Annotated in this window: 56 protein-coding genes (1 of these 56 running past the window's edge); 43 read left to right on the top strand and 13 right to left on the bottom strand. The window is 56.8% G+C overall.

Features of this window, described 5'->3' with window-relative positions; all coding sequences use genetic code 11:
* The 4 genes in view from aroC to ACTQY5_RS04335 are tightly spaced (at most 4 nt apart) and all read left to right on the top strand, a layout consistent with a single transcriptional unit that may run on beyond the window.
* Positions 1 to 460, top strand: the final stretch of a protein-coding gene (gene aroC, locus ACTQY5_RS04350; RefSeq protein ID WP_441368853.1) for a chorismate synthase. Its footprint begins 629 nt before the window's first position; 460 of the gene's 1,089 nt are visible here — the last part of the coding sequence; the start codon falls outside the window, past its left edge; it ends in the stop codon at positions 458 to 460.
* Positions 461 to 463: 3 nt separating this feature from the next.
* A complete protein-coding gene (pheA, locus tag ACTQY5_RS04345) occupies positions 464 to 1,309 on the top strand; it encodes a prephenate dehydratase (RefSeq protein WP_022487357.1) in 846 nt (281 codons plus the stop codon).
* Between the two features lie 4 nt (positions 1,310 to 1,313).
* On the top strand, positions 1,314 to 2,147 hold the full coding sequence (locus tag ACTQY5_RS04340; protein WP_154488547.1) for a shikimate dehydrogenase family protein: 834 nt from the start codon (positions 1,314 to 1,316) through the stop codon (positions 2,145 to 2,147).
* On the top strand, positions 2,140 to 2,640 hold the full coding sequence (locus ACTQY5_RS04335) for a shikimate kinase (RefSeq protein WP_154488548.1): 501 nt from the start codon (positions 2,140 to 2,142) through the stop codon (positions 2,638 to 2,640). Before ACTQY5_RS04340 ends, ACTQY5_RS04335 begins: the two co-directional genes overlap by 8 nt.
* 24 nt (positions 2,641 to 2,664) lie before the next feature.
* On the opposite strand, the gene ACTQY5_RS04330 is transcribed toward ACTQY5_RS04335, so the two are convergent.
* Positions 2,665 to 3,717 carry a mechanosensitive ion channel family protein gene (locus ACTQY5_RS04330; protein WP_022487354.1) on the bottom strand — a complete coding sequence of 351 codons (1,053 nt, stop codon included), beginning with the start codon at positions 3,715 to 3,717 and terminating at the stop codon, positions 2,665 to 2,667.
* 112 nt (positions 3,718 to 3,829) lie between these two features.
* On the opposite strand from ACTQY5_RS04330, the gene ACTQY5_RS04325 reads away from it, so the two are divergent.
* The 13 genes from ACTQY5_RS04325 (at position 3,830) to dusB (ending at position 18,999) form a co-directional block, all read left to right on the top strand.
* Positions 3,830 to 5,059 (top strand): glycerate kinase type-2 family protein, encoded by a 1,230-nt coding sequence (locus ACTQY5_RS04325; protein WP_022487353.1) that lies wholly within the window; start codon positions 3,830 to 3,832, stop codon positions 5,057 to 5,059.
* 235 nt (positions 5,060 to 5,294) lie between these two features.
* Positions 5,295 to 6,632 (top strand): amidohydrolase, encoded by a 1,338-nt coding sequence (locus tag ACTQY5_RS04320; RefSeq protein ID WP_022487352.1) that lies wholly within the window; start codon positions 5,295 to 5,297, stop codon positions 6,630 to 6,632.
* Positions 6,625 to 7,425: a DUF3100 domain-containing protein gene (locus ACTQY5_RS04315; protein WP_022487351.1), complete on the top strand. Its 801-nt coding sequence runs from the start codon at positions 6,625 to 6,627 to the stop codon at positions 7,423 to 7,425. The genes ACTQY5_RS04320 and ACTQY5_RS04315 overlap by 8 nt, the downstream gene beginning before the upstream one ends.
* Entirely contained in the window at positions 7,422 to 7,877 is a 456-nt protein-coding gene (locus tag ACTQY5_RS04310; protein ID WP_022487350.1) for a hypothetical protein, read from the top strand. Before ACTQY5_RS04315 ends, ACTQY5_RS04310 begins: the two co-directional genes overlap by 4 nt.
* A gap of 338 nt (positions 7,878 to 8,215) precedes the next feature.
* On the top strand, positions 8,216 to 10,792 hold the full coding sequence (locus ACTQY5_RS04305; RefSeq protein ID WP_441368852.1) for a heavy metal translocating P-type ATPase: 2,577 nt from the start codon (positions 8,216 to 8,218) through the stop codon (positions 10,790 to 10,792).
* Positions 10,793 to 10,926: 134 nt separating this feature from the next.
* The gene (locus tag ACTQY5_RS04300) at positions 10,927 to 11,415 is read left to right on the top strand and encodes a S1 RNA-binding domain-containing protein (protein ID WP_022487348.1); all 489 of its coding nucleotides are present in this window, start codon (positions 10,927 to 10,929) and stop codon (positions 11,413 to 11,415) included.
* Positions 11,416 to 11,470: 55 nt separating this feature from the next.
* On the top strand, positions 11,471 to 12,523 hold the full coding sequence (gene tilS, locus ACTQY5_RS04295) for a tRNA lysidine(34) synthetase TilS (RefSeq protein ID WP_441368851.1): 1,053 nt from the start codon (positions 11,471 to 11,473) through the stop codon (positions 12,521 to 12,523).
* Positions 12,507 to 13,046, top strand: coding sequence for a hypoxanthine phosphoribosyltransferase (gene hpt, locus ACTQY5_RS04290; RefSeq protein ID WP_022487346.1), 540 nt, complete (start codon positions 12,507 to 12,509; stop codon positions 13,044 to 13,046). Before tilS ends, hpt begins: the two co-directional genes overlap by 17 nt.
* Positions 13,047 to 13,100: 54 nt before the next feature.
* A complete protein-coding gene (gene ftsH, locus ACTQY5_RS04285) occupies positions 13,101 to 15,038 on the top strand; it encodes an ATP-dependent zinc metalloprotease FtsH (RefSeq protein WP_022487345.1) in 1,938 nt (645 codons plus the stop codon).
* Positions 15,039 to 15,190: 152 nt separating this feature from the next.
* Positions 15,191 to 16,186 (top strand): biotin--[acetyl-CoA-carboxylase] ligase, encoded by a 996-nt coding sequence (locus ACTQY5_RS04280; protein WP_441368850.1) that lies wholly within the window; start codon positions 15,191 to 15,193, stop codon positions 16,184 to 16,186.
* On the top strand, positions 16,183 to 16,743 hold the full coding sequence (locus ACTQY5_RS04275; RefSeq protein ID WP_441368849.1) for a biotin transporter BioY: 561 nt from the start codon (positions 16,183 to 16,185) through the stop codon (positions 16,741 to 16,743). Before ACTQY5_RS04280 ends, ACTQY5_RS04275 begins: the two co-directional genes overlap by 4 nt.
* Positions 16,744 to 16,971: 228 nt before the next feature.
* Positions 16,972 to 17,742: a type III pantothenate kinase gene (locus ACTQY5_RS04270; RefSeq protein ID WP_154488552.1), complete on the top strand. Its 771-nt coding sequence runs from the start codon at positions 16,972 to 16,974 to the stop codon at positions 17,740 to 17,742.
* Positions 17,743 to 18,006: 264 nt separating this feature from the next.
* Positions 18,007 to 18,999, top strand: a complete 993-nt coding sequence (dusB, locus tag ACTQY5_RS04265; protein WP_302157603.1) for a tRNA dihydrouridine synthase DusB — start codon at positions 18,007 to 18,009, stop codon at positions 18,997 to 18,999.
* A gap of 35 nt (positions 19,000 to 19,034) precedes the next feature.
* Here the strand turns inward: dusB and ACTQY5_RS04260 are convergent, their stop codons facing one another.
* Positions 19,035 to 20,429, bottom strand: a complete 1,395-nt coding sequence (locus ACTQY5_RS04260) for a serine hydrolase domain-containing protein (protein WP_441368848.1) — start codon at positions 20,427 to 20,429, stop codon at positions 19,035 to 19,037.
* 347 nt (positions 20,430 to 20,776) lie between these two features.
* On the opposite strand from ACTQY5_RS04260, the gene pepV reads away from it, so the two are divergent.
* From pepV to tsaD, 13 genes are all read left to right on the top strand, one after another.
* Positions 20,777 to 22,156 (top strand): dipeptidase PepV, encoded by a 1,380-nt coding sequence (pepV, locus tag ACTQY5_RS04255; protein WP_022487339.1) that lies wholly within the window; start codon positions 20,777 to 20,779, stop codon positions 22,154 to 22,156.
* Positions 22,157 to 22,251: 95 nt separating this feature from the next.
* Positions 22,252 to 23,346, top strand: coding sequence for a dipeptide epimerase (locus ACTQY5_RS04250; RefSeq protein ID WP_022487338.1), 1,095 nt, complete (start codon positions 22,252 to 22,254; stop codon positions 23,344 to 23,346).
* Between the two features lie 33 nt (positions 23,347 to 23,379).
* Positions 23,380 to 24,561: a DUF819 family protein gene (locus ACTQY5_RS04245; RefSeq protein WP_022487337.1), complete on the top strand. Its 1,182-nt coding sequence runs from the start codon at positions 23,380 to 23,382 to the stop codon at positions 24,559 to 24,561.
* A 237-nt stretch (positions 24,562 to 24,798) separates the two neighbouring features.
* Positions 24,799 to 25,116 carry a DUF3870 domain-containing protein gene (locus tag ACTQY5_RS04240; protein WP_022487336.1) on the top strand — a complete coding sequence of 106 codons (318 nt, stop codon included), beginning with the start codon at positions 24,799 to 24,801 and terminating at the stop codon, positions 25,114 to 25,116.
* 354 nt (positions 25,117 to 25,470) lie between these two features.
* On the top strand, positions 25,471 to 27,369 hold the full coding sequence (locus tag ACTQY5_RS04235; protein WP_288174503.1) for a glutamine synthetase: 1,899 nt from the start codon (positions 25,471 to 25,473) through the stop codon (positions 27,367 to 27,369).
* Between the two features lie 27 nt (positions 27,370 to 27,396).
* Positions 27,397 to 27,981, top strand: a complete 585-nt coding sequence (locus tag ACTQY5_RS04230; RefSeq protein ID WP_022487334.1) for a 3D domain-containing protein — start codon at positions 27,397 to 27,399, stop codon at positions 27,979 to 27,981.
* 38 nt (positions 27,982 to 28,019) lie between these two features.
* Positions 28,020 to 28,460 (top strand): PaaI family thioesterase, encoded by a 441-nt coding sequence (locus ACTQY5_RS04225; RefSeq protein WP_022487333.1) that lies wholly within the window; start codon positions 28,020 to 28,022, stop codon positions 28,458 to 28,460.
* A 57-nt stretch (positions 28,461 to 28,517) separates the two neighbouring features.
* A complete protein-coding gene (locus ACTQY5_RS04220; protein WP_022487332.1) occupies positions 28,518 to 29,651 on the top strand; it encodes an acyl-CoA dehydrogenase family protein in 1,134 nt (377 codons plus the stop codon).
* Between the two features lie 163 nt (positions 29,652 to 29,814).
* Positions 29,815 to 31,374, top strand: coding sequence for a phosphoenolpyruvate carboxykinase (ATP) (gene pckA, locus ACTQY5_RS04215; protein WP_154488554.1), 1,560 nt, complete (start codon positions 29,815 to 29,817; stop codon positions 31,372 to 31,374).
* A gap of 118 nt (positions 31,375 to 31,492) precedes the next feature.
* On the top strand, positions 31,493 to 31,972 hold the full coding sequence (gene tsaE / locus ACTQY5_RS04210; protein WP_154488555.1) for a tRNA (adenosine(37)-N6)-threonylcarbamoyltransferase complex ATPase subunit type 1 TsaE: 480 nt from the start codon (positions 31,493 to 31,495) through the stop codon (positions 31,970 to 31,972).
* Between the two features lie 4 nt (positions 31,973 to 31,976).
* Positions 31,977 to 32,678: a tRNA (adenosine(37)-N6)-threonylcarbamoyltransferase complex dimerization subunit type 1 TsaB gene (gene tsaB, locus ACTQY5_RS04205; RefSeq protein WP_441368847.1), complete on the top strand. Its 702-nt coding sequence runs from the start codon at positions 31,977 to 31,979 to the stop codon at positions 32,676 to 32,678.
* Positions 32,648 to 33,103 carry a ribosomal protein S18-alanine N-acetyltransferase gene (rimI, locus tag ACTQY5_RS04200; RefSeq protein ID WP_441368846.1) on the top strand — a complete coding sequence of 152 codons (456 nt, stop codon included), beginning with the start codon at positions 32,648 to 32,650 and terminating at the stop codon, positions 33,101 to 33,103. Before tsaB ends, rimI begins: the two co-directional genes overlap by 31 nt.
* Positions 33,104 to 33,115: 12 nt before the next feature.
* A complete protein-coding gene (gene tsaD, locus ACTQY5_RS04195; RefSeq protein WP_302158208.1) occupies positions 33,116 to 34,135 on the top strand; it encodes a tRNA (adenosine(37)-N6)-threonylcarbamoyltransferase complex transferase subunit TsaD in 1,020 nt (339 codons plus the stop codon).
* Between the two features lie 34 nt (positions 34,136 to 34,169).
* Here the strand turns inward: tsaD and ACTQY5_RS04190 are convergent, their stop codons facing one another.
* From ACTQY5_RS04190 to ACTQY5_RS04180, 3 genes are all read right to left on the bottom strand, one after another.
* Positions 34,170 to 35,381 carry an FprA family A-type flavoprotein gene (locus tag ACTQY5_RS04190; protein ID WP_154488558.1) on the bottom strand — a complete coding sequence of 404 codons (1,212 nt, stop codon included), beginning with the start codon at positions 35,379 to 35,381 and terminating at the stop codon, positions 34,170 to 34,172.
* Between the two features lie 16 nt (positions 35,382 to 35,397).
* Positions 35,398 to 37,305 carry an acyl-CoA dehydrogenase family protein gene (locus tag ACTQY5_RS04185; RefSeq protein ID WP_367996930.1) on the bottom strand — a complete coding sequence of 636 codons (1,908 nt, stop codon included), beginning with the start codon at positions 37,303 to 37,305 and terminating at the stop codon, positions 35,398 to 35,400.
* A gap of 138 nt (positions 37,306 to 37,443) precedes the next feature.
* The gene (locus tag ACTQY5_RS04180; protein WP_154488560.1) at positions 37,444 to 38,340 is read right to left on the bottom strand and encodes a LysR family transcriptional regulator; all 897 of its coding nucleotides are present in this window, start codon (positions 38,338 to 38,340) and stop codon (positions 37,444 to 37,446) included.
* A 112-nt stretch (positions 38,341 to 38,452) separates the two neighbouring features.
* Here ACTQY5_RS04180 and ACTQY5_RS04175 point away from each other — a divergent pair, with 112 nt between their 5' ends.
* The 6 genes from ACTQY5_RS04175 (at position 38,453) to ACTQY5_RS04150 (ending at position 42,116) form a co-directional block, all read left to right on the top strand.
* On the top strand, positions 38,453 to 38,872 hold the full coding sequence (locus tag ACTQY5_RS04175; protein ID WP_022487322.1) for a cupin domain-containing protein: 420 nt from the start codon (positions 38,453 to 38,455) through the stop codon (positions 38,870 to 38,872).
* An 11-nt stretch (positions 38,873 to 38,883) separates the two neighbouring features.
* Positions 38,884 to 39,231: a carboxymuconolactone decarboxylase family protein gene (locus tag ACTQY5_RS04170; RefSeq protein WP_441368845.1), complete on the top strand. Its 348-nt coding sequence runs from the start codon at positions 38,884 to 38,886 to the stop codon at positions 39,229 to 39,231.
* Positions 39,224 to 39,451 carry a hypothetical protein gene (locus ACTQY5_RS04165; protein ID WP_022487320.1) on the top strand — a complete coding sequence of 76 codons (228 nt, stop codon included), beginning with the start codon at positions 39,224 to 39,226 and terminating at the stop codon, positions 39,449 to 39,451. Before ACTQY5_RS04170 ends, ACTQY5_RS04165 begins: the two co-directional genes overlap by 8 nt.
* A 35-nt stretch (positions 39,452 to 39,486) precedes the next feature.
* On the top strand, positions 39,487 to 39,987 hold the full coding sequence (locus ACTQY5_RS04160; protein WP_276693213.1) for a flavodoxin family protein: 501 nt from the start codon (positions 39,487 to 39,489) through the stop codon (positions 39,985 to 39,987).
* A gap of 73 nt (positions 39,988 to 40,060) precedes the next feature.
* Positions 40,061 to 41,401 carry an SGNH/GDSL hydrolase family protein gene (locus ACTQY5_RS04155; protein ID WP_441368844.1) on the top strand — a complete coding sequence of 447 codons (1,341 nt, stop codon included), beginning with the start codon at positions 40,061 to 40,063 and terminating at the stop codon, positions 41,399 to 41,401.
* Positions 41,402 to 41,483: 82 nt separating this feature from the next.
* Positions 41,484 to 42,116, top strand: a complete 633-nt coding sequence (locus ACTQY5_RS04150; protein WP_329778088.1) for a flavodoxin — start codon at positions 41,484 to 41,486, stop codon at positions 42,114 to 42,116.
* A gap of 37 nt (positions 42,117 to 42,153) precedes the next feature.
* Here the strand turns inward: ACTQY5_RS04150 and ACTQY5_RS04145 are convergent, their stop codons facing one another.
* From ACTQY5_RS04145 to ACTQY5_RS04125, 5 genes are all read right to left on the bottom strand, one after another.
* The gene (locus tag ACTQY5_RS04145) at positions 42,154 to 42,294 is read right to left on the bottom strand and encodes a FeoB-associated Cys-rich membrane protein (RefSeq protein WP_279128086.1); all 141 of its coding nucleotides are present in this window, start codon (positions 42,292 to 42,294) and stop codon (positions 42,154 to 42,156) included.
* Between the two features lie 121 nt (positions 42,295 to 42,415).
* Positions 42,416 to 44,581, bottom strand: coding sequence for a ferrous iron transport protein B (feoB, locus tag ACTQY5_RS04140; protein ID WP_441368843.1), 2,166 nt, complete (start codon positions 44,579 to 44,581; stop codon positions 42,416 to 42,418).
* A 73-nt stretch (positions 44,582 to 44,654) separates the two neighbouring features.
* Positions 44,655 to 44,882 (bottom strand): FeoA family protein, encoded by a 228-nt coding sequence (locus ACTQY5_RS04135; protein WP_022487314.1) that lies wholly within the window; start codon positions 44,880 to 44,882, stop codon positions 44,655 to 44,657.
* 19 nt (positions 44,883 to 44,901) lie between these two features.
* Positions 44,902 to 45,114 (bottom strand): FeoA family protein, encoded by a 213-nt coding sequence (locus ACTQY5_RS04130; protein ID WP_288310951.1) that lies wholly within the window; start codon positions 45,112 to 45,114, stop codon positions 44,902 to 44,904.
* Between the two features lie 125 nt (positions 45,115 to 45,239).
* Entirely contained in the window at positions 45,240 to 46,136 is an 897-nt protein-coding gene (locus ACTQY5_RS04125; RefSeq protein ID WP_022487312.1) for a DUF368 domain-containing protein, read from the bottom strand.
* Positions 46,137 to 46,365: 229 nt separating this feature from the next.
* On the opposite strand from ACTQY5_RS04125, the gene map reads away from it, so the two are divergent.
* Positions 46,366 to 47,184, top strand: coding sequence for a type I methionyl aminopeptidase (gene map / locus ACTQY5_RS04120; protein WP_288310950.1), 819 nt, complete (start codon positions 46,366 to 46,368; stop codon positions 47,182 to 47,184).
* A gap of 29 nt (positions 47,185 to 47,213) precedes the next feature.
* On the top strand, positions 47,214 to 47,729 hold the full coding sequence (locus tag ACTQY5_RS04115) for a nitroreductase family protein (RefSeq protein ID WP_288310949.1): 516 nt from the start codon (positions 47,214 to 47,216) through the stop codon (positions 47,727 to 47,729).
* Positions 47,730 to 47,773: 44 nt separating this feature from the next.
* Here ACTQY5_RS04115 and ACTQY5_RS04110 read toward each other — a convergent pair whose 3' ends face one another.
* Positions 47,774 to 48,304, bottom strand: a complete 531-nt coding sequence (locus tag ACTQY5_RS04110; protein ID WP_022487309.1) for a cysteine hydrolase family protein — start codon at positions 48,302 to 48,304, stop codon at positions 47,774 to 47,776.
* A 20-nt stretch (positions 48,305 to 48,324) separates the two neighbouring features.
* Positions 48,325 to 49,623, bottom strand: coding sequence for an HlyC/CorC family transporter (locus tag ACTQY5_RS04105; protein WP_022487308.1), 1,299 nt, complete (start codon positions 49,621 to 49,623; stop codon positions 48,325 to 48,327).
* Between the two features lie 84 nt (positions 49,624 to 49,707).
* On the opposite strand from ACTQY5_RS04105, the gene ACTQY5_RS04100 reads away from it, so the two are divergent.
* The 3 genes from ACTQY5_RS04100 to ACTQY5_RS04090 are packed head-to-tail and all read left to right on the top strand — an operon-like array spanning position 49,708 to position 52,738.
* Positions 49,708 to 50,388 carry a M48 family metallopeptidase gene (locus ACTQY5_RS04100; protein WP_195839651.1) on the top strand — a complete coding sequence of 227 codons (681 nt, stop codon included), beginning with the start codon at positions 49,708 to 49,710 and terminating at the stop codon, positions 50,386 to 50,388.
* The gene (locus ACTQY5_RS04095; protein ID WP_441368842.1) at positions 50,385 to 51,341 is read left to right on the top strand and encodes a serine hydrolase; all 957 of its coding nucleotides are present in this window, start codon (positions 50,385 to 50,387) and stop codon (positions 51,339 to 51,341) included. Before ACTQY5_RS04100 ends, ACTQY5_RS04095 begins: the two co-directional genes overlap by 4 nt.
* Entirely contained in the window at positions 51,338 to 52,738 is a 1,401-nt protein-coding gene (locus ACTQY5_RS04090; RefSeq protein ID WP_022487305.1) for an NAD(P)/FAD-dependent oxidoreductase, read from the top strand. The genes ACTQY5_RS04095 and ACTQY5_RS04090 overlap by 4 nt, the downstream gene beginning before the upstream one ends.
* 46 nt (positions 52,739 to 52,784) lie before the next feature.
* Here ACTQY5_RS04090 and ACTQY5_RS04085 read toward each other — a convergent pair whose 3' ends face one another.
* Positions 52,785 to 53,489 (bottom strand): LytR/AlgR family response regulator transcription factor, encoded by a 705-nt coding sequence (locus ACTQY5_RS04085; RefSeq protein WP_022487304.1) that lies wholly within the window; start codon positions 53,487 to 53,489, stop codon positions 52,785 to 52,787.
* 191 nt (positions 53,490 to 53,680) lie between these two features.
* Between ACTQY5_RS04085 and ACTQY5_RS04080 the strand changes: the two genes are divergently transcribed.
* Both ACTQY5_RS04080 and ACTQY5_RS04075 read left to right on the top strand, forming a co-directional pair.
* A complete protein-coding gene (locus ACTQY5_RS04080) occupies positions 53,681 to 54,556 on the top strand; it encodes a DUF2971 domain-containing protein (RefSeq protein WP_022487303.1) in 876 nt (291 codons plus the stop codon).
* An 11-nt stretch (positions 54,557 to 54,567) separates the two neighbouring features.
* The gene (locus ACTQY5_RS04075) at positions 54,568 to 56,088 is read left to right on the top strand and encodes a hypothetical protein (RefSeq protein WP_022487302.1); all 1,521 of its coding nucleotides are present in this window, start codon (positions 54,568 to 54,570) and stop codon (positions 56,086 to 56,088) included.
* The last annotated feature ends 272 nt before the right edge of the window (positions 56,089 to 56,360 follow it).

Raw genomic sequence — 56,360 nt, 5'->3', positions numbered from 1 at the left:
AGGGGGCACCATTGAATGCATGGCAGTGGGCCTGCCTGTCGGCCTGGGAGAACCCTATTTCGATTCCGTGGAAAGCCGGCTGAGCCATGCCCTCTTTTCCGTACCGGCGGTGAAGGGCATTGCCTTTGGGGATGGATTCGCCCTGGGGACCATGCGGGGCAGTGAGGCCAATGATCCCATGGCATACCGGGACGGGAAAGTGGTGTGCACCACCAACCACAACGGGGGAGTCACCGGAGGCATCACCAACGGCATGCCCCTTTTGTTTACGGTGGTGATCAAACCCACCCCTTCCATCGGAAAGACCCAGCATACGGTGAATGTGGTTACCGGGGAAGACACCACCCTGGAAGTTACCGGGCGCCACGATCCCTGCATCCTGCCCCGGGCGGTGCCGGTGATCGAGGCGGTGACCGCCTGGACCCTGCTGGATCTGCAGCTTGTGGCACAGCGGAGGTAGAGCATGGGAGAACAAACCATTCCTGTGGGCTATCAGGGCGTCCCTGGGGCCTACAGCCACCTGGCCCTCCGGCAGTATTTCGCCGGACGGCCGGTGGAAGCACGGAACTATATGCTGTTTGAAGATGTAATCAACGCCGTGATGAAGGGGGAGATCCGCTATGGGGTCCTGCCCATTGAAAATTCTTCCACCGGAGGGATCACCGAGGTGTACGACCTGGTCCGCCGGTACGGCGCCTTTATTGTAGGGGAAAAGATCGTGAAGGTGGAGCACTGCCTTCTGGCCTGGCCGGGAGCGAAACTGGAAGACATCCGGGAAGTGTATTCCCATCCCCAGGGATTTTCCCAGTGCCGGACCTTTTTCAAGGAGCATCCGGCCATGCGCCAGTTCAACTATTTCAACACCGCCAAGGCGGCGGAACTGGTGGCAGAAAAAAAGACCGGGTACATGGCGGCGGTGGCCGGGGCCCAGGCGGCGGAACAGTACGGCCTTGCCATCCTGGCCCGGGGCATCAACACCAACCAGAGCAACTACACCCGGTTCATTGTGATCAGCCGGGAGCGGGAGCTGGTGCCGGAAGCGGACAAGATCACCCTGATCGTGAGCCTGAAGCATCAGCCCGGGTCGTTGTACCGGGTGCTCTCCCATTTTGCCCGGTACCAGATCAACATGACCAACATCGAATCCCGGCCTATACCGGGAAGGCCCTGGGAATATTATTTCCATATGGACATTACCGGTCACCTGACGGACCCGGCGGTCCGTCAGGCCCTGGCTGATCTGCCGGAAGACACCACGGAATGCAAGATTTTGGGGAACTATCCTGCAGACCACGGAAAGGAGCAGTAAAAGGATGAAATTCGGACTTTTGGGACGGGTGCTGGGGCACAGTCTGTCTCCCCAGATCCATCAGGCTATTTTCCGGGCCCTGGGGACCGGGGATACCTATGGGCTGCTGGAACAGGAACCGGAAGAAGTCCCCTGCTTTGTCCGGGAGAACCCGGAGGGGCTCCGGGGCAGCAATGTGACTATTCCCTACAAAGAAACGGTAATCCCTTATCTGACCGCCATTGCCCCGGAAGCGGAAAAAATCGGGGCGGTGAACACCCTGTCCTTTACTCCGGACGGGGTGAAAGGGTACAATACCGATTACCTGGGCTTTGACCGGATGTTACAGGCCGCCGGCATCGGGCTGGAAGGCCGGGATGTGACGGTGCTGGGGAACGGAGGGGCCGCCAAGGCGGTCCTCCAGGTACTGGCGGACCGGAAAGCGGCCTCCATCCGGATCCTGGTCCGGGACAGGGAGAAAGCTGGTCAGGCCCTGGCTCATTTCCTGGCCCAGCGGCCGGACACCCGGCTGGAGACCTATGAGGAAGCCCTGGAGGGCAGTGAGGGAGGCCAGGTGATCATCAATACCACCCCGGTGGGCATGTATCCCAAGGTGGAGGCCAGTCCGGTACCGGCGGAATTCACCGGCCGGTTCGCCGCTGCCGTGGACATTATCTACAACCCGAAAGAAACCTGGTTCCTGGCCGATGGCCGGAAGGCGGGAGCCAAAACCTGCAACGGCCTGTACATGCTGGTGGCCCAGGCGGTGGCTTCGGAAGAAATCTGGCAGGGAAAGACCCTGGATCCGGCCCTGATCCCTGCCATCATGAAACAACTGGAGGCAACTTTTCATGGCTAATATTGTACTCATCGGCATGCCCGGCGCCGGCAAGACCACCATCGGCCGGAAACTCAGCAAGGCCCTGGGACGGCCGGTGCTGGATGCGGACGACAAGGTGGTGGAACAGACCGGACGCACCATCAAGGACCTGTTCCAGGAAGGGGAGGACGTGTTCCGCCAAGCGGAAACAGAGGCGGTGAAGACCCTGGCCGCTCTGGACGGGATTATCATTTCCTGCGGGGGAGGGGTGGTGAAGCGGCCGGAGAACATCGCTTACCTCCAGCAGAACGGGAAGATCTTCTTTTTGAACCGGGACCTGGCGGCTATTGCCGGCAGCGTGGACAAAGTGACCCGTCCTCTGCTGAATTCCGCCGAAGACCGGCTCACCCAGCTGTACAAAGAACGGCTGCCCCTCTACCTGAAATACGCCGACTACACCATCCCCGTAGACGAAGACTTCGACAAGACAACGAAGTACATCATCGAACTGGTGAGGAAGGCAGGGCTGTAAGGCCGACCAAAAAGGACCAGCCGCTCAGGCGGCCGGTCCTTTTTCAATATACACGCTTGTACTGGGAAACGCGGCGCTGGTGCCGGTTTCTTCCAGGAGCTTCATCAGTTCCAGGTTGATCCGTTCTTTGCTCTTCATGAATTTATCGTAGCTGGTGTGCCGGCAGTAGCAGACGATGCTGATGTCCAGGCTGCTGGCTCCCATTTCCGAAAAGGCCACGGTAATCCCTTCGTCCACAATGTCCGGGTCTTCCTGGAGAAATTCCCTGATTTTCCGGACCAGTTCCTCCATCTGCTCTCGGGTGCTGTCATAGGTGACCCCCAGGGTCATTTCCAGCCGGCGCATGTGCCGGTTGGTGAAATTCTGGATGGGGGTGCTGATAATGAGAGAATTGGGGATGTACACCAGAGCCTGGGTAAAGGTCCGCACATTGGTGCTCCGGAAGGAAATGGATTCCACGATGCCTTCCACATTGTTGCAGATGATCCAGTCTCCCACGTGGAAGGGCTGATCCATGAGGATCACCAGACAGGCGAAAATGTTGGCCAGGGAGTCCTTGGCCGCCAGGGATACTGCCAGGCCGCCGATGGACAGCCCGGCAATGAATCCGCTGATGTTGACCCCCCAGGTGCTCAGCACGGTGGCCAGAGCAAAAAACAGGATCAGGGCATGGAAGAAGGACGAAAACAGTCCGCTGATGGCCGGATCCAGCTTTTTGCCGGATTTGCTGAAAAAGTGGTCGAACAGGACGCTGGTGGTGGAACTGAAATTGTACAGGATCCAGTAAAAGGCAATCACCAGCAGGGAAGAAACCGTATTGGATACAAGGGCCGTCTGGGCCAGTCTCTCCCAGGGAGAATTGGCAAGGGCCGTATAGCCCCCGAAGACGGCAATGGCCATGCGCCCGGGCCGGTACACCGCGGCAGAAATGTTTTCATCTGCCGCAAAGGGCAGTTTGTCCAGGATGAACCGGATCACCCGGATGCTGACGATCCGGAAGCCGATGTAAAACAGGATGGTAACGGCCAGGATCACCAGGGCCGGTACCCAGGCCATGAAATCATTGTACAGGGTCATGAAAAAGCTCCTTTTGCAGCTGTTTTGTCCTCATTGTACCATTGGGCCGGCGGCCGGTGCAAGAATATGCTATAATGAAACCAGTTCGCAATATTTTGAGGGGGAAAACACCATGACATTACGTACAGATGCAGAGACCATCATGGAGGAGGCCATTAGGGCTTCGCTTCCTGATGCGGCGGTAGCAAAAGCTTTGGAACATAAGGAGTTCGGCAGGGGGAAAATCGTGGTGGTGGCCATTGGGAAGGCCGCCTGGCAGATGGCCAAAACGGCGGTGGGGATCCTGGACGGACGGATCTCCAGCGGGATCGTGATCACCAAATACGGCCACAGCAAGGGGGAACTGGCCCCTCTGGAAATCTGGGAAGCCGGCCATCCGGTGCCGGATGAGAACTCCCTGAAGGCTACCCAGCGGGCCATCGACCTGGTCAAGGATCTGACGGCGGAAGACACGGTGCTGTTTTTGATCAGCGGCGGGGGCTCGGCTCTTTTCGAAAAGCCTCTGATTTCCCTGAAGGAACTCCAGGACATTACCTCGGACCTGTTGGCCAGCGGGGCGGATATCGTATCCATGAACACGGTGCGGAAACGGCTGAGCTCTGTAAAGGGCGGGAAATTCGCCCGGCTCTGCGCTCCGGCCCAGGTGTATGCCATTGTGCTCAGCGACATCATCGGGGATCCCCTGGACATGATCGCCTCCGGGCCGGCCTATCCGGATTCCTCCACCTGTGAGGAAGCCCTGGAGGTGATCCGGAAGTTCAAAATCATGCTGCCGGCAGATGCGGAAAAGGCCCTGGGGGAAGAGACCCCCAAGACCCTGGACAATGTGGAAACGGTGATTACCGGCAGTGTGACGGAACTGGCGGCGGCAGGCCAGAAGGCGGCGGAAAAGCTGGGGTATGAGACCTGGCTTTTGACCACCAGCCTGAACTGCCAGGCCAAGGAGGCAGGCAGCTTCCTGGCGGCTATCGGACGGCAGTACGCAGCCAGCGGAAAGAAGCTGGCGGTGCTGGCCGGGGGAGAAACGGTGGTCCATCTCCACGGCCGGGGCAAGGGAGGACGGAACCAGGAAATCGCTCTTGCCGCCGCTGACGGCATTGCCGGCCTGGACAATGTGGCGGTGTTCTCCTTTGGCAGCGACGGCACCGACGGCCCCACCGACGCCGCCGGAGGCTACGGAGACGGAACCACCAAAGCCCGGCTGGCGGAAGAAGGCATTGCCATTTCCGATGTACTGGACAAAAACGACGCCTACCATGCCCTGGAAAAAACCAAGGGTCTCCTGATCACCGGAGCCACCGGGACCAATGTAAATGATCTGAGTGTGCTGTTGATCGGGTAAAGCTGTCAAAGGCATCTTTCGCCTTCAAAAAAATTTGCCTGCAAATTTTATCATTCGGCCATTGACGATTGACAATTGACCATTGACAAAAAAAGAGGGTGCTGCTCTGCAGCACCCTCTCTTTTACACCTAAAACGTAACAAAAACGGTTACTTATGTAAAATAAAACAAAAATGTTGATAAAATAACAAAACAAGAGTATGATAAGTGCGTACAATAATTTTTCGTTAGGGGAGTGGAGATTACGGATAAGGAAGTACTGAAACAAAAAGTGTTCAAGATGATTGATGATTCTGCTCAGGAGCTGCAGGCCTATGCAGCGGATGTGGCTTCGGAACCGGAATTCGGGTTCAAGGAATTCAAGACTTCCGCCAAACTGGCGGCCCAGTTCGACAAACTGGGGATCCCCTACCGGAAGGGAATGGCCATTACTGCTGTCAAAGGGGTCCTGAAAGGGGGCAAGCCCGGTCCCACCATCGCCATCCTGGGGGAACTGGATGCCATTGGCTGCCCGGAACATCCCAAAGCGGATCCGGATACCGGGGCTGCCCACGCCTGCGGCCACCACATGCAGCAGTCTTCCATGCTGGCCGCTGCCTACGGCCTTGCCAAAACCGGGGTCATGAAGGACCTGTGCGGGAATGTGGTGTTCTTCGGGGTCCCGGCGGAAGAATACGTCCAGATCGCCTACCGGAAAAAGCTCCGGAAAGAAGGGAAGCTCCATTTCCTCCATGGGAAAGGCGAACTGATCTATGAAGGGGAATTCGATGACATCGACATGGCCATGATGATCCATTCCCAGAAACGGACCCCCAAACCGGTGGTGGCCATCGGTACCAGCAGCAACGGGTTCATCGGCAAGACCATCCAGTATGTGGGGAAGGCCGCCCATGCCGCCGACGCTCCGGACCAGGGTATCAACGCCCTGAACGCCGCCATGCTGGGGATCATGGGGATCAATGCCCTCCGGGAAACCTTCCGGGATGACGATGCCATCCGGGTCCATCCCATCATTACCAAAGGGGGAGACCTGGTGAACAATGTGCCTGACGATGTGCGGATCGAAACCTATGTCCGGGCCAAATCCATGGACGCCATCGACCGGACCAACGCCAAGGTGGATGCGGCTCTCCGGGCGGGGGGCGCCGCTATCGGGGCCAAGGTGAACATCGACACCCTGCCCGGCCAGCTGCCTCTCATCTGCAACCCGGAAATGAATGAACTGTTCGTCCACAATGCCCAGGACGCCTTCCCGGAGGTGGAAATCACCAACGCCGGCCACTTCAGCGCCTCCACGGACATGGGGGATGTGTCCCATCTGATGCCCGCCATCCATCCCTTCATCGGCGGGGTGGACGGACTGCTCCACGGACCGGATTTCAAGGTGGTGGATTTCCATGCGGCGGCGCTCCTGCCCGGGAAAGCCTTTGCCGGCATGGTCATCGACCTTTTGAGCGATGATGCCAAGGAAGCCAAGAAGATCCTGGCCGATTTCAAGCCGGCGCTTACCAAAGAACAATACATTGCCAAACTGGATGGCTATTTCAGCGAGGAGGAACCCGACCATGATTAACTGGAAACTGCACATTACGGCCCTGGCCCTGGTGGTCATCGCCGAACTGATCGGTATCAAATCCTTCAATCTGGGCCCGGGGAAAGTGGTGTTTGTCCCCATGCTCTATGCCCTGATCCTGGGGATCCTGACCACTCCCAACTTCTTTAAACTGACCAAACAGAAGGACATGGAAGACGCAGGCTCCCTGGTGGGCATTACCCTGATGCTGCTTATGGCCCGGTATGGGACCCTGGTGGGGCCCACCCTGCCGAAAATCATCAGTGCCAGCCCGGCTTTGATCCTCCAGGAATTCGGGAACCTGGGGACGGTATTTTTGGGGGTTCCCCTGGCGGTGGCCTTCGGGCTGAAACGGGAGACCATCGGGGCCGCCCATTCCATCGCCCGGGAACCCAACGTGGCTCTCATCGGTGAAAAATACGGCCTGGATACTCCGGAAGGCCGGGGGGTCATGAGCGTGTACATTGCCGGTACCGTGTGCGGCACTGTGTTCTTCGGGATCATGGCTTCCTTCCTGGCAGCTTTAAAGATCTTCCATCCCTATTCCCTGGCCATGGCCTCCGGGGTGGGGAGCGCCAGCATGATGTCCGCTTCCCTGGGGACCCTGACGGTGATGTATCCGGAAATGGCTGACCAACTGGCCGCTTTCGCCACCGCCTCCAACATGCTTTCCGGTCTGGACGGGGTATACATGGCCGTGTTCCTGGCCCTGCCTTTGACGGAATGGCTCTACAAGAAATGCTGCATCATCAAATACGGTCATGTGCTGACCAAGGAGGAGGAAGGAAAATGAGATCGTTTACTTTGCCTGAAACTACGCTGGTCCTCATTATCACGGCTTTCCTGTCCCTGGTGGCCAATACCCTGTCCAGCAACATTCCCTTTATGGACGCAGTCCCCGGCATGGTGATCCTCATCGCCATTTCCCTGGCAGGGATCGTGGCCGCCCGGGTGATCCCCGGAGGGATCCCGGCGGTGGCCTACATTACCACCCTGGGCTGTATCCTGACCTATCCCGGGTTCCCGGGCTCTGAAGTGGTCAACATGTATATGAAGAAAGTGGGCTTCCTGGCCCTGTGTACCCCCATCCTGGCCTACGCGGGGATCTCCATCGGCAAGGACATGGACGCCTTCAAGAAAACCGGCTGGCGGATCGTGGTCCTGGCCTGCGTGATCTTCATCGGCACCTACGTAGGGTCCGCCGCCATCGCCGAAGTGATCCTGAAAGCGCTGGGACAGATTTAACTGGTTGTCACTGGTCTCTGGCCAATGGAAAGAATCCGTGGCTGACGGGTTCTTTCGAATAAAAAAGACGTTGCTTTTCTTTTAATCTGTTGCTTGTTGTGAGTTCTTCTGAAGAGCAAGGACAAGCCAAAGGCGCGTCCGAGCCAGCTTCATACAATGAAAGACAGCCGCAGCCCGGCTGCCTTTCTTTATCCAGTGACCAGTGACAAGAGGCCAGTGACAGGGGGGTGTGAATTTTTCACACCCCCCTTTTTCTCTTGACAAATATCCCCCAACAGAGTATGATATGACCATGAAAGAAGGATACCCTGGTAGGGTATAGAAAGAGAGGATCGGTTATGAAACAATATATAGTAACAGGCATGACCTGTGCTTCGTGCCAGGCCCATGTGGAAAAGGCGGTGGCCGGGGTTCCCGGGGTCACCGGGGTATCGGTTTCCCTCCTGACCAACAGCATGGGGGTGGAAGGGACCGCCTCCGATGGGGATATTATCAAGGCCGTGGAGGACGCAGGCTACGGGGCTTCCGTCAAAGGAGCCGCCCAGGCCAAACAGGGAGTGGCGGAAAAGCTGGCCGCCGATGAAGAAGCCCTGAAGGACCATGAGACGCCCCGGCTCCGCCGGCGGCTGGTTACCTCCCTGGGGTTCCTGTTCCTGCTCATGTACATCACCATGGGCCACAACATGCTGGGGTGGCCGGTGCCCGCTCTGCTGGACGGGAACCATCTGGGACTGATGCTTACCCAGATGCTCCTGGCCATTATCGTCATGTACATCAACAAGGACTTTTACACCAGCGGTTTCAAGACCCTGTTCCACGGGGCTCCCAATATGGATACCCTGGTGGCCCTGGGTTCTTCCGTTTCCTTCCTGTGGAGCCTGGCGGTGTTCTATGATATCACCTTCCTGACCGCCCACGGAACGCCCTTCGAAGAACTCCACCACATGTACATGCACGACCTGTACTTTGAAACCGCAGCCATGATCCCTTCCCTGATCACCCTGGGGAAGATGCTGGAAGCCATGAGCAAGGGCCGGACCACCGATGCCCTGAAAGGGCTCATGAAGCTGGCTCCCAAGACCGCTGTGCTGATCCGGGACGGGAAGGAAGTCACCGTCTCCATCGATGAAGTCCAGAAAGGAGACATTTTCGCCGTCCGTCCCGGAGAAAACATCCCGGTGGACGGGGTGGTGGTCAAGGGCAATTCCGCCGTCAACGAAAGCGCCCTGACCGGGGAAAGCCTGCCGGTGGACAAGAAGCCCGGAGACAAGGTTTCCACCGCCACCATCAACCAGTCCGGGTACCTGGAATGTGAAGCCACCCGGGTAGGGGAAGACACCACCCTGAGCCAGATCATCAAACTGGTCAGCGATGCGGCGGCCACAAAGGCTCCCATTGCCCGGATTGCCGATAAGGTTTCCGCCGTGTTCGTGCCGGCCATCATCAGCATCGCCCTGGTCACCACCCTCGGCTGGCTGATCGCCGGAGCTCCTCTGGGCTCCGCCATTGCCCGGGGCATCGCCGTGCTGGTCATCGCCTGCCCCTGCGCCCTGGGGCTTGCCACTCCTGTAGCCATTATGGTGGGCAGCGGGGTAGGGGCCAAGAACGGCATCCTGTTCAAGACCTCCTCTTCCCTGGAAAACGCCGGGAAAGTGGCAGTGGTGGCTCTGGACAAAACAGGGACCATTACCAAAGGCCAGCCCAAGGTAACCGATGTGGTGCCGGCGGAAGGCTATACCAAAGAAAGCCTGCTCCAGCTGGCCTATGACCTGGAACAGAAATCCGAACATCCCCTGGCCAAAGCCGTAGTGGAAGAAGCGGAAGCCAAAGGTCTCAGAGCAGACGTTGTGGATGATTTCCAGGCTCTGCCCGGGAACGGACTCCAGGTGATCCAGAAAGGGAAGAAACTCATTGGCGGAAGCCTGAGCTTTCTGAAGAGCCTGGGGGCCCTGGATGACGCCATGGAAGCCAAAGGAGCGGAACTGGCCGGTCAGGGCAAGACACCCCTGGTGTTCGCCAAAGACGGGAAGCTGGCCGGGATGATCGCCGTGGCTGACGTGATCAAGGAAGATTCCGCCAAGGCCATCAAGGAACTCCAGAACATGGGCATCGAAGTGGTCATGGTCACCGGGGACAACCAGCGGACTGCCGAAGCCATCGGCCGTCAGGCCGGGGTGGACAAAGTGGTGGCCGGGGTCTTGCCGGAAGGCAAGGAAACGGTGATCCGGGAACTCCAGAAAGCCGGAGGCCTGGTGGCCATGGTAGGGGACGGCATCAACGATGCGCCGGCTCTCACCCGGGCAGACATCGGTATCGCCATCGGTGCAGGAGCGGACGTGGCCATCGATTCTGCCGACATCGTGCTGATGAACAGCCGGCTCACGGACGTATCCGCAGCGGTGCGGCTGAGCCGGGGCACCGTGACCAACATCCACGAGAACCTGTTCTGGGCCTTCTTCTACAATGTCATCTGCATCCCTCTGGCAGCCGGGCTGTTCAGCTACAAGATGAACCCCATGGTGGGGGCGGCGGCCATGAGTATTTCCAGCTTCACCGTGTGCATGAATGCCCTGCGGCTGAACCTGTTCAAGCTCCATGATGCCAGCCATGACAAGAAACGGAAGAACCCTGCAGCCGCTGTGGTGGAAAAAGCGGATCTGGCTCCTCAGCCTGCTGCCTGCCCGGTACCGGCTGCAGAGGGCACCACCGTGACCCTGAAAGTGAAGGGTATGATGTGCGCCCACTGCGAAGGCCGGGTGAAGAAAGCCTTGGAAGGCCTGGAAGGGGTCACCAGCGCCAAAGCCGACCACACCTCCGGCACCGTGGAAGTCACCGAAACCCGGAACGTCCCCGAAAACGACTTCAAAAGCGCCATCCTGAAGGCGGGGTATGAGTATGAGGGGAAGGAAGCATAAAGATGTCTGTTGACCATTGACCAAAGGGGCTGTTGCGCATGCGGCAGCCCCTTTTCCCTCTTGACGAAAATTCGTTAACAACGGTATAATGGTTAACGTAATACCCACTGATTAAAGGAGGATGTCTTTGACTTATGGCTTTGGAAAAAGGCGCAGTTGTTGATGGTATTGTCACCGGGATTACGAATTTTGGTGCTTTTGTGTCATTGCCCGAAAATAAGGTTGGTCTGATTCACATTTCTGAGGTTTCCAATGTCTTCGTCAAAGATGTACATGATTTCCTCAAGGTAAAGGATAAGGTTACCGTCAAGGTGGTTTCCATTGACGACAAGGGGAAAATCGGCCTGTCCCTGAAAGCCCTGATGCCTCCTGCTCCTGCACCGGAACGGAAACCGGCGGGAGAAAACAGACATTTTGAAAACAGACACTTCGAAAACAAACGGTTCGAAGGGAAGAAGCGGTTCGAGAGCAAACCCTTCCATGGAGCTCCCCGGGCCCAGGGTCCCATGAGCTTCGAGGACAAGCTTTCCCGGTTCCTGAAGGAAAGCGATGATCGTCTGCTGGATCTGAAACGGAATACGGAGTCCAAACGGGGCGGCCGTGGTGCTCGCAGAGGAGATTGATGAACACAAAAGGTACTTCCTCGGAAGTACCTTTTTTAATTAGAAGGTGAAAACGTTGAGTATTTTGGAAAACAGCCTGCGGCAGCTGGTGGCCCAGTCCCCCCTGTGGAAACCGGGGACGAAAGTCATCGCCGCCTTAAGCGGCGGAGCGGATTCCCTGTGCCTCACTGATGTGATGGCCTCCCAGGGAGAAGAAGACGGGGTGGATGTGCTGGCAGTTCATGTCCAGCACCATCTCCGGGGGGAGGAAGCGGAACAGGATGCCCGGCAGGCGGAAGAGTACTGCCGGAACCGGGGCCTGGCCTTCCGGCGGGTGGATGTGGATGTCCGGTCCCTGGCGGAAGGGGAAGGGCTTTCCCTGGAGGAGGCGGCCCGGAAGCTCCGGTATGGAGCCCTGGAAAAGGTCCGGCAGGAAACCGGTGCCGCTGCCATTTTCCTGGCCCATCATCAGGATGACCAGGCGGAAACCGTGCTCCTGAATCTGGTACGGGGCGCCGGTACCCGGGGGATGCGGGGAATGCTGCCGGTAAGCGGATATCTGGCCCGTCCCTTTCTGGAAATCACCCGGCGGGATACGGAAGCCTACTGTGAGGAAATGGGCCTTGCCTGGTGTGAGGACAGTTCCAATGAGAACCAGAGCCTGAAGCGGAACTGGGTCCGGAAGACCCTGCTGCCCCTTCTGGAGACCCAGAATCCCCAGATCCGGAAGCAGCTGGCCCAGGCGGCGGCTCTGGCTGCCAGCGATGAGGCCTATCTGGAAAAACTGGCCGGCCGGTACATCGGTGCCTACGGCCGGGAAGTGTTCGACACCTGGGATATCAAGGTGGAGAAGGATTTTGCCGCCCTGCCCCTGGCTCTCCAGAGCCGGGTGATCCGGATCCTGGTCCGTCGGGTGGGCGGAGCGGAAATGAGTTATGATCATGTCCGCAAAATATTGGAAATGATTGAACGGGGCGTGGGCAACAAGTCCCTGGATGTCCCCGGCGGTGTCCGGCTGATCTATCTGAACGGCCGGCTGATGGTGGGAAAAAACCAGCGGTCCCGGGAAGAAGAACGGGCCGCCAAGCTAGCACAAAAGGAGCGTCAGAGAAATGAACGAAAATCTTGAAAGAGTCCTGATCGATGAGAAAACCTTAAAAGCCCGGATCGCTGAAATGGGCGCCCAGATCAGCAAGGATTATGCCGGAGAAGAACTGGTGGTCATTGGCCTTTTGAAGGGGGCTGCCTATTTCCTTACGGAACTGACTCAGCACATCACCGTGCCGGTGCGGATTGACTTCATCAAGGCCTCTTCCTACGGTTCCGGCACCAAATCTTCCGGCAAAGTGGACATCGACTATGATACCTCCCGGAACATCGCCGGCAAAAACGTGCTGCTGGTGGACGATGTGATCGACACCGGACTCACCCTGAAGGAAGTGGGAGAACTGTTCCGGAACCGGAATCCCAAGACCCTGAAAGTGGCAGCCATGCTGGACAAGAAGGAACGCCGGCTGGTGAAGGTGCTGCCGGACTATGCCGGGTTCGAGATTCCCGATGAATTCGTGGTGGGCTTCGGCCTGGATTACGACGAAGAATACCGGAACCTGCCCTATATCGGTATCCTGAAACGGTCCGTCTATGAAAAATAATTCCATGTCTGCCGGTCCTTCCCGGAATGGTTCAGACAGGAAAGGAGCTCTAGTGTGAGTAAGTTTATCCGTAATCTGGTATTTTACCTGCTCATTGTCATTGTAGGGGTCTGGATCTACGATTATTACAATGCCTCCAGCACTCCTAAGAACGAAATGAGCTACAGCAACTTCATCAAGGAAGTCCAGCAGGATGAAGTGAAGAGTGTAACCATTGTGGACAATTCGGTGATCAAAGGCAAGCTGAAAAACGGTGCCGACTTCACCACCATTGCGCCCCGGGATGACAAACTGGTGGATACCCTCCGGGCCCGGGATGTGGAAATCAAGGCGGAACTGCCGCCCCAGCCTTCCATGCTCAGCAATATCCTGACTTCTCTCCTGCCCATGGTGGTCATCGTGATCCTCTGGTTCTTCATGATGAACAACGCCCAGGGGGGCGGCAGCCGGGTCATGAGCTTCGGCAAGAGCAAGGCCAAGCTTTATGGGGACGGCAAGAGCCGGGTCACCTTCAAGGATGTAGCCGGGGCTGATGAAGCCAAACAGGAACTGGAAGAAGTGGTGGAATTCCTGAAGGCCCCCCAGAAGTACAACCAGCTGGGAGCCAAGATCCCCAAAGGGGTGCTGCTCTACGGACCTCCCGGTACCGGGAAGACCCTCCTGGCCAAAGCCGTGGCCGGGGAAGCGGGGGTGCCTTTCTTCAGCATCTCCGGATCTGACTTTGTGGAAATGTTCGTGGGGGTGGGGGCCTCCCGTGTCCGTGACCTGTTCGACCAGGCCAAGAAAAACGCTCCCTGCATTGTGTTCATCGACGAAATCGACGCCGTAGGCCGCCAGAGAGGCGCCGGCCTGGGCGGGGGCCATGATGAACGGGAACAGACCCTGAACCAGCTGCTGGTGGAAATGGACGGGTTCGGTGCCAACGAAGGGATCATCATGATCGCCGCCACCAACCGTCCGGATATCCTGGATCCGGCACTGCTGCGTCCGGGCCGGTTCGACCGGCAGATTGTGGTGGACAAGCCGGATATCCGGGGACGCCGGGCCATCCTCCGGGTCCACACCAAAGGCAAACCCATCGATCCTTCTGTGGATCTGGGAGTCATTGCCCGGCAGACCCCGGGTTTTACCGGGGCTGACTTGGCCAACCTGGTGAACGAAGGGGCCCTGCTGGCCGCACGGCACAACCAGGTGACCATCACCATGAGCGACCTGGAAGAAGCCGCGGAACGGGTGATGATGGGTCCGGAACGGAAGAGCCGGGTGATCACCGACGAAGAGAAGAAGCTCACCGCCTACCATGAAGGGGGCCATACCCTGGTGGGGATGCTCCTGGACCATACGGATCCGGTGCACAAGGTGACCATCATCCCCAGAGGCCGTGCCGGTGGCTATACCTTGAGCCTGCCTACGGAAGACCGGTATTATGCCACCCGCAGTGAAATGCTGGATCAGCTGAAGGTGCTCCTGGGGGGCCGTGTGGCGGAAGCCCTGGTGCTCCATGAGATTTCCAGCGGGGCCAGCAGCGACCTCCAGCGGGCTACGGAACTGGCCCGGCGGATGACCTGCGAATACGGCATGAGCGATGTGCTGGGGGCTGTGACCTTCGGCCACCGGCAGGAACAGGTGTTCCTGGGCCGGGACATCGGTCGGCAGAACGACTACAGTGAAAAAGTGGCAGCCCAGATCGACGGGGAAATCCGCCGGTTCATCGACGAAGCCTACGAAGGCACCGTGAAGCTGCTCACCGACCATATGGACAAGCTGCACCTGATCGCCCAGAACCTGATGGAACGGGAGACCCTGGAAGGCCACGAGATCCAGGAACTGCTGAAATACGGCCATATCCTGGAAAAAGGCGAAGTGCCGCCTCAGGAAGAACCCAAGAAGCCCGCCGACGGTACCCCGGCTCCCATCGGACCGGTCCCAGCCGAAGAACCGGCCGAAGAACCCGTGATGGCGCCGGTACCGAAAGAAGTGCCTCAGGCGTAAAAAGGCTGTTGCCTTGGCAGCAGCCTGTCAACGGCCGCTGACCGCTGACTGTTGACTGCTGACAAGAAAGGGCTGTTGCTCAGGCAACAGCCCTTTATCCAAGCAATTGCGTTAACATACTTCTCCCAACAGGGAACGAAAGGAAGACTGTCATGCGTACTGAAATCCTGAACATCCTTCGTAAAAAAGCGCCGGAACCGGTTTCCGGCGAGGAACTGGCCAAACAGCTGGGAATCACCCGGACGGCCATCTGGAAGCATATCCAGACCCTGAAAAAGGAAGGCTACGGCATCGAAGCGTTCACCAAAAAAGGCTATGTACTCACTTCCGTGCCGGACAAACTGCTGCCTTCGGAAATCATGGCTCATCTCCATACCCGGTTCGTGGGCCGGTCCATCTGTTATGAGGAAAGCGTCACCAGCTCCAACGAAGTATTGAAGAAGCTGGCGGACAAAAACGTCGCCGACGGCACCGTCTGTGTGGCGGAAGAACAGACCGGGGGCAAGGGACGGCTGGCCCGGGGCTGGTTCAGCCCCAAAGGCAAGGGCCTGTGGTTCTCCCTGCTGCTGAAGCCCACCTTCCTGCCCCAGGAAGCCCCCAAAATGACCCTGCTCAGCGCCGTGGCGGTGGTCCGGGCCATCCGGGAAGTCTGCCAGGTGGATGCCAGGATCAAGTGGCCCAACGATGTGCTGCTGAACGGGAAGAAGCTGGTGGGGATCCTTACGGAAATGAGTGCGGAATTCGGCCACATCAACTATCTGGTGGTGGGCATCGGCATCAATGTGTGCGTGCCTAAAGAGATGGTGCCGGAAGAACTCCGGGCCGCCGCCATTTCCATTGCCGATGCAGCGGAAAAACCGGTGGACCGGGTGGCCCTCCTGGCCAAGGTGCTGGATTATCTGGAATACTATTATGACATTGCCTGCCGGGAAGGATTCGGCCCCATCCTGGACCAGTGGCGGAAATATTCTATCACCCTGGGAAAACAGGTGAAGGTGATCGCACCGGACAAGACCTATGTGGGGACGGCCCTGGACATCGATGATACCGGGGCTCTCCAGGTGAAGAAAGAGGACGGTACGGTGGAAACCGTCCTGGCCGGGGATGTTTCCATTCGTCCGGCCCAGGGAAAGGGGAAATACGCATGAACCGGACCAGAAACATGATGGGAGCCGGGCTGTTCACCGCTTTGATCATCCTCAGTTCCTATGTGACCATTCCCCTGGGACCGGTGCCGGTGACCCTCCAGACTCTGATGGTGCTCCTGGCCGGGTTCCTGCTGGGACCGGTGTGGGGACCGGCCAGCGTGCTGGTATGGATGGTCCTGGGCTGTGTGGGACTGCCCGTATTCAACCAGGGACAGGCCGGCATCGTCATGCTGGCAGGGCCCACCGGGGGCTTCATCCTCAGCTTCCCGGTGGTGGCCTGGCTGGCCGGGAAGATCAGCCGGGGATCCTGGGCCGGGGACAGGCTGTGGAAGAACTTCCTGGCCCTGGCCGGGGTGACGGTGGTGTGCTACATCATCGGAGCCATCGGCTTTAAACTGAGCTTTGCCTTTTTCCTCCACAAGCCCATGACCTGGGAAAAGACCCTGGCTCTGTCCGTGGCCCCCTTCCTGCCCCTGGACATCGTAAAAGCCCTGATCACCGCCTTCCTGGGCACCCGCATTCGCCGGGCCCTGAAGGCAGGGGGGATGTGGGAGTAAAGGCGGTCAATTGACCGTTGACTGCTGACTGCTGACAAAGGGGGTAATGCTGTATGTTCCATACAGCATTACCCCCTTTTCCTTGACAACTCCCCCCGTTGCCCCTATAATAAAGTCGTTTATGGACCGGACCTGTACGGAGAGAGAATGCCGGGAGCCCTGCTGCAGGGTGCTTCTGAGGGATTCCCAGGCCGGTCATTCTAGAAACCGATATGGAGGGTTTTCACCATGTTAATGGTCATGGATGTTGGCAACACCAACATCGTAGTAGGGGTTCACGACGGCAATACCTGGCAGGCACACTGGAGAATTTCCAGCAGCCGCTCCCGGACTTCCGATGAATTCGGCATCATCCTGGGCAGCATGTTTGCCTACAGCGGTATGGATATGAAGGATATCGAAAACATCATCATTTCCACCGTAGTGCCGCCTCTTCTGGTACCCCTGTGCAACATGTGCAAGCGTTTCTTCAGCATCACTCCCTTTGTGGTCACCAGCGAAATCAAAACCGGTCTGAAACTGGATTACGATGATCCCTCCCAGATCGGGGCCGACCGGATCGTCAACGCAGTGGCTGCCCACAACATGTACGGGGACAAGGGGAATCTGATCATCATCGACTTCGGCACCGCCACCACTTTCTGCGCCCTGACCCCTGCCGGGGAATACCTGGGTGGCGCCATTGCCCCGGGCATTGGCATTTCCACTGAAGCCCTGTTCCAGAAAGCGGCCAAGCTGCCCCGGATCGAACTGATCAAGCCCCCCAAGGCAATCTGCCGGGACACCATTCACGCCATGCGGTCCGGCGTGATTTACGGCTTTGTGGGCCAGATGGACGGCCTGATCACCCGGATGAAAAAAGAACTGGGAGGCCAGGCCTTTGTAGTAGCCACCGGAGGCTTTGGCAAACTGATGGCCAGCGAATCCGACCAGGTAGACGTAGTAGAACCCTTCCTCACCCTGGAAGGCCTGCGGATTCTGCATGAGATGAACAAATAAAGGCGGTCGCGGGTCACGGTCAGCTGTCAATGGTCAATGGCCGAAGGAAGCCAACTTTCGTTGGCTTTGAAAAATTGAAAACGGAATGACTGTTTCTGTCTGGAAGTGGAAACTCAGTTGTTATTGAGTTTTCGCCTTGGCTTTCTTTCAGACAGTTCTTTACAAGGAACAGATTCAAAAGCAGGAAGCAGTGAATTGCTGCTTCCTGCTTTCATTCGGCCATTGACAATTGACCATTGACAATCAGTAAAGGAGCACTCCTAAATGACAACTCACATCGAAAAAACGCTGCAAACCCTCCTCCCGACCCGGCTCCCCATCGCCCTTGCCCCTATGGCCGGGGTTACGGATCTTCCTTTCCGGGTGATCTGCCGGGAGCTGGGGGCGGATTACACGGTTTCGGAGATGGTCAGCGCCAAGGCTTTGCTGTTCAGGAACCCCAAGACCTTTGCCATGTTGGAAGTGGATCCCCGGGAGCATCCGGTGGCCATCCAGCTGTTCGGTTCGGTGCCGGAGGAATTGGCCCGGGGTGCGAAAATCGTGGCGGAACACGGGGCGGACATCATCGACTTCAACATGGGCTGCCCGGTGCACAAAATCGTGGCCAATGGGGAAGGGTCCGCCCTGATGAAGGACCCCGAACGGGCCTATGCCTGTCTGGCGGCTCTGGTGGATGCGGTGGACCTGCCGGTGACGGTGAAGTTCCGGGCCGGCTGGGATGAGGAACACCGGAATGCGGTGGAGATCGCACGACTGGCAGAAAAGGCCGGCGTGGCGGCAGTGGCAGTCCATGGCCGTACCCGGGGGCAGTTCTACAGCGGAAAGGCGGACTGGGACATTATCCGCCAGGTCAAGGAGGCCGTGTCCATTCCCGTACTGGGGAACGGAGATGTGTTCACCGCCCGGGATGCTCTGGCCCTGTGGGAGACCACCCACTGTGACGGAATCATGATCGCCCGGGGAGCCCAGGGAAATCCCTGGATCTTCCGGGAAGTGAAGGCGGCCCTGGCCGGGAAACCCATTCCAGCCGTGACCCTGGAGGAACGGTTTGCCATGGTCCGGCGCCATCTCCGGGACCTGATTGCCTTCAAGGGAGAAAAAGTGGCCATCCGGGAAATGCGCCACCATGGAGCCTGCTACTTCACTGGTCTCCCTCACAGCGCCCACTACCGGAACGCCATCAACCAGTGCCTGACAAAAGAAGCCTTTGAGCAGGTGCTGGAGGAGTATGAGGGGGAATTGGAAAAGGGACTGTGAAAAAATGAGAAATCATTTTTTCACAGTCCCTTTTTTCAAAAGAACGCCTTGTAACAAATGGCATTCATGATATTCTCTTCCCACACATAGTTCCCGCTGAATTTTCCTTCGCTCCTGGGGTCCTCGTCTTCGGCCACCGCTTCTCCGTTCATCATGTAGATGAACCCGTTTTTGGTGCCGGGGACCACGAACAGGCCGGACAGGAGGCCGTAGGCTTCCCCGGTGTGGCCCCACAGGTCCAGTTCATGGTCTTTCACCACCCGGGAGGTGCCGCTGCCCTTGATGGGATACATGGCCAGGCCGTAGGCCTCGATGGAGCCTCCGTAGGTGTTCCCGTTCTTCCTGGCCGGATCCCAGGTCCACTGGGTGGTCATCATTTCCCGCAGGGCCTCGGGCCGGAGCACCTGTCTACCTTTGTACTTCCCGTTGTTCAGGACCATCTGGAGGGCATGGCCCAGTTCGTCGTAGGAGATCCGCAGGCCCCCCTGCGGGGAGAAGAAGGTGGCGTTGGTGCCGGGCTGGTAGTCCTTCAGGCTGTAGAAGGCATCCAGGTCCCGGTGGTCCGGGTTCTGGACCTTCACCTGGTCTTTGGGAGGCTGTTTCCCCTGGTAGTCATCAATCTGAGGGATCCAGGGCCCCTGTTCATCCCATTTCCCATTGCTGTTCTTCTGGTAGATCACCCCCAGGTTTTTGAAGGCTCCTTTGGAAAGGTTCCCCACAGTGTAGTCCGCCTTGATGTCCAGGTCCTTCAGGATGTGCTTTTTCTGGTACAGATCGAACCGTTCCCCGGTGACTTTTTCGATGATGGTACCCAGAAGGCCGTAGTTGATGTTGGAGTACTTGAAGTATTCCCGGGGAGCCTGGCCGGCGGGAGCAAAATGGTCCCCGTTTTCATAGAACTTCCCGTCCTTCACGAAAAATTCCCGGACGGAGTATTCCGGGGGAATGGCATAGAGCTTCCCGTCCCGGAGACTGGAGGTGTGGCTTAGGAGCATCCGGACGGTAATGGGGGTGTCCGGATAGTTGGGATTCCGGAGAGGGAAGCCCAGGATCTCGCTTACATCCTGGTCCAGCCGGAGCTTCCCCTCATCCACCAGCTGCATGATGGTAAAGCCGGTGAACATCTTGGAGACGGAGGCCGCCCGGAACCGGGTATCCGGAGTGATGGGCAGGTCTTTCTGGCCGGGCTTTTCTGCAAAATACCGGTGTCCGGCAAAATGGGTGTAGACTTTCTTTCCGTTCTTGTACACTTCCACTCCCAGGCCGGGTACATGGGTGCCGTCATGGCCCACCATTTCATCCAGCTGGGCGGACAGGGCTTTGGCCGCCTTGGGATCCATGGCCTTCCGGGCCAGGGCGTACTGGGGCATGAGCACGGCGGCACACAGCCCCAGGGCCGCCAGCCATTTCAGATGGTGCTTCGTTTGCATAAAAAGACCTCCTTTGAACAGTTCCGGAATTTCGACGGAAAAATCAGGCTTTTCCGTCACTACCAGTACCCATTATACCGGTGAACAAAAAGACAGTCAACATGTATACAGCATACTATATAATGTTAAAAAATCGGAATACTTCATTGACAGCAGACGGGCGGATACGGTAAACTTAAGTTGTAAGACCCATAGAGAATGCTGTTTCATTTTGTGTGGGCTATGGCCAATAGCTCAGGGAGCATTGTGAGACCCAGCATGGGGCAGAGTGGTTTTGCTGCGCCTTTGCTGGGCTTTTTTGTACCCCGGCAGCAGGCTCTGAGGGAAAAACATCAGGAGGTCGTACAATGAATTTAGCAAAACTGGTAGACAACAATCGGGAAGCCATGGTGAAAACCCTGCAGGAAGCCGTCCGGATCAAAAGTGTCCAGGAACCGGCTGTGCCCGGCAAGCCTTTCGGGGAAGGTCCGGCCCGATGCCTGGCCTATATGCTGGAAGAAGCGGCCAAAATGGGCTTCCGCACGGAAAATGTGGACAACTATATGGGTTGGTGTGAATACGGGGAAGGACCGGAAATGGTAGCCGTCCTGGGGCATCTGGATGTGGTGCCGGAAGGGGACGGCTGGACGAAGGATCCCTACAGCGGGGAAGCGGACGGAGAAAACGTCTACGGCCGGGGCACCATGGATGACAAAGGCCCCACCACCGCCGCCCTCTATGCCCTGAAGGCCCTGAAGGACAGCGGGGCTCCCCTGAAACGGCGGATCCGGATCCTCTTTGGTACCAACGAGGAAACCGGCAGCCAGGACATGAAGCATTACCTGGAAAAAGGCGGGGAAATCCCTGTGTGCGGGTTCACCCCCGATGGAGAATACCCGGTGATCAACGGGGAAAAAGGCATCATCAACGTAACCTTTGAACGGGCCTACACCCAGGAGGGTGGTCTGGTTCTGAAGGAAATCAAAGGGGGCTCCGCCTTCAACGTGGTGCCGGCCCTGGCTTCCGCCACCATCCAGTGCGCGCCTGCAGAAGCCGCCAAGATCCTGGAAAAATATGGAGAAAAGGATCCCAAGGTCCAGTGGGAAGTAATCCCGGAAGGGTTGAAAGTCACTGCCCAGGGAGTCCAGGCCCATGCAGCTTCTCCGGAAAAGGGAGAAAATGCCATCGGCCGTCTCCTGGCTGCTCTGGCGGAACTGCCCTTTGGGGATGATCTCCATCAGGCACTGGCGTTCCTGGGTCAAAAGATCGGTACGGAGATCCACGGGGAATCCCTGGGCATCTGCCTGGAGGATCCGGATTCCGGGAAGCTGTCCTTCAACCTGGGGGTTATTGCCGGAGACGCTGGGAAACTGACCTTGAAGATCAACTACCGGTATCCGGTGACCAAATCCTATGAGGACTGTGCTCCCAAACTGGATGCCCAGTTCGCAGAAGCCGGGTTCCGGAAGGTCGGCGAAACCCACAAGAAATCCCTGTATGTGGATCCCAAAACCGACTACATCCAGACCCTGCTCCAGGTGTACGGAGAACTGACGGACTTTGAACCGAAGACCATCTGCATCGGAGGCGGCACCTACGCCAAGAGCATCCCCAATATTGTGGCCTTCGGGCCTATTTTCCCGGGGGATGCAGTGCGGGAACACCTGCCTAATGAATACTGGGAAATCGACAAACTGGTGCTCAACGCCAAGATCTATGCGGAGGCTCTGTACCGGCTGGCGAAATAAAGGCGGTCAGCTGTCAACGGTCAGCGGCCGGAGGAAGCCAGTCTCGCTGGCTTTCAATGAAGAACAATGGTTGTGCAATTAAGGAGGGAAAGCCAATGAAAATCACGAAAGTTCGCCTGGGACGGATTTCCGTTCCCCTTCGGGTACCGTTCAAAACCGCTTTGCGGCAGGTCAACAGTGTGGAGGATATCATTGTGGAGATCCACACGGATACCGGTGAGGTGGGATTCGGGGAAGCGCCCCCAACGGGAGTCATTACCGGAGATACCACCGGAGCCATCATTGGCGCCTTCCAGGATCATATCAGCAAGACCCTGGTGGGCCGGGACGTGGATGACTTCGAAGATATCACCCGGGCGGTCCAGGACTGCATCGTGAAGAATTCCAGTGCCAAGGCTGCGGCGGACATGGCCCTGTGGGACCTGTACGGCAAGAAGTACGGGATTCCGGTGTACAAAATGCTGGGAGGCGCCCGGAACAAGATCGTTACGGACATCACCATCAGCGTGAATCCCCCAGAAGAAATGGCCCGGGATGCAGTGAATGCCCTGGAACGGGGCTATGACACCCTGAAAGTGAAGGTGGGCATCGATCCGTCCCTGGATGTGGCCCGGCTGGCCGCCATCCGGAAGGCTGTGGGGCCGGACATCCGGATCCGCATCGATGCCAACCAGGCCTGGAGCCCCAAACAGGCAGTACGCCTGCTGAACCAGATGCAGGAAAAGGGCCTGGATATCGAACTGGTGGAACAGCCGGTAAAGGCCCACGACCTGGAAGGGCTGAAATACGTCACGGAACGGTCCTATGTGCCGGTACTGGCCGACGAAGCGGTGTTCTCCGTAGAGGACGCTCTGAAAATCGTCCAGATGCAGGCGGCGGACCTGATCAACATCAAATTGATGAAATGCGGCGGTCTTACCAACGCCCTGAAAATCGCCACCCTGGCGGAAGTCTGCGGGGTGGAGTGCATGATCGGATGCATGCTGGAGGCCAAGGTCAGCGTCAATGCGGCGGTGCACCTGGCCTGTGCCCGGAAAATCATTACCCGGGTGGATCTGGACGGGCCGGTGCTCTGTTCCGAAGATCCGGTGGAAGGCGGCGCCGTCTTCAACGAAAAGGAAATCACGGTCAGCGACGGGCCGGGGCTGGGTGTCACCGGGGTCCGGGGCATCCGGTATCTGGACGACTAGCCTCCTGACGGGGAAAAGAAAGGGGAGATTTCTATGGTCATCACCAACGGTTTTACCTACATTGCCTTCCTCATGTGCCTGGCAGGGGTCCTGCTGGCACTGGAAAAGTATACCAAGTGGAAGATCTTCAACCTGGTGCCCCCTCTGGTGTGGATCTATGTGCTGAACATGATTTTCTGCACCATGGGCCTGTACCATTCCAAGGAAGTGTCCGCAGCCTACAAGGCCCTGAAGAACAACCTGCTGTATGCCATGATCTTTGTGATGCTGCTTCGGTGCGACTTCCGGAAACTGGCCAAACTGGGAGGCCGGATGGTGGCCATCTTCCTGGGCTGCTCCGTGACATTGTTCATCGGCTTTGTGGTGGGCTACCCCATTTTCAAAGGCTTCCTGGGCCATGACACCTGGGGCGCTGTGGCGGCCCTGTACGCTTCCTGGGTAGGGGGCTCCGCCAACATGGCGGCCATGCAGGCGGCACTGCCGGTGGATGCGGGTGCCTACAGCTGCGCCCTGGCCCTGGATACCGTGTGCTATTCCGTGTGGATCGCCCTGCTGCTCCTGATGGTGAAACATGCGGACAAATGGAACAACTCGGTGAAGGCGGATACGTCCAAACTCCAGGCAGTGGCTGATGCAGCAGCTGCGGAAGTGGCCAAGGAAAAGAAAAAGGCATCGGCGGCTGACTGGATCTTCCTGATCGGTGTTTCCCTGCTGGTGTCTGCCATTGCCCAGAGCGTGGGGGCTTCTCTCAACACCATGCTGAAGGGTGTGGGACTGGCCATGTTCGACAAAGGGACCATGACCACCGTGTTCGTCACTGTCCTGGGCCTGATTTGTGCCATGAGCCCTCTGGGCAAGGTCCCTGCTGTGGAAGAACTTTCCAGTGTGTACCTGTATGCAGTGGTGTCCCTGCTGGCTTCCACTGCTTCCGTAACGGACCTGTTGAGTGCTCCCATGTGGGTGGTGTACGGGTTCTTCATCCTGGTGGTCCATGTGATCGGCATGTACATCCTGTCCAAGCTGTTCCACTGGGATCTGTGCATGGTTTCCACCGCCTCCCTGGCCAACATCGGCGGGGCGGCCTCCGCACCTATCGTGGCGTCCGCCTACAACGAATCCTATGCCGGCATCGGGGTCCTGATGGGGGTCCTGGGGGCTGCCATAGGGAACTTCGCCGGACTGATCTGCGGGTATGTTTTGAAAATGATGGCGTAATTGGTATAATAAAGGGGTGCTGCACGTTGGGTGCAGCACCCCTTTATTTGTCAGCGGTCAGCGGCCGGATGTAAAAATTTGCAGGCAAATTTTTCGAATGGAAACGCAGCCAGCGGCTGCTAACCCACCACCATTGCGCAAGCGCAACGGTTCCCCGCCCTTGAAAAGGGCGGATATCTGCCGGGGCTGACGCCTGCTGCCTTTACAGTACCAGTGCAACCAAAGGAGCACAGTCACATGGACAAACGAACCCTTTACCTTACCGGGGAAGCCCGGACCAATATGGACAATGCCATTACCAAGATCTACGGGGTGTTCTACATGGCCTTTGAGGTGGTGGAACAGACCGGGGAAATCGTGGAGGTGGACTGCAACGCCACCCTGGAGCTGACCCGGAACTTCATCCGGAAACTGTTCCTGAACCATTCCATCCTGGAGGAATCCCAGTTCCTGGAACAGGAAGTGACCCGGCGGTATTTCGGCTCCTCCGGAAAGGCCATCCTGGCCGCCTACCGTGACGCCCGCCAGCATTACCGGCAGATAGTGGGGAAGTAGTGGCCCGCGACCGGGGCTGCTGCATTGCAGCAGCCCCTTTTTACTCTGCTAAAGTTCGGAGTTCTCCCTATTCGACCTCTTTTTATCCTGAAAAAATTGTAAAAGTTCTCTTGAAAAGACATAAATTCGAACAATCATATATTGCTGAATAAAATTATTCGAGAAAATCCCATTTTCCTCTAGGCGATGGGAAACTTTTGTGTTATAATAAACCACGTAATCAAAGACCAAAGGATACAGGTTTTGGTAAGGCAAGATTCAAAAGGGATGGAGACACACCTGCAAACAGGGGCTCTGTTCCAGTCCAGGCCAGGTATTCAAAAAGAACTTTCGAGGGGAAAGGGGTACATGATTATGTACGAAAAAGATCTGCTTTACGTGATTAAACCCAGTGAATTGGAACCGGAAACCTTACGCGTACTGCTCGCTCAACATCCTGAGATTAAATTTGTGTCCTTCATGGGCATTGACTTCGCCGGCAACGACACCGACGAAAAGGTACCCATCAGCGCACTGCTGAACAACATGGAAACCATGCTCTACAGCCATACCGCCCAGACTGACGGTTCTTCCGTAGTGCTGCCCGGGGTTGCCTCTCTGAACGATGCCCGGGTGGACATGGTGGCAGACCTGTCCGTGAACTGGTTCGTGGACTACAACATGGAACACATCGATCCGGAGACCGGGAAAATGGTGGGCACCCTGCGTGTTCCCTGTTTCCTGAAACACAATGGGGAATTTGTGGATTCCCGGTACCTGCTGAAGGAAACCCTCCGCTATGTAGGGGATGAAATCCTGAAAGCCATGAAAGCCGAAGGGAAAGTCCCCGGCCTGGCCTTTGCCCCGGAAGATGTGGAAAAGATCACTTCCACTTCCGCTACGGAACTGGAATTCTGGGTGAAGACCCCTACGGAAGACGTTTCCACCGAAGCCCTGTCCTCCTCCCAGATCATGCAGGAACAGTACTGGGCCCGTACCCGGGGCAACGTTCGTACCGCTCTGGAACAGGCTGTGGAGATCCTGGGCTACTATGGCCTGGAACCGGAAATGGGCCACAAAGAAGTGGGCGGTGTCCGGGGTCAGCTGGATGCCAACGGCAACATGACCCATGTCAATGAACAGCTGGAAATCGACTGGAAATATTCCACCGGCCTCCAGGCTGCTGACAACGAAATCCTGGTTCGCACCATTGTGAAGGAAGTGTTCCGTGCCAACGGACTGGAAGTTTCCTTCCTGGCCAAACCCATCGTGGGGGTTGCCGGCAGCGGCGAACACACCCATGTGGGCCTGGGCTGCCTCACCAAGGATGGCAAATTCTACAACCTGATGAGCCCGGCCGACATGACCAAAGATTTCCTGTCCGCTGTAGGATATGGGGCACTGATGGGCATCCTGAAGAACTATGAAGTGCTGAACCCCATCGTTTCCTGCACCACCGACGCTTTCAAACGGCTGAAACCCGGGTTCGAAGCTCCTATCTGCATCGTAACCTCCCTGGGCATCGCTCCGGACGTCCCCTCCCGGAACCGTACCATCCTGGCCGGCCTGATCCGCGACCTGGACAACCCCAAGGCCACCCGTTTCGAAATGCGGGCTCCCAACCCCTTCACCAACACCTACATGGCTCTGGCAGGCTTCTACATGGCTGCCCTGGACGGCATCAAGGCTGCCCTGGCTTCCGGCAAGAGCACGGATGAACTGTGTGCGGAACTGTCCAAGAAGTCCGGTGAAGACGGCTTCTATCTGGAAAAAGACAGAGAATACCGTTCTGAAAACGATGTATTCGAAGACTACACCGAAGAAGAACGGAACAAATACTTCGGAGCTCCCCCTGCAACGGTTTGGGAAAACTGCAAGGCTTTCGACAAGTATCCGGAAAAGGTGGCCGTGCTCACTGCCGGCGACATCATCAAACCGGTTTACCTGAAATCCTTCGAAGAGGGTGCCCTGATCCGTTGGCAGACCGAACTGCTGAAACACATCATCCCTGACTACCGGGCCAAAGTGGTGGCCATGAAACCGGTGACCAGCGAAAGCAGCACCGCCTGGGATGACGGCATGTGGCAGAGAGTCCAGGAACTGCGGGTCCTGATCGCCAAAGATACGGACACCAGCACCAGCCTGTTCACCCAGATTGCCAAAGCCTTTGCTGCCGGTGACTTTGACAAGGCCTCCGACCTCCAGAAGACTCTGGATGCCAAGATGGAAGAACTGGAAGGCCTGTACACCGATTATAAAAACAACATCCTGTAAGATCATGGAAAAGGAGGCTGCCGCGCTGTGCAACGCAAGACCTTTGGTCTCCTGCTGGCGCTCCTGCTTCTCTTCCTGATGCCCCTGACTGGCAGGGCTGCCGCCGTAAAACCGGTGGCAGTCCTGGGGTCCAAGGGTCAGAAGGTGGAAGAAGTACAAGCTATGTTGTCCAAACTGCACTACTACAACGGCGATATAGATGGAGAGTTCGGAACAGGGACACAGATTGCAGTAAAAAAATTCCAACAGAAGAATCGGAAACCGCAGACCGGGGATGTGACCTGGTCCATTTACAATTTAATGAGCAAACAGAGTGGCCTGAGTTTCGGTCATTTCCGGAAAATCTGGATCATGGAATCCACAGGATACAGTCCTCAGGATCCCGGGGTCACAGGAGTCACCTACACAGGTGCCATGATGCGCCGGGGTGTGGTGGCAGTGGATCCGGTACTGATCCCTCTGGGCACAAGACTGTACATAATGGGCTACGGCGAAGGACTTGCCTGTGATATTGGCTCTGCCATCAAGGGCAACAAGATCGACCTGGCTTTTGACAACCGCGGACAGGCGCTGGAATGGGGCCGTCGGCGGGTACGTGTGTATATACTGTAAAAAGCGGACAAAACAGCAGGAATAAAGGAGTGGAACCAGTGCTGACAGCAAAAGAAATCCCCAACTGGATGGTCAAAAAATTCGAAGAAAACAGCTTCATGAAACTGGCTGACGTGAAACTGGAAAAAGTGGAGTGCGGCTACTGTGAACTGAGCATGGACGCGGACCCGGAACACAAACACGGGAACCGGTACGGAGTGATCCACGGAGGAGCCCTGTTTACCCTGGCGGATACGGCCATGGGGGCGGTGGGCTACAGCATCGGCTGCAAGGTGGTCACCCTGTCCAGTTCCATCAACTTCATCAGCAATTCCAGTGCCAAAGAAAAGGTCTGGGCCAGAGCCTCCCTGATCCATGCCGGCCGTTCCACCCTGGTGACCCGGGTAATGATCTATGACCATACCGGGAAGGAAATGGCCGATGTAACAGGGACCATGTTCGTCATCGGTCATTTTGACGAAATACCCAAAAAGTGGTAAAATATTCATACATTTAGGCTTAAAATTGAGAATAAACCATAAAACAGGAGGACCCTTATGGATTTCGCATTAACCGAAGAGCAACAGGAATTGCAGGCGATGGTGAAGGATTTCGTGGATAAGGAAATCGTTCCCTATACCGAAGAAATGGACCGGGAAAATCATGCAAGACCGGAAATCTTCAAGAAGGCAGGGGATATGGGCCTGCTGAACCTGGTTGTTCCGGAAGAATACGGCGGGCCTGGACTGGACAGCATTACTATTGCCACCATCTATGAAGAACTGGGCAAAGGCTGCGCCGGCATCGCCACCTCCATTGCCGCCAATGCACTGGCTTCCTATCCCATTCTGCTGGCTGGCAATGAAGAACAGAAAAAATATCAGTGCGACCTGCTCAACGACGGGAAACTGGCCGCCTTCGCCCTTACCGAACCGGGAGCCGGTTCTGATGCCGGGGCTGTGGCCACCAAAGCCGTGAAAGACGGGGATCACTATGTACTGAACGGGAACAAAGTGTTCATCACCAACGGGGGTATTGCCGACAGCTTCCTGGTGTTCGCCAACACCCGGAAAACCGGCGGCATCCGGGGTCTGACCGCTTTCATCGTTCCCAAAGACACTCCGGGCTTCAGCGTGGGCCGGAAAGAAGACAAAATGGGGATCCGTCCCTCCAACACCTGTGAACTGATCCTGGAAGATGTGGTGGTTCCGGAATCCATGCGGGTGGGCCGGGAAGGCCAGGGCTTCCGCATTGCCATGAACACTCTGGACAGCGCCCGTCCTTTCGTGGCCGCTGTGGCTGTGGGGCTGGCCCAGTCCTGTCTGGACATTGCCGCCCATTACGCTCGGGAACGGAGACAGTTCGGCCAGCCCATCGCTTCCTTCCAGATGGTCCAGGCCATGATCGCCGATATGGCCATGAAAGTGGAAACCGCCCGTCTCATGGTCCACAAAGCCTGTTGGATGCGTGACCAGGGCGTGGAATTCGGCAAGGAAGCAGCCATGAGCAAATGCTTCGCTTCCGATGTGGCCATGGAAGTGGCTACCGATGCGGTCCAGATCATGGGCGGCTACGGCTACATGAAAGATTATCCCATGGAAAAGAAAATGCGGGATGCCAAGATCCTCCAGATCTACGAAGGCACCAACCAGATCCAGCGGATGGTCATTGCAAACAAGATCCTGTACTGAGGAAAAGGGGTTGCTGCGTGGGCAGCAGCCCTTTTCTGCTGTAATTTTCTGAATACCGCTGTTGTCAAGGCAGGCAAAATATCTTATAATGTTCTATGTATACAATAAAGCGGCTCCTCCGTCTATGGAGTCCAATCGATGGATATAGGAGAGGAAAAAACAAATGATCAGTGCCGGATTGTTAGCGGAAGCGAAAGAAACTGTAAGAGATTTGAGCGTTCGTGAATTGATTGAAGAAGCCATCCGTAACGGAGAAGGGACCTTTTCCGACCGGGGTGCGCTGCGGGTAACCACCGGGACCCATACGGGCCGTTCTCCCAAGGACAAATTCATTGTGGACACCCCTCTGACCCATGATGTGGTGAACTGGAACAACAACCAGCCCTGCAGCCAGGAAACTTTCGACCGGCTCTATGCCAAATGCGAAGAATTCATCAAGACCCACAAGGTCTATGTGAAGAACGTGAAGGCTGGGGCAGACCCCAAATACCAGATCCGGGTGAAATTCATCAACGAAATGGCCTGGCAGACCGTTTTCGTCAGCCAGCTGTTCATCAAGACCGATGAACCCAGCACCGTCCAGGAAGATTTCACGGTAATCTCCCTGCCCAGCGTGGAAGCGGATCCGGCCACGGACCATACCCATTCTGAAACCTTCATCATCCTGAACTTCGACAAGAAAGTGGTCCTGATCGGCGGTGGCATGTACGCCGGGGAACTGAAGAAATCCATTTTCTCCGTGATGAACTACCTGCTGCCCCGTCAGGGCATCCTGACCATGCACTGTTCCTGCAACGAAGGGAACAAAGGAGATGTGGCCCTGTTCTTCGGCCTGTCCGGTACCGGCAAGACCACCCTGTCCGCCGATCCTCAGCGTTCCCTGATCGGGGATGACGAACACGGCTGGGGAGACAACGGGGTGTTCAATATCGAAGGGGGCTGCTATGCCAAGTGCATCGACCTGACGGAAGACAGCCAGCCGGAAATTTACCGGGCTGTCCGGTTCGGTGCGGTAATGGAAAACGTGGTGGTGGATCCCAAGAACGGGGTGCCGGATTTCTCCGACAACAGCATTACGGAAAACACCCGGGTGGCTTATCCCCTGAACTACATCCCCAACGCCAAGCTGCCCAGCATGGCCGGCCATCCCAAGAACATCATCTTCCTGACCGCCGATGCTTTCGGGGTGCTGCCTCCCATCTCCAAACTCACCAAAGAACAGGCCATGTACCATTATCTTACCGGCTACACCAGCAAGGTGGCCGGTACGGAACGGGGAATCACGGAACCCCAGGCCACCTTCTCTACGGCCTTCGGGGCGCCTTTCCTGCCGCTGCCTCCCCTGACCTATGCCAAGCTGCTGGGAGAACGGATCGCCAAGCATGAAACCAACGTGTACCTGGTGAACACCGGCTGGAGCGGCGGCCCCTACGGGGTTGGCAAACGGATGAAGCTGGCCTACACCCGGGCCATGATCCACGCGGCTCTGGACGGGGAACTGGGCAAGGAAGGCTGGACCACCATGCCCATGTTCGGGGTCTCCATTCCCAAATCCTGCCCCAATGTGCCCAGCAACGTGCTGAATCCCCGGAGCACCTGGGAAGACAAGGGAGCTTACGACGAAACCGCCCGGAAACTGGCCCGTCTCTTCCAGGAAAACTTCAAGAAATTCCAGGGAGAAGTAACCGAAGACATCGCCTCCGCCGGACCGGTGGTGAAATAAGCGGGAAGGGGGAGCTTTCCCCTATTGACCATTGACAAAAAAAGAGGGACGCAGGTGCGTCCCTCTTTTTTTTATGCTATAATTATAAATTGCAATGAACTGGAAGGACGGTGAGTGTATGGCGGAAACTGTCTATTGTGCGGATACGGCGGCCACAGAGACTCTGGGACGGAACCTGGGGGCTCTGTGCCGGGAAGGGGATGTGTTCCTGCTGAACGGAGACCTGGGGACCGGCAAGACCTGTCTGGTGACCGCAGCCTCCACGGCTCTGGGAGTGGATCCTCAGGAAGTCACCTCCCCTACTTTTTCCCTGATGAATGTGTACCATGGGAAGACGCTGAACATCAAGCATTTCGACCTGTACCGGATCAACTGGCCGGAAGAACTGGAAGACATCGGGTTCTCTGAATATGCCGGGGGAGACGGGGTCACATTCATCGAATGGGCGGAACTGTTTCCGGACTATATGCCGGAAGAAAATCTGGAACTGAAATTTACCCGCAAGGGTGAGGGACGGGAAGTGGAACTGCTCCCTCACGGCAGACGGTATGAGGAATTGGCCCGGGCGCTCCTTGCTCCCAAGGGCCGGGAAGGTTGAAATCGTGCTGACATTGGGAATTGATACGGCGACCCGGGTGTGTTCCGTGGCCGTCTGTGACGGAAAGAAAATCCTGGGGAGCCTGGATGTGAATGTGGGGCTTACCCATTCTGAAGGTCTGGTGCCCCAGCTGGAAACCCTGCTGGCCATGGCCCGGGTGAAAAAAGAGGATCTGGACCTTTTGGCGGTAAGCCGGGGCCCGGGTTCTTTTACCGGTCTGCGGATCGGCATGGCCACTGCAGAAGCCATGGCCTATGCCCTGGAACGGCCCCTGGTGGCGGTGGATACCCTGGCAGCCATTGCCTATAACCTGCCGGTGGCCGGAGTCCGGCTGACTCCGGTGCTGGATGCCCAGAAGGGGAATCTGTATGTGGGCAGCTACCGGTGGACCGGGGACCATTTGGAAGAAATGGAACCGGTGCGGATCGCCCCTGCCAAAGAACTGGCCGCCCAGCTCCAGGAGGGCTCGGAGCCGGCCATCCTTATGGGAGAATGCCACCGGGTGCCCGGGACGGAAGAATGTGACCGGGTGACCCTGGCCCCGGAAAGCGCCCGTCTGCCCAGAGGGTCTTCCGTGGCCATCCTGGGTGCGGCCCAATATGTGCCGGAAGGGGACATCCACAGCTATTTCGGTATGGATCCCTTCTACATTCGCCGGTCGGAAGCGGAGGAATTATGGGAAAAGAGACATCCGGAAGGACGGTAAGGCCCCTTACCCGAAACGACCTGTCCTGGCTGCTGCCTCTGGATGCAGGGTCCTTTGGGGAACCCTGGACAGAAGAAACCTGGGGAGACGAACTGGAAGGCCGGCTGAGCCATTACATCGCCCTGGAAGAAGACGGGGTGCCGGTGGCCTTTGGTGGGTTCTGGCTGGTGGCGGGAGAAGCCCAGGTCATGCGCCTGGCGGTGGATCCCCGGTGCCGGGGAGAAAAACTGGGGCTGGCCCTGGTGGAAGCCATGGTGGCGGAAGCCCTCCGTCTGGAAGCGGTGGAAATGACCCTGGAAGTCCGGGAAGGGAACACCCCGGCCCGGCGGACCTATGACCATCTGGGCTTTACCGAATGCGGCCGGCGGCCGGGGTATTATGGAGACAACGGGGAAGCGGCGGTGCTTATGCGCCGGGACCTGTAAATCGAGGAGATTATGACGGAAAAAGCAATCAATATATTGGGAATCGAAAGCAGCTGTGACGAAACGGCGGCAGCGGTGATCCGGAACGGACGGGAGGTATTGTCCAATGTGGTATCCACCCAGATCCTGGTCCACCGGAAGTTCGGGGGCGTGGTGCCGGAAATCGCTTCCCGGAAACATATCGAACATGTGATGCCGGTGATCCACAAGGCCCTTACCGACGCCAAAATGACCCTCCAGGACGTGAACGCCATTGCCGTGACCTACGGACCGGGGCTGGTGGGCGCCCTGCTGGTGGGCCTTTCTGCCGCCAAGGGGCTGGCACTGGGCAGCGGGAAGCCTCTCATCGGGGTGAACCATCTGGAAGGCCATGTATTCGCCAATTTCCTGGCGGATCCGGATCTGAAGCCTCCCTTCCTGGCCCTGGTGGTCAGCGGGGGACACACCTCCCTTCTGGTGGTGGAAGATTACAACACCTTCCGGCTCCTGGGCCAGACCCGGGACGATGCGGCAGGGGAGGCCTTTGACAAAATCGCCCGGTTCATGGGGCTGCCCTATCCGGGAGGCCCGGAAATCGAACGGCTGGCCCGGAACGGGAATCCGGCAGCGGTGGATTTTCCCCGGCCTTTGCTGCCCGGCTGCTATGATTTCAGCTTCAGCGGCCTGAAAAGCGCCGTGATCAACCACATCCATACGGAAGAACAGCGGAAAAGCGGCTTCCGCCGGGAAGATGTGGCGGCCTCCTTCCAGCAGGCCATTGTGGACGTGCTGGTGAAGAAAAGCCAGGAAGCCATCCAGGCCACAGGCCTGAAAAAGATTGTCCTGGCCGGCGGGGTGTCCGCCAACAAATGCCTCCAGGAAGCCCTGGCCCAGGGGGCCCGGGAAGCGGGAGCAGAACTGGTCCATCCCACCCCCATACTCTGCACCGACAACGCGGTGATGATCGGCGTACGGGGCTACTACCAGTATCTGAACCAGGACTTCGCCAACCTGGACCTGAACGCAGATCCCAGTTTGAAGCTGGGGGAATAAAAAAAGGGCTGTTGCATAAGCAACAGCCCTTTTTTCACGCTTCTTTCATGGAATTCAAAATGGCATCTACCAGATCGTTCATGCTCCGTTCCTGGCCTCCGGTCATCCGGGAGTTGATGGTCACCCCGTCCTGGAGGACGGTCATGGCCTTCATGTTGTTTTCCAGGAATTCCGTCATGAGACCGCCTACGGTGCAGGCCCAGGATCCGTTTTCGATGATCCCCACGATCCGTTTCTGCAGGTTCAGGGCCTTCATGTCTTCCAGGAAGTTCAGCATCTTGGGATAGATTCCCAGGTTGTAGGTGACGGAAGCCAGTACCAGATGGCTGTATTTGAAGGCATCGGAGATCAGGTAGGAAATGTCCGTTTTGGACACATCGTACATATGGATGTTGGTCATTCCCTTTTCCGCCAGCTTGGCCGCCAGTACGGAAGCAGTGCTTTCGGTGTTGCCGTACATGGAGGCATAGACCAGGAGCACACCTTTTTCTTCCGGTTCATAGGTGGCCCAATGGATGTACTTGTCTACGATGTATTTGATGTTGTTCCGCCATACCGGCCCGTGGAGAGGGCAGATCATCTTGATGTCCAGCTGGCTGGCCTTGCCCAGAAGGTCCATCACGAAGGGTCCGTATTTCCCTACGATGTTGGTGTAGTACCGGCGGGCATCATCCAGCCAGTCCCGGTCGAAGTTCACTTCGTCGTTGAAGATCCGGCCGCCCAGGGCTCCGAAGGAACCGAAGGCATCGGCGGAGAACAGGGTACCGGTGGTCAGGTCGAAGGAGACCATGGCTTCCGGCCAGTGGACCATGGGAGCGGCCACAAAAGCGATGGTGTGTTTTCCGAACTTCTGGGTGTCGCCCTCTTTCACCACGATCTGTTTTTCCCCTTCCACCCGGTAGCCAAACTGGTCCATCAGGGTGAAGGCCTGTTCATTGCTGATCACCGTGGTTTCCGGGTGCCGGAGCAGCACTTCTTCGATGGAAGCCGCATGGTCCGGTTCCACATGGTTGATGATCAGGTAGTCCAGTTTCCGGCCTTTCAGGACACCTTCCACGTTTTCCAGGAACTGCTTGCATACGGACCAGTCCGCAGTGTCGAACAGCACGGTCTTTTCGTCTAGCAGCAGATAGGAGTTGTAGGAAACGCCCCGGGGAATGGGATGGATGTTTTCAAACAGTGCCAGCCGGCGGTCATCCGCCCCTACCCAGTATAAGTCATTGGTTAATTTTCTTACACATTCCATAGTTATGCTCCTTTTCTCACTTTACGGGTACGAATTCAGTCTTGGCGGAGTTGCACAGCGGGCATACCCAGTCTTCCGGCAGATCCTGGAACTTGGTTCCCGGCTTCACATCCGCATCCGGGTCGCCCAGATCCGGGTTGTATTCATAACCGCAACCCTTGCAGACATAACGGCCTTCCGGCATGTCTTTCAGGATCAGAGGTCTCTTCATCTTGACCATGGGAGGAGCGGGTTTCTTGGGCTGGCCGTTGTTCAGGGCCTTGGCCAGGAGCGGCAGGATCACCTTCACGTCCCCTACGATGCCGTAGTCGCAGTTCTTGAAGATGGGGGCCCCGGCGTTGATGTTGATGGCTACAATGGTGGTGGCGTTCTTGATGCCCTTCAGGTGCTGGACTGCACCGGAGATGCCGCAGGCAATGTACAGGTTGCCGTTGAACTTCTGGCCGCTCATGCCCACATACCGGTCAATGGGTACATACTGGAGGGTTTCCGCCACAGGACGGGAGGAACCTACCGCAGCCCCGGCCTGGCGGGCCAGTTCTTCGATCAGCTTCATGTTGGCCTTTTCCCCGATGCCCTTGCCGGCGCTGACCACCCGTTCCGCATCGGAGATGGGAGTATCCAGAGGGATGCCCACGGTAAAGTCATAGCCGTCGTTCTTCAGGGCTTCCACCAGGGCAGCCACCTGTTCTTCCGGGGTGCCGTCCTTGAAGATCTGTTTCTTCCGGGCCCCGGTAATGGCTGCATTCTGCTTGGGAGCGCCCCCGTGCTTGGCCACGGACATCTTATCCGTAATGTGGGAGGCAATGACCACCCGCTGGATTTCGTTGGTGCCTTCGTAGATGGTGGTGATCTTGGCATCCCGGTAGAACCGTTCCACATCCATGCCTTTCAGGTAACCGGTGCCGCCGAAGATCTGGAGGGCATCGTTGGTGATGGAGACTGCCGCATCGGAAGCATACATCTTGGCCATGGCGCTTTCCATGCCGTAATCCTGGTGTTCCTGCTTCAGTTCCGCAGCGCTGTATACCAGGAACCGGGCAGCCCGGAGTTTGGTGGCCATATCCGCCAGCTTGAAGGAAACACCTTGGTTCTGGCAGATGGGAGCATTGAACTGGATCCGTTCCTTGGAGTAGTTCAGAGCCGCTTCATAGGCACCCTGGGCGATCCCCAGTGCCTGGGCCGCGATCCCGATCCGGCCGCCGTCCAGGGTAGCCATGGCAATCTTGAAGCCCTGGCCCCGTTTGCCCAGCAGATTTTCCTTGGGCAGCTTCACATTGTTGAAAATCAGTTCCGCCGTGGCAGAGGAACGGATCCCCAGTTTGTCATAATGGTCACCGAAGGTGAAGCCCGGCATGCCTTTTTCCACGATGAAGGCGCTGATGCCCCGGGTGCCTTTCCCCGGTTCAGTGACGGCAAACACTACATAGGTATCGGCTTTCCCTGCATTGGTGATGAAAATCTTGTTCCCGTTGAGGATCCAGTGGGTCCCGTCGAATTCCGCCGTAGTTTCCGTTTCCCCGGCGTCAGAACCGGCGTTGGGTTCCGTCAGGCCGAAAGCCCCAATTTTTTTCCCGGAAGCCAGGGGCACCAGGTATTTCCGTTTCTGTTCTTCGGTGCCGAAGGCGAAGATGGGATAAGAGCCCAGGGACACATGGGCGGAAAGGATAACACCGGCGCCTCCGTCCACCCGGGCCAGTTCTTCCACGGCAATGGCGTAGCTGATGTAGTCCAGCCCGGCACCGCCATATTCTTTGGGGAAGGGGATGCCCATCCATCCCAGTTCGCCCATTTCTTTGACCTGTTCATCAGGGAACTTGTTTTCCTTGTCCAGCATGAACGCAATGGGTTTGATCTTGGCTTCCGCAAACCCCCGTACTTTGGCGCGGAATTCTTCATGTTCCTGTGTGGTGGTGAATAACATACGCGTACCTCCTCTGTCTTGGAAAATCAGGTTGTCAGTCCTTCAAGTTAGTCACAACATACCAATTTAAAAATAAAATTATTTTAATAATAATTCTATCCTTGTATGACTCAATGGTACACTTTTCATATACGTTTGTCAATGGGAAAAATCAGAAAGTTTTTGCTTTAATCGGTCCAGGAAAACCTGGCTGGACCGGGACAGGAGACGGAATTTCTTCCAGGCTACCAGGCTGCCGGCGGATAGGGGCGGATCCAGAGGAATGAATTTCAGCCCCTGGGTTTCGATTTGGAGCAGATTGTCCAGACCCAGAGCATTGATCTGACCGGTCCGGACCAGCAGGGAAGCGTTGCCGATCAGGTCGAACCGGCCTGCCACCTGGAGATTATCCAGGGTCACCTGGCCGCCGGACCAGCGGGAAAAATCAAAGGTCTTCTGGGTGGTCCGGGAGGAAATGAGAAGGGGCATGGCCAGGAGATCTTTGGGGGTCACTTTTTCCAGATGGGCCCAGGGACTGTGGAGACTGGTGACGATGCCCACCCGGTCCGGTTCCGGGAGATGGAGAAAGTTGTATTTTTCCGGGTTGAAGGGTTCGATGAACAGACCAAAATCCAGCAGTCCGTGTTCCAGCCGTTCCTGGACCCCGTCCGCGTTGTTGGTGAACAGTTCGATGGTGAGACTGGGATATTCCTGATGGAGTTCCCCGAAAGTGTCGGTGATCCAATGCATGGCCCGGGTTTCTCCGGCACCGATCCGGATGCAGCCGGAAAGGTCCATGTCGTCTTCCCGGATCTCTTCTTTGGTCTGGTCCACCAGGGCCAGGATCTCTTCTGCCCGCTGGCGCAGGTGCATCCCTTCTTCCGTCAGGGTAGTGCTCCGGTTGGTCCGGACAAAGAGCTTTTTGCCCAGTTCCTTTTCCAGGTCCGCCATCTGCCGGGACAGGGTGGGCTGGGTGACGAACAGCACATTGGCGGCTTCGGTCATGTTCTGTTCCCGGGCCACCGCCAGAAAATATTTCAGGGTACGGATTTCCATGGTTCCCTCCTGCAATAGAAAAAACACATTTGTAAGTAGTTGCTATAAGCATTATACATCTTAAAGAGTTTGGAATACAATACAGGAAGAACAGGAAAGGAGAGATCAACCTATGGATCTGGAAGAACTGGAAAAAATGAGCCCCTTTGCCCTGGGGGAAGAAAATACGGGCTATGCCCAATATTTTGATGGAAAGAGTTATCTGAATATGCTGACCCTGGAACAGGTGCCCACTGCTGTGGTGACCTTTGAACCGGGCTGCCGGAACCACTGGCACATCCACCATGCAGCCAAAGGAGGGGGACAGATCCTCATCGTCACCGCCGGCCGGGGCTATTACCAGGAATGGGGGAAACCTGCCCGGGAGCTGAAAGCCGGAGACGTGGTGAACATCCCTCCGGAAGTGAAGCACTGGCACGGGGCGGCCCCGGATTCCGCCTTCCAGCACCTTGCCCTGGAAGTGCCCGGAGAAGGCACCAGCAATGAATGGTGTGAAGGGGTGGATCCAGAAGAATACGGGAAACTGAAATAAAAGGAGGCACCATGGAACAGAAAAAAGAACCGGTCAAGGTGGTACAGACTGCAGGACGGGATCAGCTGGGGAGTTTTGCCCCGGATTTTGCCCGGTACAATGATGACATCCTTTTTGGGGAAGTGTGGAGCGCCAACGATAAATTGAGCCTCCACGACCGGAGCCTGGTGACGGTGACGGCCCTTGTAGCCCAGGGGCTGACGGACAGCTCCCTCCAGTATCACATGGCCACCGCCAAAAAGAACGGGGTGACCCGGGAAGAAATGATCCAGGCCATCACCCAGCTGGGGTTCTACGCCGGCTGGCCCAAAGCCTGGGCGGCGTTCCGGTATGCCAAAGAGGTATACGGAAATGAATGAGAAGGAGGCGGAAAGCCTCAAAAAGACGGCACTGAGCCAGGCAGAGCTCCAGGCGGCAGGCTGTCCGGAAGAGACCATTCGGAAGATCCTCCAGGAAAAGAATGACCGGTGCCAGTGCCGGTGTCTCCGCCAGTACCGGAAGGAAATCCTGGCCAAGCTCCACCGGGAGCAGGAGAAACTCACCAATGTGGATTATCTGCTGTACCATATGGAAAAATGACAGCAGGGAGAAGAATAAAGGAAAGCGGGAAAAATATGTCCAAGATGCTGATTGTCTATTATTCCTGGTCCAACGGGAATACGAAAAAGATTGCGGAAGAACTGCAGAAGGCAACCGGGGCCGATCTTGCCAGGATCGATACCCTGAGTGCCTACAAGAATCAAAGCTACGATGAAGTAGTCCGGGAATCGGAAAAGGATATCGCCAAAGGGTACAAGCCGGAACTGGCCCCTCTGTATTTCCACCTGAAGGACTACGACACGGTGGCGGTGGGCACCCCTACCTGGTGGTATACCATGGCTCCGGCCATGAAGACCTTCCTGGAAAGCCAGGATTTCACCGGGAAGAAAGCGGCCTTTTTTGCCACCCACGGAGGCTGGCCCGGCCATGCCCTGAAGGATATGGAAAAAGCCTGTAAAGGGGCTTCTTTCGGTCCGGAACTGACCATCCAGTTCGATTCCACCGGCGGCAGCCGTCAGGTGACCAGCCAGGACAAAGTGGAAGAGTGGATCCGGAAAGTACAGGGATGGAAGTAAGCATCCCATTGGCCGCGGTCTGCGCCGCTGGATGTAAAGCAAACAGAGTAAAGCTGTGAAAGGGGAAAGCATCATGGAAAGAAAAATACTGCCCGGCCTGGAAAAAAAGGCCCTGGGCATGAGTCTTCTGGCACTGGCGGCCGTTCCGGTGATCCTGGTCAGTTCCTGTACGGTGCGCCGGGCAGCAGGGCTTTCTCCTGTGGCAGCGATGAACCGCCAGGCAATGGTGGAAGCGTCCCGGGCGGATCTGGGCCTGCTCACCTGGCCGAAACAGTTGGATGCTGTCCGGTATGAACTGGAACTTTTGGACGGGATTCCTCTAAATCTGGATCCCGCCCGGGAAGCAGACCATGCCTCATATCGGAACAGCCGGATCTATTCCGCCCAGGCCCTGCTGCCTCTGGAGGAACTCCGGAAGAAACAGACGACCGGCGTCCTGTATTACCGGGTACGGGCTTTTGACCTGGATGGCCGGCCTCTGGGGAACTATTCCCAGCCGGCGGCCGTTGAGAGCAGCCTGCGGAAAGTGGACCGGAATGCCCCGGTGCCTCGGAGCCGGATGGAGGATACCAATGGCTCCCTGCTGCTTTATCCTGTCTATGCCTATACCGGGAACCCGGGAGCAGTCCAGTACGAAGTGGAAGTAACGGACCGGATGCCAGAGAATACGGAAGGGACCGCACCTTCCCGGTATCGGGTCTTTGCCCAGGTCACCTCTCTTACGGATCTGTATGACGAGGCACCCCGGCTGGGGACCTATTACTGGCGGGTCCGGGGCATGGACAAGGAGGGGAATCCGGTGGGCCAGTGGAGCCTGCCCCAGAAGTTCACCACCCTGCCTTCCCGGAAAATCCGGGTGGGCATCTACGGTGACAGCATTTCCCACGGAGGAGGACATCTTTCTTTCAGTCCCGTGGATTATGCCTACAGCTACAGCCATTATCTGGCCTTTCCTACAGTGAACCTTTCGGAAAGCGGGGATACCAGCGCCATGATGGTGGAGCGGTTCGAACGGGATGTGCGGTCCTTCCCTCTGAAGTACCTGCTGATCCTGGGAGGCACCAACAGCCTCCGGGCAGGGGTGCCGGCAGAAGAAGTGATCCATGATCTGGACGAGATCGGCCGGAAGGCGGAAGCCCTGGGTATCCGTCCCATCTATCTCACCCTGCCGCCCATCAATCCCGCCAACATCCAGAAAGCTTTTGACGAACCCACCGCCGACAATTGGCGTCAGTCCTTTGCCCAGGTGAATGCCTACATCCGCAACCGGGACCATATCGACGTGGCGGCCTCCTTTGAAAATGGGGGAGACCTGCCTACGGAACTGGCCCTGGACGGAATCCACGGCGACTGGAATATGAAACAGGAAATGGCTCAGGTGATCAATGAGGGGATGAAAAGATTCGGTGTGTAGGAATCCTAAAACGTTCCTTCTCATGGCAGTGACTGCCGGTATACAATAAAAATAACGTGGAGAAGGTAAGGAGGAAAACAATATGAAGTGGAAAAAAGCAATCTCTATCGTCTGCATGGCGCTGTCTCTGCTGGCGGTTACGGCCTGCGGCGGACAGCAGGCTGCCCAGAATGGCGGGGGCAAGGCAGCGGGTACGGCGGCTGCGGAAAAGGCCCCGGCCAAGGCCAAAAAGGTGCTGGTGGTCTATTACACCAATACCCACCGGACGGAACAGGTGGCCAAGACCATTGCCGGGGAAACCGGCGGGGATCTGTACCTGCTGGATCTGGAAAAGCCCTATACGCCGGCAGATCTGGATTACAACAACAAAAGCGCCCGGGTCTACAAGGAACATGACGACCCCAGTCTGCGGAACGTGGCTCTGAAGAACGCCAAACCGGCCAATTGGCAGGACTATGACACCGTATTCGTGGGCTATCCCATCTGGTGGGGCATTGCCGCCTGGCCCATGGATACCTTCGTAAAGAGCAACGATTTTACCGGCAAGACGGTGATCCCCTTTGCCACCGCCTACAGTTCCGGCCTGGGCAGCAGCGCCGACCAGCTGAAGGAAATGGCCGGCAGCAAAGGCACCTGGCTCCAGGGACGCTGTTTCACCGGCACCATCCAGGACAGCCAGGTGAAGGACTGGGTGAAGAGTTTGGGAGTGAAATAAAAAAACAGGGCTGTTGCTTATGCAACAGCCCCGTTTTTTATTTCTTCCCCCTGCAAAGTCCACAGCTTCCGCAGTTTCCTCCGCAGGAACTTTTCCCTGCCTTGTGGTCTTTGTACATCTTGCGGATCACTGCCGCAACGATGAGAAAGAGCACCAGGCCCACAACAAAGGTACCCATAGGTCATTTCTCCTTTTATGCATTGGCAGACGCTCCGCATCTGCCTTCCTTCGGCCGCTGACCGTTGACAGCTGACTGTTGACAAAACGGGGGTGTGGAATCCCCACACCCCCATTATACCTTATTCCGTTACATCCGCTGCATCTTTGATCTGGATTTCTCCGTTGTACTTGGGAGCCGGACGGCACAGCAGGTAGACCATAATGGCCAGTACCACACAGGCGGCTGCCGTACCCAGGGTGAAGGTGCCGGTGGAAACGAAGCTGCCGAACTGATAGAACATCAGGGCCATGCAGTAGGCGAAACCGCACTGGTAGCCGATGGCGATCAGGGTCCAGCGGCCGTTGTTCATTTCCCGTTTGATGGCGCCCATGGCAGCCACACAGGGAGCGCACAGCAGGTTGAACACCAGGAAGGAGTAGGCGCTGAGCACCGAGAAGTCCTGGGCAAAGGTGCCCCAGAATTCCTGGCCGTCTTCTGCGGCATCTGCCAGCCCGTACAGGATCCCGAAGGTCCCTACCAGGTTTTCCTTGGCAATCAGCCCGGTGAAGGCAGCCACAGCAGCTTTCCAGTCACCCCAGCCCAGGGGAGCGAAGATCCAGGCCACTTTGGAACCAATGAAGGCCAGGATACTTTCGTTCAGGGCATCTTCCTCCAGCATGGTGAAGGCACCGTCGTCCCAGCCGAAGCTGGACAGGAACCACACCAGGATGGTGGACAGCAGGATCACTGTGCCGGCCTTCTTGATGAAGGAAGAACTCCGTTCCCATACGCTCCGGGCAATGTTCCCCAGGGTGGGCATGTGGTAGAAGGGCAGTTCCATTACGAAGGGAGCCGGATCACCGGCAAACAGTTTGGTCTTTTTCAGGATGATCCCGGAAATAATGATAGAGAAGATCCCCACAAAGTACGCGGAGGGAGCCACCCACCATTCTCCGTGGAAGTAAGCCCCGGCGATCAGGGCGATAATGGGCATCTTGGCGGAGCAGGGGATCATGGTGGTGGTCATGATGGTCATCCGCCGGTCGGATTCGTTTTCAATGGTACGGGAAGCCATGATCCCGGGCACGCCGCAGCCGGAGCCGATCAGCATGGGGATGAAGGATTTCCCGGACAGGCCGAACTTCCGGAAAGCCCGGTCCAGGATGAAAGCGATACGGGCCATGTAGCCGCAGGCTTCCAGAAAGGCCAGGAAGATGAACAGTACCACCATCTGGGGGACAAAGCCCAGCACGGCGCCAACCCCGGAAATGATCCCGTCCACGATCAGCCCATGGAGCCATTCGGCTACTCCCAGGCTGTCCATCAGGTCATCGGCTGCAGGAATCAGCATGTCACCAAAGAGAGTGTCATTGACCCAGTCCGTAGCGTCGGTCCCGATGGTGGTCACCGATACGTAATAGACCAGGAACATAATGGCGGCAAAAATAGGGAGGGCCAGCCACCGGTTGGTGACGATCTTGTCGATTTTATCGGAGGTGGTCAGTTTGCCTTTGCTCTTTTTGATGTTGCATTCATGGATAATGGAGCTGATGTATTTGTACCGTTCGTTGGTGATGATGCTTTCCGCATCGTCGTCCATTTCCTGTTCCACCGCTTCAATGTCCCCGTCGATGTGGTCGATGACGGACTGGGGCAGCTTCAAGGCTTCTTGGACTTTTTCATCCCGTTCGAACAGTTTGATGCCATACCACCGTTCCTGATGGGCCGGGAGCATTCCCTGGGTGGCTTCTTCAATGTGGGCCAGGGCGTGTTCCACAGGGCCGTCAAAGGAATGTTTGGCCACCATCACCTGCTGGTGTTTGGCCACCTTGGCCGCCAGGTCGGCGGCTTCCTTGATCCCTTCTCCTGTACGGGCAGAGATCTCCACCACCTGACAGCCCATTTTCTGGGACAATTTTTGGATGTTGATAATGTCCCCGTTTTTCCGGACCATGTCCATCATGTTCACGGCCATCACCATGGGGATCCCCAGTTCAGCCAGCTGGGTGCTGAGATACAGGTTCCGTTCCAGGTTGGTCCCGTCCACAATGTTCAGGATGGCATCCGGCCGTTCCTTCACCAGGTAGGTCCGGGAAACCACTTCTTCCAGAGTGTAGGGGGAGAGGGAATAAATGCCGGGCAGGTCCTGGATGATCACATCCGGATGGCCCATGAGTTTTCCTTCTTTTTTCTCCACGGTAACCCCGGGCCAGTTCCCGACGAACTGATTGGAACCCGTCAGGGCGTTGAACAGGGTGGTCTTGCCGGTATTGGGGTTCCCGGCAAGGGCAATCTTGAATTCCATAAATCGTGACCTTCTTTCCCATCTATTACTAATTTTAAAATCAGTTAGAAAAAGCTAATAAAAAGATAAAAAATTACAGCTCTTTCACTTCCACCATTTCCGCATCGGCTTTCCGCAGGGACAGTTCATAGCCCCGCACGTTGAGTTCCACCGGATCTCCCAGAGGCGCCACCTTCCGGATGTGCACCGGAGTCCCTTTGGTGATGCCCATATCCATGATCCGGCGCTTGATGGCTCCGGTGCCATGGAGTTTTACCACTTCGTAATCTTTGCCTGTCAAGGCGTCTTTCAGAGTTGTCATTGTGATGTTCCTCCTGCTGTTACTGTACTGTGATTTTGGCGGCCATTTCCATACTGATGGCCACCCGGGATTCCCGGATGTTCAGGATCAGCCCGCTGGGGGTATGCTGGACAATGGAGATCAACGCACCCTGGGTGATGCCCAGGTTTTCCAGGTGGGTACGGACCTTGGGGGAACCGCCTACCCGCAGGACGGTCAGGTCCCTGCCAGCGTCGGCAAATGTCAAAGGCATGATGCTACCTCTTTTCACAATTTATTTATGAAACCTAATCTTCATACGTGATATGTTAGCACACACTAACGAAAGAGTCAACAAAAATAGCAAAAAAGGGCTGTTGCTCATGCAACAGCCCTTTTTTATTCCTCCGGCTTCAGTTTCTTTTCCGTAAACGCCTTCAATCCATTGAGGGCTGCCAGGAACACGCCGCCCATGAGGAACCAGAAAATGTGGAAAGTTTCCCAGGTCATGGCAGGCTGGGGCACTTTCAGGGTGGTGGGGCCCTGGGCAATGGCGTACAGGGATCCGACCATCAGCCCAAGGATGAAGTACACCATGGCGGCCCGGTGGTTGTCCAGGGCGTTCTTCACCAGCTTGATGATCCCTACGATCCCGGCCAGCACCCCAAATCCGAAGATGCACAGCACCGGGAAATAGGACAGGTTCATGTGGAGGAATTCCTTGATGGCGCTGATGATGGGCACATACAGCCCGAAAATAAGCAGCATGGTGGATCCGGAAATCCCCGGCAGCACCATGGCACAGATGGCGATCATGGCGCAGACGAAAATGTATCCGCCCAAAAAGGGCGTCAGATGGGCGATTTCCACATTGGTACCCTGGCCACCGGTGGGGTTCACCGCAGCGATCACCAGTACCAGCACGATCCCCAGGATCATGTAGATGATCCTGCTGGTACGCCGGAGGCATTCCTTTTCTTCCTTGATAATAAGGGGCAGGGAGAAAATGGAGAAGCCCAGGAACAGGGAACTGAGCTCATAGATCCGGCTGGTGAACAGACTGGCAATCACCAGCACCGAAGATCCCATGCCGATGAACCAGCCCATGCCCAGCTTGGCCAGGAACCGGATGCCCTCCCGCTTCAGCTCCCGGCTGCCGTGGGTGAGTACATACAGGGAACTGATGAATTCATCATAGAAACCCAGTACAAAGGCGATGGTACCGCCGGATACCCCGGGGACGCTGTCGGCCAGGGCCATGCAGAAGCCCCGGACCATGTTCAGGAACAGATCCATAGTAGTTCATCCTTTCTGGGGCCAGGCCCCTCTGTCTTTTCCTTATTATAAGCAATGGGGTTAAACAATTCCGAAACAAACAGGAAAAAAATCGGCAAGATTTGTGTTATAATGATTCATCGGACTGACTGTTTAGCCGGTCCGGACAATGAGACTCTATTATATCGTATTTTGGAAGAAAATAGAATAGCGCAGGGAAATCTCTTTTCCGCGCAAAGGAGGATGCAGGTTGGACAGAAGCGAACTGAAACTGAAACTGATGGAATATGCCGCCAAAGGCTATGAAGTGCCCCGGATGGACATGATCAAGACTCCGGAACAGATCGAAGGGATTCGGAAAGCCGGAAAGGTGAATTCAGAAGTGCTGGATGCGGTGGAAAAAAACATCAAAGTGGGGATGACCACCGACGACATCAACACCATTGTGTATGATACCACGGTGAAGCTCCACGCCATTCCCGCCTGCCTGAACTACGAAGGGTTCCCCAAATCCGTGTGTACCTCCGTCAACGATGTGATCTGCCACGGAATCCCGGATCCCAAACAGGTGCTGAAAAGCGGGGACATTGTGAACGTGGACGCCACCACCATTTTCGACGGTTATGTGGGGGATGCCTCCCGGATGTTCATGCTGGGCCGGGTGCCGGCGGAACGGAAGAACCTGGTGGGCATTACCAAAGAATGCCTGAAGCGGGGCATGGAAAACGCCGTAGGCTGGAAGAACACCCTGGGGGACATCGGGGCGGCCATCCAGAGCTTTGCCCAGAAACACGGATGCAGCGTGGTCCGGGAATTCGGCGGTCATGGTGTGGGACTGGAAATGCACGAAGATCCCTTTGTGTCCCATGTGGGGAAACGGAAAACCGGCATGCTGCTGGTGCCGGGCATGGTGATCACCATCGAACCCATGATCAACGCCGGCACGCCGGAACTGTGGATCGACGAACTGAACGGCTGGACCGTCCACACCGCCGACGGCAAAGACAGCGCCCAGTGGGAACACACCCTCCTGATCACAGAAGGGGAACCGGAAGTGCTGAGCTGGTAAGCCATCAAAAAACGAAAGGATGAAAGAAAATGACCTTCATGGACCTGGCCAAAGCCAGATATTCTGTACGGAAATTCAGTGACAAACCCATCGAAAAAGAAAAAATGGACGCCATCCTGGAAGCGGGACGGATCGCGCCCACCGGCCACAATTATCAGCCCTACCGGGTGTACGTGCTCCAGAGCCCAGAAGCCCTGGAAAAGATCCGGGGACTGAGCCGGTGCGCCTTCAATGCACCGGTGGTGCTCATGGTCACCGTCCGGAAGGACGAGGAATGGGTGAACCCCTTTGAACACAGCATCCGTGCCGGGGAACAGGACGCCAGCATCGTGGCCACCCATATGATGCTGGAAGCCTGGGAACAGGGCATCGGGTCCTGCTGGGTGAACTACTTCCCGGTGACCCAGACTGCCGATGCCTTCGGCCTGGAACTGAACGAAGTACCCCTGCTGCTCATGCCCATGGGCTACGCCGCAGAAGGAGTCCACGCCGCCCATCTCCACACGGAACGGAGAAGCAACGAGGAATTGGTGAAGGTGTTGTAAAAAATGGGGCTGTTGCGTATGTGCAACAGCCCCATTTCTTTTTTTTATTCCACCACCACCTGACAGCTCCTCATGGTGGCGAGGGCCGCCTGATGGCTTTCTTCCGTTACTCCTGCACAGCATTGGCTGTCCACCCGGATCTCCACTTCCGGCAGGGCTGCCTTCAGCAGCAGGGCATTGCTCACTACGCAGATGTCCGTGCACAGGCCGATGAGCTCGATGCTCTGGATGGGCTGCTTCCGGTTCAGTTCCTTCAGGTCTTCCGCCAGTTTCACCGAACCGAAGGAGGGCTTCTGGATCACCGGCCAGTGATGTTCCTGCTGGAGTTTTTCCAGGGCCGGGATCAGTTTCCAGCCTGGGGTCCCCTTGATGCAGTGCTTCACCGGCAGCCGTTTTCCTTCCTGGGTCTCCAGGTAATCCTCCCCGTGGGTATCCTGGGTGAAAATCACCTTCCCGGGGAAATGGGCCACCTTCCTCAGCACCGCCGGGGTAATGGCCTGGGCCGCTTCCGACCCCAGGCTCCCGCCCACAAAGTCATTCTGCATATCCACCACGATCAAAAAACGGTTTTCCATACCAACCACATCCTTTTCATTCACTCTTCACTTTTATCCTTCTTCACCGGCCGCACTTCCACGATGATCTCCTGGACCCGGTGCTCATTGGCCTGGGTCACCGTCACGTGGAGGTTCCGGCAGTCGAAGGTATCGCCCTTTTTGGGAATGGTCTCCAGGGTATCCACCACCCAGCCGCTGATGGAATTGTTCTCCAGGCCGTAATCATCGATATCCAGATCCAGATACTTGAACAGGTCGAACAGGTTGGCGTTCTGGGAATTGGAGGAGCAGGAAACCAGGTACCGGTTCTTCCCCAGTTTCCGGAAGGAAGAAACCGCCTTGTCGTGCTCGTCCCAGATTTCGCCCACCAGTTCCTCCACAATGTCTTCCGTGGTCACCAGCCCCCGGACGGTGCCGTAGCTGTCCATCACCATGGCCATTTCCACCTTGGCCTCCTGGAGGGTCTTCAGCACTCGGGAAATCTTGGTGGACTGGTGGACCAGGGCTGCCTTCTTGATCAGCTTCTGCAGGCTGCAGTGGGGGTCCTGGAGATAGGCTGCCAGGAAATCCTTGGCGTGGAGGATCCCCACAATCTCGCTGTAGTCATCCTTGAATACCGGCAGACGGGAAAAACCGTGGCTGCCAAACAGCTTCAGGGCTTCTTCGCTGCCTTCCGAAATATCCATGGCCACCATGTCCACCCGGGGCGTCATGATTTCCCGGACCCGGATGTCGCTGAATTCGATGGCGCTTTTGATCAGCAGGCTGTCCTGCTTGTTGATGCCGCCCCCGTGTTCCACTTCGTCCACCATCAGCAGCAGTTCATCTTCCGTGGCGAACCGGTGGGAAACCTTTTTCCGCAGGCACCGGTTGAAAAGGTTCTTCATGATCCGGAACAGAAAATTCAAAGGAGCGAACAGCACCACCAGCACACTGAGCAGGCCGGAACAGTCCATGGCGTATTTTTCCGGGGCATCGCTGGCCACGCTTTTGGGGATGATTTCCCCGAAAATCAGGATCACAATGGTGGTGAACACCGTGGCCAGGGCCAGACCGGAAGGACCGAAGGCCGCCGTGGAAACCGCCGCCGCCAGGGAAGCGGTGGCAATGTTCACCACGTTGTTCCCGATCAGGATAGTGGACAGGGCGTCGTCAAAATGGTCCAGCAGCCGAAGAGCTTTCCGGGCCTTTTTGCTGCCGCTTTTGGCCTGGTTCTTCAGCCGCAGCTTGTTGGACCCGGTAAGAGCCGTCTCTGAAGCGGAAAAAAAGGCGGACAGGGATATAAACACAATCAGGATCAGCGTCAGGGCTGATGTGGGTATTTGCAGATCATCCATAGTATTACACTTCCTCCGTATAATACTGATATTATAGGAGAAAGTATGACAGTGGTCAATGTTCTATGCTATAATAGGAAAGCTATGGTTGCTGAATCTTTACTGAAAAATGCCCGGATCATCCAGTCCTTCCGCCGGAGCATCGGCTTCGAGGTGGTGGAGGACGGCACCCTGGTGCTGCGGGTCCCTTACGGGATCTCCTCCCAGGAACTGCTCCGGATTGTGGCAAAAAAAGAAAAATGGATTGCCGGGGCCCAGGCCAGGGTCCGCCGGGAACGGGAAGAGCATCACACCCTGCGCCTTCAGGACGGGGAAACTTTCCTGCTCTTCGGCCGTCCCTGCACCCTCCGTCTCCGGCCCGGAACCGGGTTCTCTTACCGGAAAGAAGAAGGCCTTTTGGAGATGGGGGACCAGGAGACACGGGAGAACCTGGCCCGGTTCCTGATCGGCCAGCTGCGTCCGGTGCTTGGGGAACTGGTGAGCCGGTATGCCTCCCAGATGGGTCTCAGGCTGCCGGTGGTCAAATGCAGCCGGGCCAAAAAAAGATGGGGGTACTGTAACTGGAAGGGGGAAATCGGGTTCTCCTGGCCCCTGGTATTCTGCCCCCGGGAAGTCATAGCCTATGTGGTGGTCCATGAACTGTGCCACATCCGGAATATGTCCCACAACAAAGCCTTCTGGCAGGCGGTGGCCCAGGTGCTGCCGGATTACCGGGAACGGGAAAACTGGCTGAAGGTCCACAGAAAGGTCATGAGTACATTATGAGCATCAACAAAAAAATCATCCTTTGTTTCATTGCCCTGGTTGTGGTGGGGACGGTCTCTCTGACCCTTCTCCACCGGAGTCCCAAATATCAGGAACAGCAGCAGGCCCAGAATGCCCAGACGGTCCATTCCCAGGACACCAAGCTGCCCTATGACTATCTGAACAACGTGATCGCCCAGAGCGGTGCCGCCTGTTCTGTGTACTACCATTCCCTGGAAAATGACGATGTATTCTACAACTATTCCGGTAAAATGCCCGCCGGGGATCTGGCCCGGCTTTATGTGGCCGCCGGGGTCCTCCGGCAGGTGGAAGACGGGGACCTGTCCCTGGACGAAGTGTACACCATCCGGGAAAAAGACCGGAAGCCGGCCAGCCCGGTACTGGGGAAAGTCCCTGCGGGCAGCCGGGTCACCATCCGGAACCTGCTGGAAGACATGGTGCTCCAGAATGATACCACCGCCCTGTACAAGTTGATCTGGATTGCCGGCCGGGAAGACCTGAACCAGTGGCTGTCCAAAGAGGGGTATGCGGATACGGAAATCGGCACCACCCAGCTGCCCCAGGGAGAAAACAGTCAGGATACCCTGGCTCCCGGGGAAAAACGCCGGCTCAGCTACACCTCTGTCAACGATACAGTGAATCTGCTCACCCGGCTGTACCAGGGGAAGGCGGTTTCCCAGAAGCAGGATGCCTACCTGATGGAACTGCTCCGGAAACAGCCGGACCGGAACCTCCTGGGAGCCCTGCTGCCCAAAAAGGTGAAGATCGCCGGGGTTCAGTCCGACCAGAATCAGCAGCTGGGCGCCGCAGGAATCGTCTATGCCAAGGAAAAATACGTGCTGGTAGTCATGATGGACAAGGCCGTCCGTCCGGAAGAGAGCCGCAAGACCATCAATCAGCTTTCCTCCATTATCTTCAATACCGTCAACGACAAAGAGGTGTTCAAAAAATGATGAAAAAAGTCGATGTAGCAATTATTGGCGGGGGTCCTGCCTCCATTTACGCCGCTTATGAATTTGTCCTGAAATACCCCAAGGCCCAGGTGCTGATCCTGGAAGAAGGCCATGCCATTGATTTCCGCAGCTGTCCCATTATCGCCGGGAAAGTGGAAAAATGCGTCCGCTGCACCCCCTGCAGCATTATGCGGGGATTCGGGGGCGCCGGGGCTTTTTCCGACGGCAAGTACAATTTCACCACTGAATTCGGAGGCTGGCTCAGTGATTACATCCCCAAAAAGACCGTGATGGATCTCATCGACTACGTGGATGAAATCAACCTGAAGCACGGGGCGCCCGGAGAAGTGTATTCCACCAAGAACTGCAAAATCGGACGGCTGGCCCTGGGCCATGACCTGCACCTGCTGAACGCCAAAGTGCGGCACCTGGGTACTGACAACAACCGGAAACTGATGGCCAGCATCTACCGGTTCCTGCTGGATCACGGAATCCAGATCCAGTGCGACACCCAGGTGGATACCTTCCATCCCTGTGAAGAGGGCTATGAGGTGGTGCTCAAGGACAGCCCGGACACCATCCGGTGCACCTATCTCATCGGGGCTCCCGGCCGGGCCGGGGCGGAATGGTTCTCCGGCCAGTGCGAAAAGCTGGGGTTGGAACTGACCAACAACCAGGTGGACGTGGGGGTCCGGGTGGAAGTACCGGCCGCCGTGTTCCAACACATTACCGACGAAGTGTACGAAGCCAAGCTGGTGTATCGGACCAAAGGGTACGGGGATCGGGTACGGACCTTCTGCATGAACCCCAACGGCTATGTGGTGGCAGAAAACACCGACGGCATCGTCACCGTTAACGGCCACAGCTTCAGCGACCCCAAAAAGAACAGCGGCAACACCAACTTTGCCCTCCTGGTGAGCAACCGGTTCACGGAACCTTTCAAGGAACCCCACCGGTATGGCAAACACATCGCTTCCCTGTCCAACATGCTGGGAGGCGGTGTGCTGGTCCAGCGGTTCGGGGACCTGATCAAAGGCCGGCGGACCAACGCCCACCGGCTGAGCCAGAGCTTCCTCCGGCCCACCCTCAATGCGGTGCCCGGGGATCTGAGCCTGGTGCTGCCCAAACGCCATCTGGACAACATCATCGAAATGATTTACGCCCTGGACAAAGTGGCGCCGGGTACCGCCAACGACGACACCCTGCTCTACGGGGTGGAAGTGAAGTTCTACAGCGCCCGGCTGGAACTGGATGACCAGCTGGAAACCAAACTGCCCAACTTCTTCGCCATCGGGGACGGGGCCGGCATCACCCGGGGCCTGAGCCAGGCCAGCGCCAGCGGCGTCTACGTGGCCCGGATCATCGGGGAGAGAATGAAGGGTTCATCAGGCCATTGACAATTGACTATTGACCATTGACGGGGTGCTGCGCAGCAGCACCCCATTATTCTATATTCTGCCTCTTCAAACTCTCCCGCAGCTCCCTGGACCGGTGCTTGGACAGGGGCAGGACGCTGCCGTTCAGCAGGGTCACTTCACGGCCCCACACATTCCGCACCCACTGGAGATTAAGCACATAGCTCCGGTGGATCCGCATGAAATTGAACCGGCCCAGCTGCTTTTCCAGCCCGCCCAGGGTCTCCCGGTACTCATAGTTTCCCAGGGCGGTCACCACCTGGATCCGGGACCCCAGGGCCTTGAAATAGATCACGTCCTTCAGGGGGAACCGGTGGAGTCCCTGCCAGTTGGAAAAAACAAAGGTATAGCAGCTGTTCCGGCGTTTCCGGATCAGTTCCTGCAGGTCCCGGTGGAGAATCCGGGGAGGAAAGGGGTGGGGGTAGCACCGGTACAGGGGCACCTCATACCCGGCCAGAGAATCCTGGAAACTGTTGGAAATCAGGGAAATGGGCATCTGGGGATCAAAAGAACGGATTTTCCGGGCCAGGGCCAGATTCCGGTGGTCCTGCTGGAAGGGTCCCAACAGCACCAGGTTGTAGCAGCACCCCTGGCGGCAGTCCCGGAGCAGCGCCTGCTCCCCCAAAAAGGTATGGATGCTCAGGACATCGGATGGATTGGGCAGTTTGAGAATGTTGTCAGTGAGCTGGGTGAGAATTTGGGGATTGCTGTCACAAATGGCAATGTGGAACATGATGGGGCCTCCGTTCTTGAAAATTGTAAAAAAGTAGACACTTGTACAGTATAACACGAATGTTCTAAAAAAGCAGAAAATTATTTTATTTCATGGATTCCCCGAGCATTTTTTTGACGGGTACGGTATAATAACTGGTGGAATACTCCAGGCCACCCCGGAAAGGAAACCTGGAAGAAAGAAGGCGCACCATGTCCACCTGTCAGGAAGATCAGATGATTTACCACTATTGCTCCACCAGCGGATTCTTCAATATTCTGCGCAACCAGTGCCTCTGGCTGACGGAAGCCTCTTTTACCAACGACGCATGGGAAAACAGGATGCTGGATCCCATTTTCGAACAGGCCCTGGAGGACCTGGCAGAAGAGGGGGAAGTCCGGCGGGATCAGCTGGACACTGCCCGGGATCTGTATTATCACCATTCCGCCTGCTTCATCTACCTGGGCTGTTTTTCCGAGGCCGGGGACATCCTGCCCCAGTGGCGGTCCTATGCGGACGACGGCCAGGGTTTTGCCATCGGCTTTTCTTCCCGGGAAATGGATTTCGACTGTTCCACCGTCCACCTCAATGCGGACTTCGCCAACAAGTACTACCTGAAAAAAGTCATCTATATGAAAGAAGGGTATGCAGAACACTTCCTGCCCCTGGCCAGGAACTGGATCCGCATGCGTCTGAACCGGGGAAAACACCTGAACGAACGGGAAATCCGCCGGGCCATTGCCGACGATGCGGCCTTTTCTTCCCTCCGGTACTACTGCAAGGACGCCAGCTTTGCCTCGGAAAAAGAACTCCGGGCCCTGTGGCTGCCGGTGCTGCTGAAGGACGAAGAGGGGAACATGGCCGCCGGGAACCGGAAAGCCTACCGGCAGATCCATTTCCGTCCGGAAGCCAGCCGGCTGGTGCCTTATACGGAAATGCCCTTTGCCAAAAGTGCCGTCCGGGAAGTGGTCCTGGGCCCGAAAAATGACATGAAAGACCATCCGGATATCCTGAAGATGTTCCTGGCTGCCAACGGCTATGACGACCGGAACGTCCGGATCCGGGTATCCAAAAGTTCCTATCGATAAAAGGAGAACCTATGCAGAATTTTGATTTTACCCAACCTTCCATCCTCCAGCGGCTGTATGATGCCCTGGATGAACGGGGCCGCCTGCCCCGGGAGTTTTCCCTCCGCCAGGCCATGGAACCGGAAGGTCCGGCCCAGGGGTTTTATTACAGTGACGGCTTCATGGAAGGGAACCTTACCGGGCTGGACAAGGGGGAAGAAGAAAGCCCGGAACTCCAGGAAATCCTTGGGCAGATCCTGGCCGGAGCATATGACCAGGCTGTCCAGGGGCTGAAAGCCTTCTTTGGAGAGGGAGAAGACCATCTGATGAATGCCTTTGTGCTGCCCCTCCAACAGGCGGTGGATGCTCAGCGGGAAGCCCTGGACCCGGAACCCCTTATCTGGTTTGCCCACCGGTTGCTCCAGGAGGCGGATCAGCCGGAAATCGTTAAATTCGCCCTGTCCCTGCTGGAATTCTTCGACCTCCAGGAAGAGGAAGATGTGGCGGAAGACATCCGGCTCCTGGCCCGGTGCAACGAATTTACCCTGTTCTGCGTCCGGAATTTTCTCCAGTGGACCGACGGCCAGGAAGAAATCTTCCGCACTGCCCGGCAGGTATACGGCTGGGGCCGGATCGCCGCCCTGGAACATCTGGATCCCCGGACTGCCCAGATCCGCCAGTGGATGCTGGAAGAAGGCTGGGACAACGATGTGAACCCGGAATACACCGCCCGGCTCCTGGCGGACCATGTGGATCTTTTGGGAGTGCTGGAACGGCCCACCCTCACCGCCAAAGCCTTTGAAGGGGCTGAAGCCCTGGTGGATGCCCTGCTGGTGGATGAACCGGTACCCGGGATTTCAGAGATGGCCCAGCCGGTGAAACTGCTTACGGAATTCCTCCGGCACTGTGGGGAACAGGAAAAAGAACTGGAAGACTACCAGGTGATCCTCCGGATCCTCCAGTATGCCACCAACAAACTGGAAGGCAAAGCCGGGGAAACGGTGAAACAGGCCTGCGGCAAGCTGCTCCTGTCCTTTGCCTGCGCCCAGACCGTCCAACAGGCCATGAAAAAAGGGGAAGGGTTCGACCTGGCCCGGACCCTGGATCTGCCCTATGCCCAGCAGGCGGTGGAACTGGTGCTCCAGGCCCCACTGGACCATGTGGACCTGCTGCCCTATGCCCTTACCGGGGACAGCCACCACGACCATCATGTGATGGAACTGTATGAAGACCTGATTCCCGGGTTCGAAGAAGTCTTTGGGCAGTGCCAGGAAGGGGAAGTGTCCCTCCAGGAACAGCTGGACGGGGTGTACATGGACCTGAACCGGATCCTCAGCCAGCTGTACGGCTTCCCGGGCACCGGAGAAAAGCTTTTCCAAACCGCTCTGAAATCTCCGGCCCTGATGAACCGGAACACCGCCCTGGAAATCCTCAACCAGTGGAAAGACCTGGGATACACCCTCAGTGATCCCATCCGGGAAGGTGTGGAACAGCTCCTGGTCCGGGAGAAAAACCAGGACGTAAAGGAAAAAGCGGAAAGGCTGTTAAAATAGTTGACAGCCTTTCCAATCTTTGCTATACTATACAAGCTTTCTCCTTGAGAAAGCAACAGACAATCGATTCTGCAGCAACGAAATGTTTCAACTGAAACACTGAAAGAAAAAAGTTGTTGACAAAGGAACGAAAGTCTGGTATTATATAGAAGCTGTCGCTGAGACAGCGAGACGAACTTTGAGAACTGAATATTGTTGACAGATGTGCGGGTCAAGTCACTTTTAGTGATGAGATCGAGTCACCTGGATGACAACCAGGTTAAAAAATCAAA

It is taken from the genome of Acidaminococcus sp. HCP3S3_H5 (assembly GCF_052122235.1).
GTDB lineage: Bacteria > Bacillota > Negativicutes > Acidaminococcales > Acidaminococcaceae > Acidaminococcus.
This window is presented reverse-complemented; position numbering and strand designations above follow the sequence as displayed.

Excerpts from the sequence above, each read along its gene's own strand:
- ACTQY5_RS04130 (WP_288310951.1), bottom strand. The coding sequence starts at position 45,114 with ATGCCTTTGACATTTGCCGACGCTGGCAGGGACCTGACCGTCCTGCGG.
- ACTQY5_RS04185 (WP_367996930.1), bottom strand. The coding sequence starts at position 37,305 with ATGTTATTCACCACCACACAGGAACATGAAGAATTCCGCGCCAAAGTA.
- ACTQY5_RS04080 (WP_022487303.1), top strand. The coding sequence starts at position 53,681 with ATGTCCACCTGTCAGGAAGATCAGATGATTTACCACTATTGCTCCACC.
- ACTQY5_RS04325 (WP_022487353.1), top strand. The coding sequence starts at position 3,830 with ATGACATTACGTACAGATGCAGAGACCATCATGGAGGAGGCCATTAGG.
- ACTQY5_RS04245 (WP_022487337.1), top strand. The coding sequence starts at position 23,380 with ATGGTCATCACCAACGGTTTTACCTACATTGCCTTCCTCATGTGCCTG.
- ACTQY5_RS04075 (WP_022487302.1), top strand. The coding sequence starts at position 54,568 with ATGCAGAATTTTGATTTTACCCAACCTTCCATCCTCCAGCGGCTGTAT.
- ACTQY5_RS04260 (WP_441368848.1), bottom strand. The coding sequence starts at position 20,429 with ATGCAAACGAAGCACCATCTGAAATGGCTGGCGGCCCTGGGGCTGTGT.
- ACTQY5_RS04165 (WP_022487320.1), top strand. The coding sequence starts at position 39,224 with ATGAATGAGAAGGAGGCGGAAAGCCTCAAAAAGACGGCACTGAGCCAG.
- ACTQY5_RS04105 (WP_022487308.1), bottom strand. The coding sequence starts at position 49,623 with ATGGATGATCTGCAAATACCCACATCAGCCCTGACGCTGATCCTGATT.
- hpt (WP_022487346.1), top strand. The coding sequence starts at position 12,507 with ATGAACGAAAATCTTGAAAGAGTCCTGATCGATGAGAAAACCTTAAAA.
- ACTQY5_RS04160 (WP_276693213.1), top strand. The coding sequence starts at position 39,487 with ATGTCCAAGATGCTGATTGTCTATTATTCCTGGTCCAACGGGAATACG.
- ACTQY5_RS04190 (WP_154488558.1), bottom strand. The coding sequence starts at position 35,381 with ATGGAATGTGTAAGAAAATTAACCAATGACTTATACTGGGTAGGGGCG.
- ACTQY5_RS04315 (WP_022487351.1), top strand. The coding sequence starts at position 6,625 with ATGATTAACTGGAAACTGCACATTACGGCCCTGGCCCTGGTGGTCATC.
- ACTQY5_RS04335 (WP_154488548.1), top strand. The coding sequence starts at position 2,140 with ATGGCTAATATTGTACTCATCGGCATGCCCGGCGCCGGCAAGACCACC.
- ACTQY5_RS04095 (WP_441368842.1), top strand. The coding sequence starts at position 50,385 with ATGAGCATCAACAAAAAAATCATCCTTTGTTTCATTGCCCTGGTTGTG.
- ACTQY5_RS04305 (WP_441368852.1), top strand. The coding sequence starts at position 8,216 with ATGAAACAATATATAGTAACAGGCATGACCTGTGCTTCGTGCCAGGCC.
- ACTQY5_RS04090 (WP_022487305.1), top strand. The coding sequence starts at position 51,338 with ATGATGAAAAAAGTCGATGTAGCAATTATTGGCGGGGGTCCTGCCTCC.
- ACTQY5_RS04125 (WP_022487312.1), bottom strand. The coding sequence starts at position 46,136 with ATGGATCTGTTCCTGAACATGGTCCGGGGCTTCTGCATGGCCCTGGCC.
- ACTQY5_RS04300 (WP_022487348.1), top strand. The coding sequence starts at position 10,927 with ATGGCTTTGGAAAAAGGCGCAGTTGTTGATGGTATTGTCACCGGGATT.
- ACTQY5_RS04330 (WP_022487354.1), bottom strand. The coding sequence starts at position 3,717 with ATGACCCTGTACAATGATTTCATGGCCTGGGTACCGGCCCTGGTGATC.
- ACTQY5_RS04220 (WP_022487332.1), top strand. The coding sequence starts at position 28,518 with ATGGATTTCGCATTAACCGAAGAGCAACAGGAATTGCAGGCGATGGTG.
- pheA (WP_022487357.1), top strand. The coding sequence starts at position 464 with ATGGGAGAACAAACCATTCCTGTGGGCTATCAGGGCGTCCCTGGGGCC.
- ACTQY5_RS04235 (WP_288174503.1), top strand. The coding sequence starts at position 25,471 with ATGTACGAAAAAGATCTGCTTTACGTGATTAAACCCAGTGAATTGGAA.
- ACTQY5_RS04110 (WP_022487309.1), bottom strand. The coding sequence starts at position 48,304 with ATGGAAAACCGTTTTTTGATCGTGGTGGATATGCAGAATGACTTTGTG.
- ACTQY5_RS04340 (WP_154488547.1), top strand. The coding sequence starts at position 1,314 with ATGAAATTCGGACTTTTGGGACGGGTGCTGGGGCACAGTCTGTCTCCC.
- ACTQY5_RS04250 (WP_022487338.1), top strand. The coding sequence starts at position 22,252 with ATGAAAATCACGAAAGTTCGCCTGGGACGGATTTCCGTTCCCCTTCGG.
- feoB (WP_441368843.1), bottom strand. The coding sequence starts at position 44,581 with ATGGAATTCAAGATTGCCCTTGCCGGGAACCCCAATACCGGCAAGACC.
- rimI (WP_441368846.1), top strand. The coding sequence starts at position 32,648 with ATGGGAAAAGAGACATCCGGAAGGACGGTAAGGCCCCTTACCCGAAAC.
- ACTQY5_RS04155 (WP_441368844.1), top strand. The coding sequence starts at position 40,061 with ATGGAAAGAAAAATACTGCCCGGCCTGGAAAAAAAGGCCCTGGGCATG.
- ACTQY5_RS04145 (WP_279128086.1), bottom strand. The coding sequence starts at position 42,294 with ATGGGTACCTTTGTTGTGGGCCTGGTGCTCTTTCTCATCGTTGCGGCA.
- ACTQY5_RS04100 (WP_195839651.1), top strand. The coding sequence starts at position 49,708 with ATGGTTGCTGAATCTTTACTGAAAAATGCCCGGATCATCCAGTCCTTC.
- ACTQY5_RS04275 (WP_441368849.1), top strand. The coding sequence starts at position 16,183 with ATGAACCGGACCAGAAACATGATGGGAGCCGGGCTGTTCACCGCTTTG.
- dusB (WP_302157603.1), top strand. The coding sequence starts at position 18,007 with ATGACAACTCACATCGAAAAAACGCTGCAAACCCTCCTCCCGACCCGG.
- pckA (WP_154488554.1), top strand. The coding sequence starts at position 29,815 with ATGATCAGTGCCGGATTGTTAGCGGAAGCGAAAGAAACTGTAAGAGAT.
- pepV (WP_022487339.1), top strand. The coding sequence starts at position 20,777 with ATGAATTTAGCAAAACTGGTAGACAACAATCGGGAAGCCATGGTGAAA.
- ACTQY5_RS04270 (WP_154488552.1), top strand. The coding sequence starts at position 16,972 with ATGTTAATGGTCATGGATGTTGGCAACACCAACATCGTAGTAGGGGTT.
- ACTQY5_RS04180 (WP_154488560.1), bottom strand. The coding sequence starts at position 38,340 with ATGGAAATCCGTACCCTGAAATATTTTCTGGCGGTGGCCCGGGAACAG.
- ACTQY5_RS04135 (WP_022487314.1), bottom strand. The coding sequence starts at position 44,882 with ATGACAACTCTGAAAGACGCCTTGACAGGCAAAGATTACGAAGTGGTA.
- ACTQY5_RS04175 (WP_022487322.1), top strand. The coding sequence starts at position 38,453 with ATGGATCTGGAAGAACTGGAAAAAATGAGCCCCTTTGCCCTGGGGGAA.
- ACTQY5_RS04115 (WP_288310949.1), top strand. The coding sequence starts at position 47,214 with ATGACCTTCATGGACCTGGCCAAAGCCAGATATTCTGTACGGAAATTC.
- tsaD (WP_302158208.1), top strand. The coding sequence starts at position 33,116 with ATGACGGAAAAAGCAATCAATATATTGGGAATCGAAAGCAGCTGTGAC.
- ACTQY5_RS04280 (WP_441368850.1), top strand. The coding sequence starts at position 15,191 with ATGCGTACTGAAATCCTGAACATCCTTCGTAAAAAAGCGCCGGAACCG.
- ACTQY5_RS04085 (WP_022487304.1), bottom strand. The coding sequence starts at position 53,489 with ATGTTCCACATTGCCATTTGTGACAGCAATCCCCAAATTCTCACCCAG.
- ACTQY5_RS04170 (WP_441368845.1), top strand. The coding sequence starts at position 38,884 with ATGGAACAGAAAAAAGAACCGGTCAAGGTGGTACAGACTGCAGGACGG.
- ACTQY5_RS04150 (WP_329778088.1), top strand. The coding sequence starts at position 41,484 with ATGAAGTGGAAAAAAGCAATCTCTATCGTCTGCATGGCGCTGTCTCTG.
- ACTQY5_RS04240 (WP_022487336.1), top strand. The coding sequence starts at position 24,799 with ATGGACAAACGAACCCTTTACCTTACCGGGGAAGCCCGGACCAATATG.
- tsaE (WP_154488555.1), top strand. The coding sequence starts at position 31,493 with ATGGCGGAAACTGTCTATTGTGCGGATACGGCGGCCACAGAGACTCTG.
- ACTQY5_RS04310 (WP_022487350.1), top strand. The coding sequence starts at position 7,422 with ATGAGATCGTTTACTTTGCCTGAAACTACGCTGGTCCTCATTATCACG.